57 protein-coding genes and 1 pseudogene (2 of these 58 only partly in view) are annotated in these 55,207 nt (G+C 58.2%); 22 read left to right on the forward strand and 36 right to left on the reverse strand.

Annotated features, from left to right (window positions below; translation table 11 throughout):
* From AC27VJ_RS04720 to recO, 10 genes are all read left to right on the forward strand, one after another.
* A protein-coding gene (locus tag AC27VJ_RS04720) for a RelA/SpoT family protein (protein ID WP_353576318.1) crosses the window boundary here: on the forward strand, positions 1–683 show its 3' portion. The gene continues 1,552 nt to the left of window position 1, outside the view; the window shows 683 of its 2,235 coding nt (coding positions 1,553–2,235); its start codon lies off the left edge, out of view; the stop codon is at positions 681–683.
* Between the two features lie 188 nt (positions 684–871).
* A complete protein-coding gene (locus AC27VJ_RS04725) occupies positions 872–1,018 on the forward strand; it encodes a DUF3563 domain-containing protein (protein WP_077106133.1) in 147 nt (48 codons plus the stop codon).
* 122 nt (positions 1,019–1,140) lie between these two features.
* Positions 1,141–1,719, forward strand: a complete 579-nt coding sequence (locus AC27VJ_RS04730; RefSeq protein WP_113087131.1) for a DUF2062 domain-containing protein — start codon at positions 1,141–1,143, stop codon at positions 1,717–1,719.
* The gene (acpS, locus tag AC27VJ_RS04735; RefSeq protein ID WP_488683002.1) at positions 1,716–2,120 is read left to right on the forward strand and encodes a holo-ACP synthase; all 405 of its coding nucleotides are present in this window, start codon (positions 1,716–1,718) and stop codon (positions 2,118–2,120) included. The genes AC27VJ_RS04730 and acpS overlap by 4 nt, the downstream gene beginning before the upstream one ends.
* 222 nt (positions 2,121–2,342) lie before the next feature.
* The gene (lepB, locus tag AC27VJ_RS04740) at positions 2,343–3,089 is read left to right on the forward strand and encodes a signal peptidase I (protein WP_113087129.1); all 747 of its coding nucleotides are present in this window, start codon (positions 2,343–2,345) and stop codon (positions 3,087–3,089) included.
* Positions 3,086–3,805: a ribonuclease III gene (rnc, locus tag AC27VJ_RS04745; RefSeq protein ID WP_113087128.1), complete on the forward strand. Its 720-nt coding sequence runs from the start codon at positions 3,086–3,088 to the stop codon at positions 3,803–3,805. The genes lepB and rnc overlap by 4 nt, the downstream gene beginning before the upstream one ends.
* Before the next feature lie 10 nt (positions 3,806–3,815).
* Entirely contained in the window at positions 3,816–4,775 is a 960-nt protein-coding gene (era, locus tag AC27VJ_RS04750; RefSeq protein ID WP_488683003.1) for a GTPase Era, read from the forward strand.
* Positions 4,776–4,855: 80 nt separating this feature from the next.
* Positions 4,856–5,608 (forward strand): Crp/Fnr family transcriptional regulator, encoded by a 753-nt coding sequence (locus tag AC27VJ_RS04755; RefSeq protein WP_488683004.1) that lies wholly within the window; start codon positions 4,856–4,858, stop codon positions 5,606–5,608.
* A 148-nt stretch (positions 5,609–5,756) separates the two neighbouring features.
* A complete protein-coding gene (locus tag AC27VJ_RS04760) occupies positions 5,757–6,119 on the forward strand; it encodes a response regulator (RefSeq protein ID WP_113087125.1) in 363 nt (120 codons plus the stop codon).
* 62 nt (positions 6,120–6,181) lie between these two features.
* Positions 6,182–6,919 carry a DNA repair protein RecO gene (gene recO, locus AC27VJ_RS04765; RefSeq protein ID WP_488683005.1) on the forward strand — a complete coding sequence of 246 codons (738 nt, stop codon included), beginning with the start codon at positions 6,182–6,184 and terminating at the stop codon, positions 6,917–6,919.
* Positions 6,920–6,928: 9 nt separating this feature from the next.
* Here recO and AC27VJ_RS04770 read toward each other — a convergent pair whose 3' ends face one another.
* The 6 genes from AC27VJ_RS04770 to AC27VJ_RS04795 form a co-directional block, all read right to left on the reverse strand.
* Positions 6,929–8,152 (reverse strand): MFS transporter, encoded by a 1,224-nt coding sequence (locus AC27VJ_RS04770; protein ID WP_488683006.1) that lies wholly within the window; start codon positions 8,150–8,152, stop codon positions 6,929–6,931.
* A 169-nt stretch (positions 8,153–8,321) separates the two neighbouring features.
* A complete protein-coding gene (locus tag AC27VJ_RS04775) occupies positions 8,322–8,804 on the reverse strand; it encodes a lipocalin-like domain-containing protein (RefSeq protein ID WP_488683007.1) in 483 nt (160 codons plus the stop codon).
* Positions 8,805–9,046: 242 nt separating this feature from the next.
* Positions 9,047–9,892 carry an MOSC domain-containing protein gene (locus AC27VJ_RS04780; protein ID WP_488683008.1) on the reverse strand — a complete coding sequence of 282 codons (846 nt, stop codon included), beginning with the start codon at positions 9,890–9,892 and terminating at the stop codon, positions 9,047–9,049.
* Positions 9,893–9,900: 8 nt separating this feature from the next.
* Entirely contained in the window at positions 9,901–10,542 is a 642-nt protein-coding gene (locus tag AC27VJ_RS04785; protein ID WP_488683009.1) for an HD domain-containing protein, read from the reverse strand.
* Positions 10,543–10,595: 53 nt separating this feature from the next.
* Positions 10,596–13,355 carry a DUF2339 domain-containing protein gene (locus AC27VJ_RS04790; protein ID WP_488683190.1) on the reverse strand — a complete coding sequence of 920 codons (2,760 nt, stop codon included), beginning with the start codon at positions 13,353–13,355 and terminating at the stop codon, positions 10,596–10,598.
* Between the two features lie 51 nt (positions 13,356–13,406).
* Entirely contained in the window at positions 13,407–14,981 is a 1,575-nt protein-coding gene (locus AC27VJ_RS04795; protein WP_488683010.1) for a VOC family protein, read from the reverse strand.
* A gap of 283 nt (positions 14,982–15,264) precedes the next feature.
* On the opposite strand from AC27VJ_RS04795, the gene AC27VJ_RS04800 reads away from it, so the two are divergent.
* The 3 genes from AC27VJ_RS04800 to AC27VJ_RS04810 all read left to right on the forward strand — a co-directional run bounded on the left by AC27VJ_RS04800 (position 15,265) and on the right by AC27VJ_RS04810 (position 18,105).
* Entirely contained in the window at positions 15,265–16,305 is a 1,041-nt protein-coding gene (locus AC27VJ_RS04800; protein ID WP_488683011.1) for an ABC transporter substrate-binding protein, read from the forward strand.
* Between the two features lie 196 nt (positions 16,306–16,501).
* Positions 16,502–17,290: an ABC transporter ATP-binding protein gene (locus AC27VJ_RS04805; RefSeq protein WP_162727722.1), complete on the forward strand. Its 789-nt coding sequence runs from the start codon at positions 16,502–16,504 to the stop codon at positions 17,288–17,290.
* Entirely contained in the window at positions 17,287–18,105 is an 819-nt protein-coding gene (locus tag AC27VJ_RS04810; protein WP_488683012.1) for an ABC transporter permease, read from the forward strand. The genes AC27VJ_RS04805 and AC27VJ_RS04810 overlap by 4 nt, the downstream gene beginning before the upstream one ends.
* Before the next feature lie 53 nt (positions 18,106–18,158).
* Here the strand turns inward: AC27VJ_RS04810 and AC27VJ_RS04815 are convergent, their stop codons facing one another.
* On the reverse strand, positions 18,159–18,983 hold the full coding sequence (locus AC27VJ_RS04815; protein WP_488683013.1) for a mechanosensitive ion channel family protein: 825 nt from the start codon (positions 18,981–18,983) through the stop codon (positions 18,159–18,161).
* 285 nt (positions 18,984–19,268) lie between these two features.
* Here AC27VJ_RS04815 and AC27VJ_RS04820 point away from each other — a divergent pair, with 285 nt between their 5' ends.
* The gene (locus tag AC27VJ_RS04820) at positions 19,269–20,105 is read left to right on the forward strand and encodes an EF-hand domain-containing protein (RefSeq protein ID WP_488683014.1); all 837 of its coding nucleotides are present in this window, start codon (positions 19,269–19,271) and stop codon (positions 20,103–20,105) included.
* Positions 20,106–20,188: 83 nt separating this feature from the next.
* Here AC27VJ_RS04820 and AC27VJ_RS04825 read toward each other — a convergent pair whose 3' ends face one another.
* The 8 genes from AC27VJ_RS04825 to AC27VJ_RS04860 form a co-directional block, all read right to left on the reverse strand.
* Positions 20,189–20,719, reverse strand: a complete 531-nt coding sequence (locus AC27VJ_RS04825) for a tyrosine phosphatase family protein (protein WP_488683015.1) — start codon at positions 20,717–20,719, stop codon at positions 20,189–20,191.
* Positions 20,716–21,327: a YfbR-like 5'-deoxynucleotidase gene (locus tag AC27VJ_RS04830; protein ID WP_488683016.1), complete on the reverse strand. Its 612-nt coding sequence runs from the start codon at positions 21,325–21,327 to the stop codon at positions 20,716–20,718. The genes AC27VJ_RS04825 and AC27VJ_RS04830 overlap by 4 nt, the downstream gene beginning before the upstream one ends.
* Positions 21,328–21,329: 2 nt before the next feature.
* Positions 21,330–22,178 carry a CAF17-like 4Fe-4S cluster assembly/insertion protein YgfZ gene (gene ygfZ / locus AC27VJ_RS04835; protein WP_488683017.1) on the reverse strand — a complete coding sequence of 283 codons (849 nt, stop codon included), beginning with the start codon at positions 22,176–22,178 and terminating at the stop codon, positions 21,330–21,332.
* Between the two features lie 90 nt (positions 22,179–22,268).
* Entirely contained in the window at positions 22,269–23,018 is a 750-nt protein-coding gene (locus tag AC27VJ_RS04840) for a hypothetical protein (protein ID WP_488683018.1), read from the reverse strand.
* Positions 23,019–23,032: 14 nt separating this feature from the next.
* On the reverse strand, positions 23,033–23,290 hold the full coding sequence (locus tag AC27VJ_RS04845; RefSeq protein ID WP_111841631.1) for a hypothetical protein: 258 nt from the start codon (positions 23,288–23,290) through the stop codon (positions 23,033–23,035).
* Positions 23,291–23,394: 104 nt separating this feature from the next.
* Positions 23,395–23,823, reverse strand: coding sequence for a TIGR02301 family protein (locus tag AC27VJ_RS04850; RefSeq protein WP_353576336.1), 429 nt, complete (start codon positions 23,821–23,823; stop codon positions 23,395–23,397).
* Positions 23,824–23,885: 62 nt separating this feature from the next.
* Positions 23,886–24,305 (reverse strand): NUDIX hydrolase, encoded by a 420-nt coding sequence (locus AC27VJ_RS04855; protein WP_488683019.1) that lies wholly within the window; start codon positions 24,303–24,305, stop codon positions 23,886–23,888.
* Between the two features lie 37 nt (positions 24,306–24,342).
* Positions 24,343–25,023 (reverse strand): glutathione S-transferase family protein, encoded by a 681-nt coding sequence (locus AC27VJ_RS04860; protein WP_488683020.1) that lies wholly within the window; start codon positions 25,021–25,023, stop codon positions 24,343–24,345.
* 120 nt (positions 25,024–25,143) lie between these two features.
* Here AC27VJ_RS04860 and AC27VJ_RS04865 point away from each other — a divergent pair, with 120 nt between their 5' ends.
* Both AC27VJ_RS04865 and AC27VJ_RS04870 read left to right on the forward strand, forming a co-directional pair.
* Complete coding sequence (locus tag AC27VJ_RS04865) at positions 25,144–25,467, forward strand: YnfA family protein (RefSeq protein ID WP_113087109.1); 324 nt, start codon at positions 25,144–25,146, stop codon at positions 25,465–25,467.
* A gap of 3 nt (positions 25,468–25,470) precedes the next feature.
* Positions 25,471–26,232, forward strand: a complete 762-nt coding sequence (locus AC27VJ_RS04870) for an SOS response-associated peptidase (RefSeq protein ID WP_488683021.1) — start codon at positions 25,471–25,473, stop codon at positions 26,230–26,232.
* Positions 26,233–26,304: 72 nt separating this feature from the next.
* On the opposite strand, the pseudogene AC27VJ_RS04875 reads toward AC27VJ_RS04870, so the two are convergent.
* The 6 genes and pseudogenes from AC27VJ_RS04875 to AC27VJ_RS04900 form a co-directional block, all read right to left on the reverse strand.
* Positions 26,305–27,600, reverse strand: a pseudogene (locus AC27VJ_RS04875) (GGDEF domain-containing response regulator).
* A 286-nt stretch (positions 27,601–27,886) separates the two neighbouring features.
* Positions 27,887–28,024, reverse strand: a complete 138-nt coding sequence (locus AC27VJ_RS04880) for a hypothetical protein (RefSeq protein ID WP_488683022.1) — start codon at positions 28,022–28,024, stop codon at positions 27,887–27,889.
* 181 nt (positions 28,025–28,205) lie between these two features.
* Positions 28,206–29,066 (reverse strand): CDP-alcohol phosphatidyltransferase family protein, encoded by an 861-nt coding sequence (locus tag AC27VJ_RS04885; RefSeq protein WP_488683023.1) that lies wholly within the window; start codon positions 29,064–29,066, stop codon positions 28,206–28,208.
* A 21-nt stretch (positions 29,067–29,087) separates the two neighbouring features.
* The gene (locus tag AC27VJ_RS04890; protein ID WP_113087105.1) at positions 29,088–29,786 is read right to left on the reverse strand and encodes a phosphatidylserine decarboxylase; all 699 of its coding nucleotides are present in this window, start codon (positions 29,784–29,786) and stop codon (positions 29,088–29,090) included.
* 150 nt (positions 29,787–29,936) lie between these two features.
* Entirely contained in the window at positions 29,937–31,823 is a 1,887-nt protein-coding gene (locus tag AC27VJ_RS04895) for an ABCB family ABC transporter ATP-binding protein/permease (protein WP_488683025.1), read from the reverse strand.
* A gap of 121 nt (positions 31,824–31,944) precedes the next feature.
* Positions 31,945–34,008: a LysM peptidoglycan-binding domain-containing protein gene (locus tag AC27VJ_RS04900; protein ID WP_488683026.1), complete on the reverse strand. Its 2,064-nt coding sequence runs from the start codon at positions 34,006–34,008 to the stop codon at positions 31,945–31,947.
* Between the two features lie 154 nt (positions 34,009–34,162).
* On the opposite strand from AC27VJ_RS04900, the gene AC27VJ_RS04905 reads away from it, so the two are divergent.
* On the forward strand, positions 34,163–34,783 hold the full coding sequence (locus tag AC27VJ_RS04905; protein WP_488683191.1) for an LOG family protein: 621 nt from the start codon (positions 34,163–34,165) through the stop codon (positions 34,781–34,783).
* 30 nt (positions 34,784–34,813) lie between these two features.
* On the opposite strand, the gene rarD is transcribed toward AC27VJ_RS04905, so the two are convergent.
* The 13 genes from rarD to alr all read right to left on the reverse strand — a co-directional run bounded on the left by rarD (position 34,814) and on the right by alr (position 46,468).
* Entirely contained in the window at positions 34,814–35,728 is a 915-nt protein-coding gene (rarD, locus tag AC27VJ_RS04910; protein WP_488683027.1) for an EamA family transporter RarD, read from the reverse strand.
* Between the two features lie 169 nt (positions 35,729–35,897).
* Positions 35,898–36,854, reverse strand: coding sequence for a prolyl aminopeptidase (gene pip / locus AC27VJ_RS04915; RefSeq protein WP_488683028.1), 957 nt, complete (start codon positions 36,852–36,854; stop codon positions 35,898–35,900).
* Positions 36,855–36,864: 10 nt separating this feature from the next.
* A complete protein-coding gene (locus AC27VJ_RS04920; protein WP_488683029.1) occupies positions 36,865–37,329 on the reverse strand; it encodes a GFA family protein in 465 nt (154 codons plus the stop codon).
* Positions 37,326–37,802 (reverse strand): GFA family protein, encoded by a 477-nt coding sequence (locus AC27VJ_RS04925; RefSeq protein WP_488683030.1) that lies wholly within the window; start codon positions 37,800–37,802, stop codon positions 37,326–37,328. The genes AC27VJ_RS04920 and AC27VJ_RS04925 overlap by 4 nt, the downstream gene beginning before the upstream one ends.
* Positions 37,799–38,167 (reverse strand): endonuclease domain-containing protein, encoded by a 369-nt coding sequence (locus tag AC27VJ_RS04930; protein ID WP_488683031.1) that lies wholly within the window; start codon positions 38,165–38,167, stop codon positions 37,799–37,801. Before AC27VJ_RS04930 ends, AC27VJ_RS04925 begins: the two co-directional genes overlap by 4 nt.
* 302 nt (positions 38,168–38,469) lie before the next feature.
* Positions 38,470–39,855, reverse strand: a complete 1,386-nt coding sequence (gene cysS / locus AC27VJ_RS04935) for a cysteine--tRNA ligase (protein WP_488683032.1) — start codon at positions 39,853–39,855, stop codon at positions 38,470–38,472.
* A gap of 212 nt (positions 39,856–40,067) precedes the next feature.
* Positions 40,068–40,808 (reverse strand): SDR family NAD(P)-dependent oxidoreductase, encoded by a 741-nt coding sequence (locus tag AC27VJ_RS04940; protein WP_488683192.1) that lies wholly within the window; start codon positions 40,806–40,808, stop codon positions 40,068–40,070.
* A gap of 135 nt (positions 40,809–40,943) precedes the next feature.
* Complete coding sequence (purF, locus tag AC27VJ_RS04945) at positions 40,944–42,437, reverse strand: amidophosphoribosyltransferase (protein ID WP_113086847.1); 1,494 nt, start codon at positions 42,435–42,437, stop codon at positions 40,944–40,946.
* Between the two features lie 136 nt (positions 42,438–42,573).
* Positions 42,574–43,161 carry a CvpA family protein gene (locus tag AC27VJ_RS04950; protein WP_113086848.1) on the reverse strand — a complete coding sequence of 196 codons (588 nt, stop codon included), beginning with the start codon at positions 43,159–43,161 and terminating at the stop codon, positions 42,574–42,576.
* Positions 43,162–43,250: 89 nt separating this feature from the next.
* Positions 43,251–44,657 (reverse strand): DNA repair protein RadA, encoded by a 1,407-nt coding sequence (radA, locus tag AC27VJ_RS04955; protein WP_113086849.1) that lies wholly within the window; start codon positions 44,655–44,657, stop codon positions 43,251–43,253.
* Between the two features lie 5 nt (positions 44,658–44,662).
* On the reverse strand, positions 44,663–44,977 hold the full coding sequence (locus tag AC27VJ_RS04960) for a type II toxin-antitoxin system RelE/ParE family toxin (RefSeq protein ID WP_488683033.1): 315 nt from the start codon (positions 44,975–44,977) through the stop codon (positions 44,663–44,665).
* Positions 44,974–45,228, reverse strand: a complete 255-nt coding sequence (locus AC27VJ_RS04965) for a type II toxin-antitoxin system ParD family antitoxin (protein ID WP_488683034.1) — start codon at positions 45,226–45,228, stop codon at positions 44,974–44,976. Before AC27VJ_RS04965 ends, AC27VJ_RS04960 begins: the two co-directional genes overlap by 4 nt.
* Positions 45,229–45,292: 64 nt before the next feature.
* The gene (alr, locus tag AC27VJ_RS04970; protein ID WP_488683035.1) at positions 45,293–46,468 is read right to left on the reverse strand and encodes an alanine racemase; all 1,176 of its coding nucleotides are present in this window, start codon (positions 46,466–46,468) and stop codon (positions 45,293–45,295) included.
* A 203-nt stretch (positions 46,469–46,671) separates the two neighbouring features.
* Here alr and AC27VJ_RS04975 point away from each other — a divergent pair, with 203 nt between their 5' ends.
* Positions 46,672–48,366, forward strand: a complete 1,695-nt coding sequence (locus AC27VJ_RS04975; RefSeq protein WP_488683036.1) for an ABC transporter ATP-binding protein — start codon at positions 46,672–46,674, stop codon at positions 48,364–48,366.
* 44 nt (positions 48,367–48,410) lie between these two features.
* Here the strand turns inward: AC27VJ_RS04975 and AC27VJ_RS04980 are convergent, their stop codons facing one another.
* Positions 48,411–49,907 (reverse strand): replicative DNA helicase, encoded by a 1,497-nt coding sequence (locus AC27VJ_RS04980; protein ID WP_045231824.1) that lies wholly within the window; start codon positions 49,905–49,907, stop codon positions 48,411–48,413.
* Positions 49,908–50,237: 330 nt separating this feature from the next.
* Between AC27VJ_RS04980 and AC27VJ_RS04985 the strand changes: the two genes are divergently transcribed.
* The 3 genes from AC27VJ_RS04985 to AC27VJ_RS04995 all read left to right on the forward strand — a co-directional run bounded on the left by AC27VJ_RS04985 (position 50,238) and on the right by AC27VJ_RS04995 (position 53,446).
* Entirely contained in the window at positions 50,238–50,693 is a 456-nt protein-coding gene (locus AC27VJ_RS04985) for a MarR family winged helix-turn-helix transcriptional regulator (RefSeq protein WP_488683037.1), read from the forward strand.
* A 152-nt stretch (positions 50,694–50,845) separates the two neighbouring features.
* Positions 50,846–52,360 (forward strand): MFS transporter, encoded by a 1,515-nt coding sequence (locus tag AC27VJ_RS04990; RefSeq protein ID WP_488683193.1) that lies wholly within the window; start codon positions 50,846–50,848, stop codon positions 52,358–52,360.
* Between the two features lie 18 nt (positions 52,361–52,378).
* Positions 52,379–53,446 (forward strand): HlyD family secretion protein, encoded by a 1,068-nt coding sequence (locus tag AC27VJ_RS04995; protein WP_353576359.1) that lies wholly within the window; start codon positions 52,379–52,381, stop codon positions 53,444–53,446.
* 41 nt (positions 53,447–53,487) lie between these two features.
* Here AC27VJ_RS04995 and AC27VJ_RS05000 read toward each other — a convergent pair whose 3' ends face one another.
* Entirely contained in the window at positions 53,488–54,198 is a 711-nt protein-coding gene (locus tag AC27VJ_RS05000; protein ID WP_488683038.1) for an ArsR/SmtB family transcription factor, read from the reverse strand.
* Between the two features lie 122 nt (positions 54,199–54,320).
* On the opposite strand from AC27VJ_RS05000, the gene AC27VJ_RS05005 reads away from it, so the two are divergent.
* Positions 54,321–55,207, forward strand: the 5' portion of a protein-coding gene (locus tag AC27VJ_RS05005) for a DMT family transporter (RefSeq protein ID WP_488683039.1). 25 nt of this gene lie beyond the right edge of the window; the window shows 887 of its 912 coding nt (coding positions 1–887); it begins with the start codon at positions 54,321–54,323; its stop codon lies beyond the right edge, outside the window.

Raw genomic sequence — 55,207 nt, forward strand, 5'->3', positions numbered from 1 at the left:
CGCAGAAGGATGTGGAGGATGCGATTGCCGCTGTCGGTCGCGGCGAGGTCTCCTCGCTCGATGTGCTGCGTGCCGTCTACCCTGATTATCAGGACGAACGCGTGACCGTGAAGATGACCGGCGACGATGGCTGGTTCAATATGCGCAGCGCGTCTGGCATGATCTTCAAGATACCCGGCAAATCCCGCTCCGTGCTGGAAGATGACGGTGCTGCCGAAGTGCTGGATGGTCCCGACCCGCTGCCGATCCGCGGCCTGTCTGACAATGTCGAGGTGCACTTCGGGGCGGCGGGTGCCGTGCCGGGAGACCGCATCGTCGGCATCATGGAAAAAGGCAAGGGCATCACCATCTACCCGATCCAGTCGCCTGCGCTGCAACGCTTCGATGACGAGCCGGAACGCTGGATCGATGTGCGCTGGGATCTGGATGAGGCCAACAAGTCCCGCTTCATGGCCCGGGTGATGATCAATGCGCTGAACGAGCCCGGCACGCTGGCATCGGTCGCACAATCCATCGCCACGCTGGACGTGAATATTCGCGGCCTGAACATGGTTAGAATCGGTACGGACTTTTCCGAGTTGGCACTCGATGTCGAGGTCTGGGATTTACGCCAGCTGAACCAGCTTCTGTCACAGCTCAAAGACCTTGACTGCGTCTCAACGGTCAAACGTGCCTTCGATTGAGGCAGTTTTGCCTAATAATTGACACTCAGGGCCGTTGTTATGCGCTCAGCGCATGGCAGCGGCCTTGTCCTGTCTGTAGTCATTGGCGGTAAACGGAACTATCTTCACTCCAGAAATCAAGAGCAAGAAAACGGCCAGCCGGGACAGACCCGATGATGTGGCCGATGTATCTGGAAAAGGAAAAGAAGATGTTTGGACCCCTTCGCAAGATCGCCCGTGCCGTTCGTGGCAAGACCACTCAGGAACGCGAATTCGATTACCTCAGCGACTCCGTATCGCGCATCGACCTGGAATTCCGCCAGCGCGAAGTCGATCGCGGCATGTTCCGCAAGTAATGCAAAAACGCATACCGGCCATGCCGGTATGGAATGATACGGAGCGCAAATGAAATGCGCTCTTTGGGTTCAGCCTGCGGTTTGCCCTTGGCGTATTCGAAACGATGCAATAAGTTCCTCTGATGCCGTTTCGCCGCCGTAAACCCGCTGGACCACTTGAACGATTGCGCGCCGCTCTTTGGCCGCGCATGGGTTTTCGCCGTTCGCTTCGGTACTTGAAGCTGAGGCTCGTGCGGCTGTCTGCATCTCCCTATTCCGTGGCGGCGGGTGTGGCGATTGGCGTGGCAGTCGCATGGACGCCCTTTCTCGGCGTTCATATCATCATCGCCATGGTTCTCGGCTTCATTTTGAGAGCCAATCTGGTGGCAGCCGCTCTCGGCACGACCTTCGCAAATCCCCTGACATTTCCGCTGATCTGGGCGTCCACCTGGGAACTCGGTCACTTCATTCTCGGGCGGGGAGACCGTAGCGCATCCCCGCATGTGGATTTCGTGTCGCTCTTCAGCCATATGAATTTCCTGCAACTGTGGCGGCCCGTGCTGGAGCCGATGACCGTCGGCGCGGTCATTCCGGCTGTGCTGTCTGCCATCATCGCCTATGTCAGCGTCTACGCGATCATCCGCAGTTTCAGGGCGCAGAAGCACCACATGCTGGCGCAGCATGTGGCCAACCGAAAATCCGCTTTGGGTATGACTGAATGATTATAGGCATGGGCAGCGATCTCATCGACATCCGTCGCATCGAGACCTCCATCTCTCGCTTCGGCGACCGTTTCACCAATCGATGCTTTACCGCCGTCGAGCAGGCCAAATCCGATGGCCGCAAGAACCGCGCCGCTTCCTACGCCAAGCGTTTCGCAGCCAAGGAGGCCTGTTCCAAGGCCTTGGGCACCGGTCTGGCGCAGGGCGTTTTCTGGAAGGACATGGGTGTCGTCAACCTGCCGAGCGGCAAGCCGACTATGATCCTGACCAATGGCGCGGCGACACGTCTCACCAAGCTTTTGCCCGCCGGGCATGAGGCTGTCATCCACCTCACCATCACCGACGAGTTTCCTTACGCGCAGGCCTTTGTCATAATCGAGGCACTGCCGGTAACCAAATAACGCTGAATTGCGGGGTTACAGGGGTTTACGGCTGGCTGGCAGTATGGAAACGCTTTCTTTTGTTTGGGAAACGCTCTAAAGCATGTCGCCAAAAGTGCGCATTGATCTTGCTAAAACGACATGCGCCAGAACACTGATTTAAAGCCTGAGCGTTACCTTTCTTCACGCAGCAGGCTTTACGGAAGTCCGTTGAAATTGAAGAACGAGCAGGCAGGTCTTTAAGTGTCCGAAAAAGCTGAAAAGAAGCAGAGCGCCCTTTGGGAAAACGTCAAGGTCATCGTGCAGGCGTTGCTTCTGGCAATGGTCATCCGCACAGTCCTGTTCCAGCCCTTCACCATTCCGTCCGGCTCTATGATGCCGACATTGCTGGTGGGCGACTATCTGTTCGTCAACAAGTTCTCCTACGGCTATTCGAAATATTCGCTGCCGTTCTCCCCGAACCTGTTTTCGGGCCGTATTCTCGAGTTCAGCGAGCCGAAGCGCGGTGACGTCGTTGTCTTCCGTCTGCCGCCGAACCCTGATGTCGATTACATCAAGCGCCTCGTTGGCCTGCCGGGTGACCGCATTCAGGTCACCAACGGCGTGCTGCTGATCAATGGTCAGCCGGTGCCAAAGCAGGCTGATGGTGTCTTCACCTCCGATTACCGTGCCGATCCCGGTGCAAACGTTCCGGTGTTCCGCGAAACGCTGGATAATGGCGTGACCTATGACACGCTGGACCAGTCGCCAGACTCGCGCGGTGACAACACCCGCGAATTCATCGTGCCTGAAGGCCATTATTTCATGATGGGCGACAACCGCGACAACTCGCTGGACAGCCGTTTCGACGTCGGTTTCGTGCCTGCTGAAAACCTGATTGGCCGCGCGAGCGTCATCTTCTTCTCGCTGGGCAACGACACGCCGTTCAGCCGCGTCTGGGATTGGCCAGCCAATATGCGTTGGGACCGCCTGTTCAAGGTCGTCAAATGAGCAAGACCAAACCGCTTTCGATGGAGGAAATCGGTCGTCTGGAAGCCCTCATCGGATATAATTTCAGAGAAAAGGCCCGGCTCGACCGGGCCTTGACCCATGCAAGCGCCCGTTCTTCCAAGGCCGGAAATTATGAGCGTCTGGAATTTCTGGGCGACCGTGTTCTGGGCCTCTGCGTCGCCGAACTGCTGTTTTCCACCTTCCGTTCGGCTAGCGAAGGTGAGCTTTCCGTTCGCCTCAACCAGCTGGTGAGTGCCGATTCCTGCGCGGCGATTGCCGATGAGATGGGCCTGCACCTGTTCATCCGCACCGGCTCCGATGTGAAGAAGCTGACCGGCAAGACCATGTTGAACGTGCGTGCCGACGTCGTGGAAAGCCTGATTGCCACCATCTATCTGGATGGCGGGCTGGAGGCTGCGCGCAGCTTCATCTTGAAATACTGGCAGAAGCGGGCCACCAGCGTGGATGCCGGTCGCCGTGATGCCAAGACGGAATTGCAGGAGTGGGCGCATGCAAAATTTGCGACGACTCCGCTTTACAGGATTGACGACCGCACCGGACCGGACCACGATCCGAGTTTCACGGTGACGGTGGAAGTACCCGGCGTTGCGCCGGAAACGGGCGTAGACCGCTCAAAGCGTGCCGCAGAGCAGGTGGCCGCGACCAGACTTTTGGAACGCGAAGGCGTTTGGCAGAAATCATCTGCCGCAAACTGATTGGATACCCATGACAGAGAATGAATTCGACGCCGCGCCGGGTGAAGACAACGGTACAGACGCTGGCGAAACCAGACCGACCCATTCCGGCTTCGTTGCGCTGATCGGCCCGACCAATGCTGGCAAGTCCACGCTGGTCAACCGCCTCGTTGGCGCCAAGGTTTCCATCGTCAGCCACAAGGTGCAGACGACGCGTGCGGTGATGCGCGGCATTGCGATCCATAACAATGCCCAGATCGTTTTCATGGACACGCCCGGCATTTTCAAACCCCGCCGCAGGCTGGACCGCGCCATGGTCACCTCCGCATGGGGCGGCGCCAAGGATGCCGACGTCATTCTCTTGCTGATAGACAGCGAACGTGGCCTGAAGGGCGATGCGCAGACGATTCTTGAAGGCCTGAAAGACGTCAAGCAGACCAAGATTCTCTGCCTGAACAAGATCGACCAGGTTCAGCGCGAAGACCTGCTGAAGCTTGCCTCTGCGGCAAACGAGGTCGTGTCCTTCGACCGCACCTTCATGATCTCGGCTACCACCGGTTCCGGCTGCGATGATCTGATGGATTATCTCTCGGAAGAGTTACCGCAGGGCCCGTGGTATTACCCGGAAGACCAGATTTCCGACCTGCCAATGCGTCAGCTGGCCGCCGAAATCACCCGCGAGAAGCTTTTCCTGCGCCTGCATCAGGAGCTTCCCTACGCCTCCCACGTCGAAACCGAAAAGTGGGAAGAGCGCAAGGACGGCTCTGTTCGCATCGAGCAAGTCATCTACGTCGAGCGGGACAGCCAGAAGAAAATCGCGCTTGGCAAGAACGGCGACGCGATCAAGGCGATCTCGACCGCATCCCGCAAGGAGCTGTCTGAAATCCTCGAGCAGCAGGTTCACCTGTTCCTGTTCGTGAAGGTGCGTGAGAACTGGGGCGATGATCCGGAACGTTTCCGGGAAATGGGTCTGGAGTTTCCGCGAAACTGATTGTCCGCAACGGAACCGAAAGCGGGCGTACGGGTTGAAGCCTTTGATAGCGTTATCGGTTTTGTTGTTTACGGATATTCATGTCGCCCAAAAAGCCCAACGGATTTTCAACCACGCCCTGCGAGCAATGTCCCTTGCGCGGCCTCAAACATTTCCGGGATTTTTCCCCGCCTGAGCTGGATTTCGTCTCCCGTTTCAAAACGGGGGAACTTTCCGTGGAGCCAGGCGCCATCGTGCTGATGGAAGGCTCCCACAGTGCTCACCTTTACACCGTGCTGAGCGGATGGGGTTTCCGCTACAAAACCCTGGAGGATGGCCGGCGCCAGATTCTCAACTATCTGATGCCGGGCGATCTTGTTGGTTTGCAGGGCACGGTGATGGGGGAGATGCAGCACTCCGTCGAGGCGCTGTCTCCCGTGACATTGTGTGTGTTCGAGCGTGGTCGGCTGAGCAGTCTTTTCGGCGATCACCCGTCACTTGCCTATGACATTACCTGGATTGCCGCCAGCGAAGAGCGCATGCTGGATAGCCATCTGCTGAGCGTCGGCAGGCGCACGGCGCTGGAGCGGGCGGCCTATCTGCTGGCGTTTCTTTACAATAAGGCGGCAAGGGTAGGGCTTCTGGAAAAGGATGGGCCAATCCCCGTCACGCAGCAGCATGTGGCTGATACGCTTGGACTTTCCATCGTTCATACAAATAAGACACTTCGCAAACTTGCGGATCGTGGCCTCATCCGCTGGACGGACAAGGGATGCCTCGTGCTGGACAATGACGGATTGGCACAAGCTGCCAGTTGGGAGCCGGATAACCGCAAGGCGAGACCGTTTATTTAGAGTTTTCTGATGTATTCTCCATTCGTTCTGCTATGTCTTTTTTAAATGACTAGCACCAGCCTATCTGCGATGTCATAAAACCATTGATTCCGCAGTCGCGGAAATTTATTGCAGTCGCGGTTGCGTCGCGCCTTGAGGAAGATAAGAAATGTTGCCTCAACGGGTTCTCATCGTCGAGGACGAATATTTAGTTGCGATGGATGTCGAGACGTCCCTTCAGTCCATGGGCGTGAACACCATCGATATCGCGACGACGTTGTTTCAAGCCAAGGAATCACTTTCGCGGGCGCGGCCAGACTGTGTGCTTCTGGACGTCAGCTTGTCCGATGGCATGAGCTATGAGCTTGCACGCCATTTGCGCGAGCATTCGATTCCCTTCGGCTTTGTCAGCGGCTATGGCGATACCAGCGGCTTTCCGCCAGATTTCGCCAATTCTCACCTTCTGGACAAGCCGTTTGGCGAGGTGGAACTGAAGGCTTTCGTCACCCGCATCATGGGCCACGAAAGTTAAGCGCCGCTGCGCCGGATCGGTTATAATCCCTGCTTGAAGCGGCACATTAAGCGAACCATTCCATGCAGTGGCAGGACGATGCTATTATTCTGGGCGTAAAGCGCCACGGCGAGACGAGCGTCATTGCCGAATTGATGACGCGCACCCGTGGGCGCCATCTGGGTTTGGTGCGTTCAGGTCGTTCCCGCGCCATGCAGCCGGTGCTTCAGCCCGGCAACCGTGTCGATGTCACGTGGCGGGCACGTCTTGACGATCATCTGGGCGACTTTCGTATCGAACCGCTACAGTTGCGCGCCGGACAGCTAATGGAAACGGCAACCGCCGTTTACGGCGTTCAGGCCATGGCCGCCTTGCTGCGCCTGTTGCCGGAACGAGATCCGCACCCGCATCTTTACGACGCGCTGGATGTGATTCTCGACAATCTCGCCGACCCTGCCGATGCCGGGGAACTCTTCGTGCGCTTCGAACTGGCTGTTCTGGATGATCTGGGCTTCGGGCTCGATCTCAACGAATGTGCGGCCACTGGTCTGCGCAGTGATCTGGTCTATGTATCGCCCAAGACGGGCAGGGCCGTGTGCCGCACCGCCGGCGCGCCCTATGCCACGCGCTTGCTGGCTCTGCCGCAGTTTCTCAGCACCGAACACTCCAAGGCAGCCGACAGCGAAAGCCTTGCTGCTGCCTTTCGCCTGACGGGACACTTTCTGCACCGGCATGTTTACGAGCCGCGTGGCCTCAACGAAAATGCCACCCGCGACGGTTTCGTGCAGGCGGCATTGAAGGCGTTGGATAAGGCTGGCTGAGCCTTGTCGTCAGGCGATAGCCGGTCGAACCACGGCGCGCTCTTCGATTGGCCAGTGCACGACGGCGGCAAACAGGCCCATGACGACACCCAGCCACCACACGACATCGTAAGAGCCGAGCTTGTCATAAAGGAAGCCACCCAGCCACACACCGAGGAACGAGCCGATCTGGTGCGACAGAAACACGACGCCGCCCAGCATGCCGAGGTGGCGCGTGCCGAACATGATCGCGACGAGGCCGTTTGTCGGCGGCACGGTGGAAAGCCACAGAATACCCATCACGGCAGCGAATATGATGACCGATAGCGGCGTTTGCGGCAGCAGCAGGAATGCGGTGACGGCAATGGAGCGGCCGATATAGATGTAGGCCAGAAGATAGGGCTTGGAATAACGCTGGGCGATGAAACCGGCGGCAAGCGAGCCCGCGATATTGAAAAAGCCGATCAACGCCATGGCGATGACCGCATAGCGCGGTTCGATACCGATATCGCCGAGATAGGCGGGGAAATGCGCGGTGATGAAGGCGACCTGAAAGCCGCAGACGAAAAAGCCCGTGGTCAGCAGGAGGTAGCTCTTATGGCCCAGCGCTTCCTTCAGCGCCTGCGCGGCTGTTTGCTTGAACTGCGCCTGAGACTGCGTGCCGGATGAGGAATTGCCCCGTAACGGCCATGCCAGCAGCGGCACGATCAGCATGATTGCCGCCAGCCACACAAGGCTGTCCGACCATCCATAGGTGGAAATCAGACCCTGGCTGATGGGCGCAAAGATGAACATGCCGGCAGACCCGGCAGCCGTGCCGATGCCGAAGGCCATGGAGCGTTGCTCCGGCGTTACATGCCGCGCAAAGGCCGAGAGAATGACGCTGAACGAACCTGCCGCAATGCCAAGCCCGACAAGAACGCCGCCACCCAGATGCAGCCACAGCGGAGATGTGCCCACCGACATGCACACAAGCCCAGCCGCATAGATCAGGCCTGATAGGACCAGCACGCGGCCCGTGCCGAATTTATCCGCCAACGCGCCAAAGAACGGCTGGCCAAGACCCCAGAACAGGTTCTGCAGAGCCATGGCGAAACCGAAGGTGGAGCGATCCCACCCCGTATCTGCCAGCATGGGCAGCTGAAAGAAACCCATGGCCGAACGAGGCCCGAAGGTCAGCACGGCAATCAGCGAGCCAGCGACGATGATGAGCCAAGGCATAGGCTGGCTGGTGATTCGTTTTGTATTGGACATGGATGTTCCCCGGTCGATCGGGGAATATTAGCCCTTGTTCACCGATCTCTCCAGCGACTTTTCTTGAAGATGGAATGAGAATGACTGATGGGATTGTTTCAGGTGTCGAGCGGTGCGCAGTTCCATGAAAGAGCCCCACCTGATGATGGAGCCCTTCTTGAGTTGAATTTTATTTGTCGCGCGTGAACACAACGATGGAACGCGTCGTGCCAGGCCAATTGGGCATCTGCCGCCAAGGTGTGAACACCTCCAGCCGGTCGCCGGTGCGACGGAATTCGCGACACTGCGTTGTGCCGACCCATTCCGGGTTCCATGACGCTTCGACATGGGTGCACCATTCATTCGTCTTGATCGTCTCTATACCAGTATAGGCAACCAATGTGTTTAACAGCGCCGCCTTATCTGCGTCCGTGCCGCCAGCTTTCCTGCCTTCTCCTGTTAGCACGAAGGAAACGCGGTGATCCTCTGTGAAAATAACCCGCCCGGACGGACGATCGCCCATTGCGGGGATTTTTTTACCGGTGGATTGGGATTCGACCTCATAGCTAACAAGCTTCCATGAGCCCGTCAGCGAAGTATCTTCAGCGTGTGCAGGCCCCATTGGGCTAGCCAAAAGCGACATTACAGTCATCGTCCAGATTTTTATCTTCATCTTATTTAGATGTTTCAAATATTAAATGTAACTTTAATTAAAATACGTTGACCTAAAACAACGTGAATCCGAATAGTAAATAAAAATATTAATTCCGAAAGCTTAAAATAAAATTGTACGGATTTAGACTTATGTAAAAATCGTCTATATGATTTTGTATTGGTTGCCAAATAGTGCATCCCCATGCGCAGGGTGCTCAATAAAAGTCTTTTCTAAATAAGGCGATCGACGGGGAATGGAGTTCATCCCCGTCGTTTGAACGCCCAGCCTTCCACACGCTCTTCCACAACGCGCGCCACATCCCCCACCGCAATCGCGCCTTCGCCGCGCGGCGTCACATTCCAGCCGAACAGTGGGCCGGGAACGCGGCGGTCGGCGGACATGCGCAGGCGGCCCATCGCTTTCATGGGGGAGGGCACGTCGCGGGAGCCGGTCGTCTGATCCTGCGTGGTCATGATGCAGCGGGCACAAGGCTTGACGAGGTCGAAGCGGATGCCGTTGATCTCAAGCGCGGCCCAGCGGTCTTCGGCCCAAGGCTCATCCGTCTCCAGCACGATATTGGGGCGGAACCGCTCCATACCGACATGGTCCTCGCCATTGGCGGCCATGTTCTCATTGAGCGCGGCAAGGGATGCCGTGGTGGTGACGAGGATCGGGTAGCCGTCTGCGAAAGTGACCGGCGAGTCGTTTCCTGCCCATTCCGGGCTGGCGATGCGGCGTGACTGCTCATCGAAAAAGACGAGCTTCACATCGCGCTTGAGCCAGCCGGACAGCGTGAGGTTGACGTCATCCGTGGCGACGGCGGCATCCACCACGGACTTCCAGACCGTTGCGTCGAGGCGATTGCCGGATGGCAGAGCCAGAATTTCACCCTTGTCATCAATGGCAAGATGGAAACCCGCTCCTTCAGCCTTGACGATGAGTTGGGCGATCTCGGGCAGTTCGCGCTGGGTGATGAATTGGCCGGATGGATCGACCAGCATGGCGCGGCGGTCGCCAGGCAGGCCTTCCGCTGTGATACGGCTTTCGTACAGCGAAATGCCGCGGGCGCTTTTCAGCGGGTAGATGTTGAGTTCGGTAATACGCATGATGGGCCTCATATCTCATCCAGAAACAGGTCGAGAACCTGCTTCAACCGCTCGTGCCGTTCCTTGGCGATCTGCCGTCCGGCTTCGGTCTGGAAACCGTCTGCCAGCTTGAACAGCTTGTTTTCGAAATGGTCGATGGCAAAGCGCCGGTCGTCAAGCGGGCGGTTCTTTGCCAGCGGATCGGCGGGATCGTAAAGAGCCGAGCCCATGCGCCCCGCAATGTAGAAACAGCGGGCCGCACCCACCATGCCGATGGCATCCAGTCGGTCCGCATCCTGAAGGATTTTGGCCTCCGGCGTTTCCGGCGCGATATTGGCGGAGAAACTATGGGTCAGAATGGCGTGCGCGACGGCCTTGATGTCCGTGTCTTCCCAGCCAAGGTCACGGAGAATGCCGGAGGCTTTTTCCGCTGCCAGCCGCGAAGCCTGAGCGCGCAGTGGGGAGTTCTTTTCCACGGCCACACAATCATGCAGCAGCACGCTTACCGCCAGCACTGTGCCGTTGCCGCCTTCCTGCGCGTGAATGCGCATGGCATTGCGAAACACGCGGTGGATATGCGCCAGATCGTGCGATCCGTCGTCGCCTTCCGCCGCATGCGGCATCAGCGTTTCGGCAAGCTGTTCGTAAGGCGCAAAGGCTTGTGCCTGCATGTGATTCCCCCGTCTTGACCGTTGCTTTTAAGACGCGGGGAAAGCAGGCGCAATCACCCCTGCGCTTCCTCCGGCTTGGGTTGGGCGGTCAATATCTTCTGGTAGAACAGTCCGATGCCGATCAGCACCACGCCAAGGCCGATGAAGGATAGGGCGCGCAGTACGCCTTCCAGATTGCTCATATCGATGAGGAAAGCCTTAGCAACGGCCAGTAGAACGAGAGCTGCCGAGGCAAGCCGCAGGCTCTTGGCATTGAAGCGGGAGCCGAGAACGAGCAGCAGAACGCCGATGACCAGCCAGACGACGGAGTAGCTGTAGGTTTCGCCCTGAAGAAAGCCCTTCCAGTCCGCGATATTCTCGCCCTGCCAGAAGCGGCGCACGGAGAGCGTTGCCCAGGCAAAGCCGAGTGCGGCACCCGAGAGAGCCAGCAGCGTGACATAGGCCACCGGGCGTTTGCCGCGCGCATACCAGGACAGCCCGGCATAGGCGATGGCCGGAAGCAGATAGCCGATCAGCAGCAGGTTGAGGAACGGCCAAGGCCCGGTGTTTTCGCCAGTAAAGTAAGGGTTGAGCACAAAGAAATGCGCGACCAGCACATTGAACATGGCGATGACACCCGCCAGCATGGAGCCATAACGGAAGATCGGGCTTGGGCTTTTCATATCCAGCGTCATCAGCACGCCAGACATGCCGATGGTCAGCAGCGTGTAGATGGACTGTTCGCCGAGTGTCGGCACGGTGTCGTTGAGAACACCGCCATTCATGGCATGGCGCACGAGGATGGCGATGGCCAAGAGGCCCATGAGGCTGGCGATGGCCTGCAGGAAATTCCTTGCCCGCACACCCGGCCAGTCGCGCAACAGCCATGCGGATGCGATGGCGAGCAGGGCCGGAACACCGTAACCGGGCAGCAGCGCATTAAAGACCGGCGTCGTGCCAAGGTTCTGCGGGCCGACAATGGTCGGTTCCCACGCAATGCGACCGAGAACGATGAGGGAAGCCAGCGCCATGACCCATGGCAGTGCGGCCCAGGAGCAGCGCCGCGCGCCCAGCACATAGGCAAAGCCGATGACGGGGATGAGGATGGTGGTCGCAAGTCCTTCGGTGAGCGTATGGACGAGGAAGGTGAAGGCCAGAAACGAGCCGAACACCATGACGTTGATAGGCCCGACGAAAGCATCATCCGCCTTGCGGTCCAGCCGGTAGGCGCTGCCCAGCAAAACGAGCCCGACCGCCAGGCCATAAGCGGCATGCAGCCAGTCGCGGGAGAGGTTGCCATATTGCACGAAGCTGATGATGCCGAGACCAAGCGGGACGACCGAGCCGATGACGGCCCAAAGTGTGCCGAAGGATGGGTCGTTTGACGTTTTGCTGCGCACGGCCTGCCAGGAAAACAGCAGAAAGAGAATGCCCAATATCCGCGTGACCGGTCCTTGCACAGCAACCGCGTCAGCAGTGGAAAGCGCGGTCGTCGCATCACCCAGCATGGGCATATAATTGATGCCGAAACCGGCCAGCAGATTGGCGCAGCCAAGTGCTGCGATGGACGCGAAAATGGCGGGCCAGACGGCATAATTACGGCCCGCGCCCAGTGCCGCCAGACCCAAAATGAGAACGGCCATGGCGAAGGCCGGGTGCATCGTGATCGCTGTTTCAATGACGGAGAAGGCGAGCGCCGGGAGTACCACCGCCAGAGACAGGGCCACGCCGAGGCTGGCTGGGAGGCGGCTAAGCAGTTCTGCGACAACGGGAAGATAGCTGTCGGAACGCGGCGCATAAATGGTCATGTCACGCGGCTGGCCGGGGTATTTTCCGGGCCAAATCCAGATCGAACCGGCAATCATGGCGATCAGGCTGGCGACAACGGGTTCGGCCTCGATAATGGGCGCAAACACCATGTAGCCGATGGCCCAGAGGCCAAGCCCGATATTGGCAAGTGCCGGAACCATATGCCAGCGCTGGCTGCGCGAGGCGGCAGCCGTGGCAAGCCACGAGGCGGTGAGGAAGCCGAACAGCGCCCAGATATTGGGGCTTTCGGTGGAGATCAGCACAGGGGTGACCATGGAGCCGAGAAGGCCAAGCCCAGCCAGCGCCTGCCCATGCAATAGCGAAAGCGCGATGGTGGCAAAGCCGACAAGCGCCAGCAGAATGAATGCCGTGGTTGGCCCGATGTACTCGTAAATTCCGTAAGCCGCGTAGGTGACGCCGAACAGCGTCAGCGCGCCTGCTGCCGTAAGCACGCCGGGAATCATGGCATTGGAATAGGCGTTTGCGATGCCCGGCACCATTTTGCGACGGATGGCTTCGCCGGCTGCCGCCAGTAGCAGGCCGAAGATCGCCGCCATGGCCAGCCGCACGGCGGGGCTGAGAAGGCCGCTTTCGATGGAGTATTTGACCAGGAAAATGCCGCCAAGCGCCAGCGCCAGACCACCGGCCCAGACCGCCCAGCGCGCACCGAGCCTGCTTTCGAAGCTTTCTTTCGGGCGGGCAGGTGTGGCAGGTAACGTGAAGGCTTCCGGTGCCGCTTCGGTCACTGGCTCATCTGCCGCAACCTGCGCGGCGATGGGCGGCTGTTCGTCCGCAGTCTCTTCAACGGCTTCACTCTGAGCCGCCGCTGCTTCCGCCTCTTCCTCGGTGGGTAAGGTCGCGTCTTGAGATGGTGCTGCAAGCGCCACCCCACCCGAAGCGATCTGTGCTTTCAGCGCCGTCAATTCTGCCTCGACGGCGGTCAGCCGTCGGGAGTTCTTAATGCTGGCATTCAGCGTATAGAAGAAGGCAACGACATAGCCGATGATGAGCAGAAACAGGAACAGTGTCATAAGAACCCCGAATATGGTCCTGTTTTTTAAGCCCTTTTTAGCTGTTTATGCAAGACCGGTTGTGGGCAAGGCTTTCGCCCATCGTTTGGCAAGCTCCACATCGTCTAGACCCAGTTCGTGACCATGCGGCAGAACGGTCACTTCCGCGTCTGCGCCATTGTCGATCAGGTGCTGTTTCAATGCGTCAGCCCTGTCGCGGTAGCGGTCCGTTTCGCCCGCCGCCAGCGAGAAGCGCGTGCCGGAGAGATCGGCTTCCGGCCAATGCGTCAGCACCGGCATGGGCCGCAAAAGCAGGGCATGGGCGGCAAATTCCGGGTAAAGCGCAAAGAAGGCCGCGAGGAAATTCGCGCCATTGGAATGGCCGATGAAGCTGAGCTTGCTCTTCTCGAGTCCATAGGCGTGCATTGCCCCTTCCATGAAGGCGGCAAAGGCTTCGGCTTCCGACGTGATATCCCGCTGATCGAACGTGCCATCGGCAAAGCGGCGGAACCAGCGGGCGATGTCCTCTTCCGTGCTGCGTCCCCGCACGCCCAGCAGCGTGGCATGCGGATTGGCCGTGTGAGCCAGCGCCATGAGGCTGGTTTCACTGCCGCCGGAACCGTGCAGCAGAATGATCGTGCTGCCATCCGGGTTAGCAGGCGTGTGAAAGCGGTGCACGAAGGGCAGGTCGCGGTAGATGACGCGTTCTTCGCCCGGCAGCGAGAACTGCGGCAGCGCCACGCGCACATCCTCTTCATCGCGCATGAACAGCGGCGGGATGAACAATTGCTCGCCCATTGTCTCAAACGGTTCGTCCACCGTCATGCCGGGTCCATCCGTCGCCATTTCGATCAGCACGTCGCCGGGCTCGCGGACATAAAGCGAGTGGAAATATTTGCGATCATGCGCATTCGTCGGCGAGGAGTTGAGCGATTTCAGCCCTTGGAGCGTCTCATTCAACTCGTCCATATCCGCCGCGCGAAAGGCGATATGATCCACCGTGCCGGTGCCGGGCGCGCTGGACCAGAAACCAGTGGCATCCCGCACATCGATGATGTCGCCCGAGGCAGAAACCGTGCGGCGGATGGAGCCGTGCTGGCTGACGCTGATGTAGCCGAAATGCTTGGTCAGAAAACTCTCGGTTTCTTCCGGCACTTCGCTCAGCATGGTTGCACCGCGAATGCGGCGAATGGCATGTTCCAGCGGAATGCCCGGGGCCTCATGCGGTGCCGCTTCTGGAAAAGCGTGGGTGCCGACGAGTTTCAGGATGATACCGTCAGGGTCTTTCAGGCGAATGACCGGCTCACCGAATTCCTCCATCGGGCCTTCCGTGCGAATACCGGCAGAGAGCGCCCGCGTCAGCCAGAAGCCGATACTGCCGGGATCGATGGCGAGCGACACTTCCAGCGTCTGTCCATAACCCACCCGGCCTTGTGCACCATCTTCCCAGACGAGAAATGTCAGGAGGGAGCCGGGAGAGGCGGCGTGATCTCCATAAAGCAGGTGAAGCTGCAACGCGTCCTCAAAGCCAGCGGTGCGCTTGGCCAGCCGCAGACCCAGAAAACCGACGTAGAAATCCACGTTGGCCTGCACCTTGCGGGTAATCATGGTGATGTGGTGGATGCCAAGGGCAGACGTCATGAGCGGTTCTCCAAGTCTTCATTCATGGCGGTATGTTCTCTGAGGCGGGATTTTTGGCAATCCCGCGCCTTGAGAACGATGTGTTCATCTTGTGAACAATCATGTGACAAGTGAGGTGGTTGCCCGCGAAATATGCGGTTGCACGCAAGTTTGATAAATGGTGATTATATTTTGTGCGATATAAATTTTGAGCAAAATATGTGCGATTTTTACTTGCTATCGCTGATCAAATTGGTTTGTATGGCCCCAACGAGATAAAAATCTCCAGAGGGAAAAAATCAGAATGTTGACGCGAAGGCTGTTATCAAAAACAGCGGCTTTGGCCGCTATCGGTATGTTTGCAACCATTGCAACTGCTCCACTCCCAGCCTTCGCGGAAACACCCATAAAATTCACACTCGATTGGAAGTTCGAGGGCCCAGCCGCCGGTTTCCTGCTGGCGCAGGACAAGGGTTACTTCAAGGCCGAAGGTCTGGATGTAACCATCGACAGCGGTAACGGCTCGGTCGAGGCCATTCCGCGCGTCGCGACTGGCGCTTACCAGATGGGCTTCGGCGACATCAATTCTGTCATGAAATTCTTGGATGAAGACCCGACCCAGAAGGTGAAGGCCGTTTACATGGTCTATGAGCGCCCGACCTTTGCCGTCGTTGGCCGCAAGTCTTTGGGCGTTACGGGTGATCCGAAATCACTGGAAGGCAAGAAGCTGGGCGCACCGCCGCCGGATGGCGCCTTTGCGCAGTGGAAGGCCTTCAAGCAGGTCGCAAAGATCGATGACAGCAAGATCGATATCCAGTCCATCGGCTTTCCAGTGCGTGAGCCGATGCTGGCAAAGGGTGACGTGGATGCGGTCTTCGGCTTTGCTTTCTCCGTTATTCTGAACCTGAAGGCGCAGGGCATCGCCGACGACGATATTTCCACCATTCTGATGGCCGAGCATGGCTTGAATCTCTATGGCAATGCGGTGCTGGTAAACACTGATTTTGCAGAGAAAAATCCTGAGGCCGTGAAGGGTTTCCTGAAAGCGTTGGCCAAGGGTTTTGCCGATTCGGTCAAAAACCCGGAAGAGGACGTGGCCGCCGTTCTGAAGCGTAACGAAACGCTCAACAGCGATATCGAATTGCAACGCCTGACCATGGCCAACGCCATGAACATCAAGACGCCTTACGTGGTTGAAAACGGCATGGGTGGCGTGGACCCGGCGCGGCTGGCGGCCTCCATGGAAACGCTGAAAGTCTCCGTTGGCCTCAAGGGCAATGTGAAGGCGGAACAGGTTTTCGATGCCAGCTATCTGCCGCCGAAGGATGAGCGTCTGCTGCCTTGAAGTTGTCTCGAGTACCTTAAGACCGCCGTCACCCCGGCCTTGAGCCGGGGTCCAGTGCGATCAAGTCCTTGATCGCAAGAAGGTTCTTTGCGTCGCAGACGCGACGCTGCTGCATTCCGGCTCAAGGCCGGAATGACGGAAACTAAAGTCGCCTCTCGAGGGTGACCGACCGCGAAATTCAGAAACAGGAACAAGCATGCCTCATCTGGTTGAAATCGATGGCGTTGATATGCGCTATGGCGGGGCATCGGGCACGCTTGCCGTTTCAGGCCTCGATCTCAAGGTCAGAAAGGGCCAGTTCGCCGCCGTCGTCGGGCCATCCGGTTGCGGCAAATCGACCTTGATGAAGCTCGTCACCGGCCTGCATATTCCGCAAAAAGGCAATGTCATCGTCGCGAACAAGCAGGTCACGGAACCGGTGTCCATCGTCGGCATGGCGTTTCAGAACCCAACCATGCTGCCGTGGCGCACGACACTGGAAAACATTCTTCTGCCGCTGGAAATCGTTGAAAAACATCGCCACCGGCTGCGGGCCAACAAGGCTGAATATGTCGCCAAGGCGGAACGTCTGCTGGAAATTGTCGGGCTGAAAGGCTTCGGCTCCAAGTTTCCATGGCAGCTTTCCGGCGGCATGCAGCAGCGCGCCAATCTATGCCGTGCGCTGATCCACGAGCCCGACCTGCTGATGCTGGACGAGCCATTCGGCGCGCTGGATGCTTTCACCCGCGAGGAATTGTGGTGCGTCATCCGCGATCTGCACGCTGCCAAACGCGTGACCATCATTCTCGTCACCCATGATCTGCGCGAGGCGACCTTCCTGGCCGACAAGATTTTCGTGATGAGTGCGCGCCCAGGCAGGATTTTGGCCGAGCACAAGGTGCCTTTCGCCCGTCCGCGCCAACTCGATCTGATGTATGAGAAGAGCTTCAACGAAATGGTTCAGCAATTGCATGGCGAAATCGCCAAGGCGAGGGTGGCGGCATGAGTGCGGTTGTCGAACGCCCCGTGGCCGCAGAACCGCGCCAGCCACTCGTTGCTCGTGTGAATTGGGTCAAGGCCGCGCCGTGGCTTTATACGCTCGCGCTGTTCGCTTTCTGGGAACTTCTGGTTCATGCGCTGAGCATGCCGCAAACGATACTACCATCGCCGGTGCGGGTGGGGCAGGCGATTGTTCAGTATTGGTCACCGATCTGGAAAAATTCGCTGCAAACGCTCTATACGACGACGCTGGGCTTTGCGCTGGCCGTGATCGCCGGGCTCGGCATCGGCCTTTTCATCGGTTGGTCTAAGACTATTTATGCCGGGCTTTATCCGCTGATGATCGGCTTCAACGCCATTCCCAAAGTCGCGCTGGTGCCCATCCTCGTCATCTGGTTCGGCATCGGCACCGTGCCTGCGGTGCTGACGGCCTTCCTGATTTCCTTTTTCCCCATCGTCGTCAACGTCGCGACCGGCCTTGCCACCATCGAGCCGGAAACCGAGGACGTTTTGCGGGCGCTGGGTGCCAAAAAGATGGACATCATGCTGAAGGTCGGCATTCCCCGCTCCATGCCCTATTTCTTCGGCTCCCTCAAAATCGCCATCACACTCGCCTTCGTCGGCTCCGTCGTGTCGGAAACGGTCGCTTCCAATTACGGCCTCGGCAACATGATGAGTTCCGCCCAAAGCCAGTTCAACGTGCCTCTGGTCTTCGCCGGTCTCCTGATGCTGGCGGTGGAAGGTATCGTCATGTATGCGCTGATGGCCTGGGTTGAGAGACGGATGACGGGCTGGGCGCATCGATCCACGATGGGGCAGTAATCCTAATTGCCGGTACGAAAAAGGCCGGTTCTTACCGGCCTTTTCTTTGAAATTTACTCCGCTGCTTGTTCGCTCACGCGCATATCCCGCTCGTCAAACGCCGTCTTCAAAGCCTTGGTCACGTCGCGGGTGGTGGCGAACCAGTTTTCGCTGCGGGCCCAGTAGCGCAGGGTGACTGTTGCGCTGTCATTGGTGACGGAATCGATGAAGGTGGTGGGGGCGGGGTCCAGCAGCACGCGGCTGTCGGAGCGGGCGACGGTCATCAACATGGATTGGGCATCGGCGGTGCTTTCGCCCTTGGGCACGGTGACACTGAGTTCGTGGCGGCGGGAGGGGAAGCGGCTGTAATTGGTGATCGGCACGTTCCAGAGCGTGGAGTTGGGTGCGAGGCGATAGAGGCCATCGCTGGTTTTCAGCTCCGTGGCGAAGAGGCCGATTTCAACGACGGTGCCGGTAACGGCACTCGTTTCGATATATTCGCCAACGCGAAACGGGCGGAGCACAAGCAGCATGATGCCGGCGGCGATGTTCTGAAGCGTTCCCTGAAGTGCGAGGCCGACGGCCAGACCTGCGGCACCGAGGGCGGCGAGGATGGAGGCGGTTTGCACGCCGAACTGGCCCAGCACCATGACGAGCACGAGGATGAGAACGACATAGCGAACGATGCCGGAGAAGAAGCGCGCCAGCGTTTCATCGAAACCGCGAATGCGCGACAGCCCTTCAAAGGACCAGCGCTGAAGCAGGGTCGCGGCAATCCAGCCAACGATGAGAAGAAGAAGGGCACCGACGATCGAGAAGGAATATTGAACCATCAGGGCGCTTGCCTGGCGAAGTGCCGCCTGAGATGCGACGATGATATCGGTTGCCTGCTGGTCCATAAACCTTAACCTCTTGTCTGATTTTGTCTGAATTGGTAACGAGGCGATGCCGGTTTTGCTCCATTGCGAAACAGAAAAACTGTTCTTTGGATTCCGACGTTGCCAGCGTAAATCGCTTAAAACTTTATTAGATTTTCGAAATAACAATTAGAAATAATGGTTAACAAATCCTTTTTGTGCGGCGCGCAAATCAGGATATGGTGTGCTCGTTCGCTTTTAGTGCGTGGCGCGAACATGTCCCCCAAAACTGTCTGAAAAGCATTTGCTCCGGCAGGGAGGCTGTGAATGACCACCATTTCAACCACGTCCAGTTATCAATATAGTCGCAGCCTTAGTGGCACCGGCAAGGCAAGCGAAAACACCATCGATTATGATGAGAGCGGCGCGTCGTCATCGGGCTCCTCTTCCGGCTCCGATATAACATCCGATAGTGCGGACAGCGGCAGTGCGATCAACCAGTTTCTATCCACGCTGATGAGCCTTATCCTCAATCTTTCGCAGAGTGCGGCGTCTGGCGAAACATCGAGCGAAACGGATGATCAGGCAAAGGCCAGTTATTTCTCCAGCCTCGATACGGATGAGAGCGGTACGCTGTCTCAATCCGAGTTTGCGGCCAGCCGCCCTGACGAAGTGACGGAGGAGATGTCGAGTAGCCTGTTCACCGAGCTCGACAGTGATGGCGATGGCGCGATCAGTAGCGAAGAGCTAGCGGCGCAAGAGTCTGGACGACATTTCCAGTCATCTTCGGGACGGGCAGACAGTGAAGAATCCACGTCCTCCGCCCTGTCTGCGCTGGATACGAATGGCGATGGTGTCATTTCACAAACCGAGTTTCTGGCTGGGCGACCAGATGATGTGACGGAAGAAACGGCGACCAGCCTGTTCGGCACGGTCGATGGTGATGCCGATGGTGCGATCAGCCTGGAAGAGCTGACGGCAAAGCAGCGCGCGGAAGAGCCACCGCCATCCATATCGATCGATGACACGATGGGCAGCGATGATGGCAGCGCACTCGAAAACTCCCTCGAAGATTTGCTCTCGCGTCTGGAAGACATTGCCAAGTTCTATCAGTCCGTGGACAGCGATGACGAGAATACATCGACACAGTCTATTACCGTTTGATGTGTGAAACGCCTGTCGCAAATTTGCGGCGTGATCTTCGGTCTGGAGAACTGGGAGCATGTTTGGCTTCCAGTTCGTGACCGTCATTGCCCGGCAAACGCGTGGACCGGCAAAACGAAGGGCACGTTGCCATCCGTATCCGCGCCGCGCCCGATTTTTTTGATCGCGGCCACCAGCGCCCCGCCGCGACCGAGCAACCTGTCACCGATTTCGATGATGCGGGCGTTGGGCGTGGCATAGGGAGAAACGTTGCGAAGCCGTGCGGCAAGCGCCGCATCGTCCTGATCCGGCTGAACTGTGAGGGCAACGATGATGGCCGCAGCCGGAGAGCGGGACACGCCCATCCAGCAATGGATCAGCAGCGGAGCGGATTGGTCCCAGCCACGGGCAAAATCGATCAATTGCTGGACATGCAGATCGTCAGGCGCAATCAGCTTGTCGGTGCCCTTGAAGGTGATGTCGTTCATTTGCAGCGTCAGATGCCTGTCTGCGGCAATGACGGCGGGGCGGTGGAAGGCCTGTTCCTTGGCAATCAGTGTCACCATTTCACGGGACTTGTGGCGCACGGCCATTTCGCCGATGCGTGACAGAGGGCAAACAACGATAGCAGTCATGCCTTGGCCTTCCGCAGCAGTTCGATGGCTTCGAAGCGCGCGATGAAACGGCTTTGTGCTTCAAGGGCAGGCATGGGGTCGATCTCGATCATGTCTCTGGAAATTCCGCGCGGCAGGCCGAAAAATTTCTGTGCTTCCGCCATGGAGAAGCCGGCAAGTTCGGTCGCCTCGAAATAGGCGGCCACCGTGTCGGCTTTCTTGATGCGATCCTTGAGATCGCGGCTGGCGTGCGGCGGAAGGGCAAAACGCAGATGCACGGCAGCCTCCAGCCGCTTTTCCACGCTCTTGTAACCGCCACCAACAACGGATTTGAACGGCGAAATCATATCACCGATGACATATTCCGGCGCATCATGCAGCAGCGCCATCAGCATATCATCAGGCGTGGCAGCAGCATTCATCCGGCAAAATACAGTTTCGACAATGAGGCTGTGTTGCGCCACGGAGAAGGCGTGATCCCCACGCGTCTGGCCATTCCAGCGTGCGACACGGGCAAGGCCGTGGGCGATATCAGCCAGTTCCACATCGAGCGGTGAAGGGTCCAGCAGATCGAGCCGCCTGCCGGAAAGCATGCGCTGCCATGCGCGCGGTGTTTTAACGCTCGCCACGTTCAGTCTTCCGCAGTGACTGCCGGATCGACAGCGGGAAAGCTGAGGCCGCTCCATGCGGGCAGGGCAACAGTCACGGCAATGCCGCCGGTGGTGATATCGGTGCCAGATGCCATGGCATCTGCAGCGCGGTCCGTTCGGATGATGGCCAGACCCTGCTTTCCGCTGACGGTGCCGAGCGTGCCAATGGGCTTTCCACCCGCGAGGATGTCAGTGCCGGTAGCGGGCAAATCTGCCTCTGCTATGACAGTGACCACGCGACGACGTGCCGTGCCACGGTGCTTCATGCGGGAGACGACTTCCTGGCCGACGAAGCAGCCTTTTTTGAAGGAAACGCCGTCATTCACGTCCATCAGCACATCATGCGGGAAGGCATCGCTCAGGGGGTAATCGATACCAGCGACAACGATGCCGTTAGCGATGCGCAGGGCATGATAGCTGGAGGCGTCGGCAGAGGCAGAGTGGCCGGGCAAGCGATAGAGTTCGACGCCTGCCTTGGCAAAGCGGCTGTCTTTGATCGCGCCTTCAGGAGCGGCTTCGTCCCAGAACACACTGGCACCCTTGGCTTCGTCCGCCTTCAAATCCACCGGTGCGCGCAGCTTATACATGGTCAGGCGGCGCAGCAGTGCGTCCTGCTGGTCGGTACCCGTTTCCAGAACATAGCCTTCGCCATCGCGCCAGATCAGGAACTCGAACATGATCTTGCCCTGTGGCGTCAAGAGCGCGCCCGGGCGAGCTTCGCCAGCAGGCAGCGTGTCGAGATCGGGGGTGATGAGATTTTGCAGGAAATCCGTGGCTCCGGTGCCGGAGACATGGATGAAGGCGCGGTCGTTGAGAAAGGCGGAGGACATTAGCTTTACCGTTCAGGTTCGTTGTTACCTGAACAGTTAGGGTTTTTGAGCAGCAACAGCAAGCGCAGAGACTTCTGTCGCCACGGTGACCTAGTCGCCTGCAGTGAAGAACTTCCACTGGCCATCCTTGGAGATGCCGATGCGGTAAAAGCTGTAATTGCCATATTCCTGCATGTCGGCCAGATCACCTGCGGTGATGATGCGCAGCAACTCCACCTTTTCCGGCGGCGTCAGCGTGGTCAGCGACTTTCCGGCGAAATAGGGGAAGACATACATTTCATCCGGTGTGCCGACATCGACATGGGCATAGCCGGTGGAGAGAAGATCGATGATGATGGCAAGAACTTCCAGCCCGTCAGGATCGCCGGAGAAGCTTTTCAGCGCGGCAATCGGGTCTTCACCATCGCCATCCACGCGTGCCTGGTTGGGGCCGGGATTGACGAGCGGGCGCAGCTTTTCGATGTCGCCGGTGGAGGCTGCATCGATGATGAGCTGGCGCAGGCGGCGCACAGGCTCAGGTGCCTTGCTGATATCATGTTCGATCTGCGCGGAAATCTGCGGTGCATCATTCTGCTGCGGGGCTGTCTGCTGGCCGGAGGAGCGGTTTACCAACGGGTCGGGCAGGGGAATGCCATCCGAATCACCTTCGATTGCCTCGGGCTCTACCGGTTGCTGCTTGTCCGCAGGCTTGTCGCTTTCGCTGCTCGACGGATTTTGAGCCGGTCTCAGTTCTGACAGCGCGTAGGCATTATGGGTAAAGCTGACAGTGGCGAGCGTCAGGGACAGCATCAAGGACAGAGCGGCAGAAGACCGCAAAAGCCCCTTGCGAGAGCGAGACATGAATGAACTCCGGCTTATTGAATAATGCGATGAGGGGAAAATTCGCCCTCGAGCATCCGCTGGCGTAGCGATTCCAGCATGGCTTCTGCGCCTGCTTCGCCGTGCATACGGATGGTTTCACGCATGGCCAAAGCAATAGCGGCGTCTGCGATGATCTCCGGCTCGATGCCATCGGCCATACCATCGGCCCATGCTTCGTTCTGATGTTCCAGAGCGACCTGCATTTTTTCATGCACGATCATATCGTGGATTTCGTTACGGCTTGTTTGCATCTTTCATCCTCGACAGGCAGGCAACTCGTTACCACCCTGTTAACAACTCTAACAGTCTTTTATCAAAACGGCACGGCCTGCGGCCAAAAGAGGTTAATAAACCTCTAATTTCCAAACCTTGACGCGATTTCTTGCGCCAGTGTTGCCCCTTCGATACGGTATTTCTCTTCTGCGGCGATGGCCGCCGGTGTGCAGGCCGTGTGCACTGCCGCAAATGTGCGGTAACCACGGTTAAAAGCAGCCGTCATGCGTTGCTTGCGTTGCGGCTCATTGGCGGTGTCTGCCGCTAAGAGATCGCTCATCGCCTTGCGCCACTCTTCCGAACCGGTGGCCGGGCAAAGCGTGCGCAGATACTGCACGGCACCCAGAATTTCAGACAGCCGCGCCATCTGGTTATCGTAAGGGGCGGGCTTTTCGTCTTGTGCTGGTGGGGGTGGGACAGATTTGACAGACGGCTGCGCACCAAGCTGCGATGCCAACGGCATGGTCATGCCGAGGCTTAAAAGCAGAGAGAGCCAAATCCGTCGTTTCATCAGTCTACGCATTACCCGACATGTCGTTTCAACAACTTGGCCACAGATAGCCGCGATTCTGCTCAGCATTGCAACTGGCCCAGCACACGTTCGGCGCATTCCACAACGCTATCAGGCGCGGGCAGACGGCGGATTTCATCCAGCGTGTACCAGCCCGCATCCGCAGCATCGTCTGCCGCCAGCACAACGGCTTGCGCATCAGCCTCCACAGTGTAGACCGAGAGAAAAAAGTGGCTGGTCAAATGTCCGTCAGCGTCATGGCTGGGCAGATCATAGGTCGCGAAAAGCTGTGGATGACGCGCAACAATGCCGGTTTCTTCCTGAAGTTCCCGCAGCGCCGTCTCTTCCGGCGTCTCGCCCGGCTCGCCACGCCCCCCGGGAAAGGCGAACATATCCTGCGATGGCGGATTGATGCGCCGCACAAGCAGCACGCGGTCGCCACGGCGAAGAATTGCGGAAGAGGCAGGTTGAGGCAGGGCCATGCGGTGTCCTTATGAAATAAGACCCTTCATTATGACCTCAACCTTGCAGGAAACGTGGCGGCATCTTCTCGTTGTATGGAAAATACTGAAAATAGGGCCGCGCCTCTGCAATGGTCCGCTTGATTGCCGGGCGCTCCATCAGCCGCTCGAAATAGGCCTTGGTGTTTGGCATGTCATCGCTGAACGGGTGAAGGATGGAGGCGTAAAACAGGGCAGGGCTCGCCGCGCAATCAGCCATCGAGAAATGATCCGCCCCCACCCATTGCCGCCCTGCCATCTGCTTTTCAAGAAGGGCATAGGCCTTATCCAGCATCGCAAAGGCTTCCGAGACACCATGCGGATCCAGTCTGTCTTTGGGCCGCAGCCTCTCGCCGACGATCCGCTGCATCGGCACGTTGACATAAAGATCGAAGAAGCGGTCCCAAAGCCGCACCTGCAACGCCTGCTCTGCATCATCAGGCAAAAGCTGCGCCGCTCCAGGATAATGCTGCTGAACATATTCAATTATGATGCTGGTTTCGGGAAGATTCATGCCCGTGGCACTGTCATGCAGCAAGGGAATTTTTCCGACAGGCCAGCGGGAGAAGAAATCCTCTCTTGATTCAGCATCACCAAAATTGACCGTAACCGCTTCAAAAGGCGTCTCATTTTCATAAAGCGCGATGAGAACTTTCTGGCAGAAGGATGAAAGCGGGTGGAGGTAGAGTGTAAGGGACATGGCACCATTTCCAATAAGTGATGGTCGATGAGACGCGCGGCATTCAATATCGGACTGCTTTCGATAAGATGCGCCAAAGGAATCGAAAATTCCACAATGTCATTTGGCTTGGACTACAGAATGAAACTCTACCTCATCTATGCCGCCGCAGCGCTTGCCGAGATTGCTGGATGTTTTGCTTTCTGGGCCTGGCTGCGCATGGGCAAGTCGGTGGGTTGGCTGGTGCCGGGCATGGTTTCGCTGGCGGCTTTTGCGTGGTTGCTGGCGCTGGTGCCGACGGAAGCGGCGGGGCGGGCTTATGCGGCTTATGGCGGCATCTATATTGTTGCCTCATTGATCTGGCTGTGGAGTGTGGAGGGGCATGTGCCGGATCGCTGGGATGTGGCGGGCGGCGCCATTTGTCTGGCGGGTGCCTCGCTCATTCTGTTTGCACCGAGAGGTTAGGTCATGTGCGGGCGCTTTGTGTTGAATGCGACGCCGGAAGAGGTGGCGGAGTATCTGGACCTGATCGGGCTGGAAGAGTTTCCGGCACGGTTCAACATCGCGCCGACACAGCCTATTCTCATCGTGGTGGAGGGTTCGCGGCCAGAGCCGGGCAGCAACCTGCCGAACCGGCAGGCGATGTTGGTGCGCTGGGGTTTCATGCCCGGCTGGGTGAAAGACCCGAAGGAATTTCCGCTGCTGATCAATGCGCGCTCGGAGACCGCAATCGGCAAGGCATCGTTTCGCGCTGCCATGCGCCATCGGCGTATTCTCATTCCTGCCACAGGCTTTTACGAATGGCGCAGACCGGCCAAGGAAGAGGGCGGCAAGGCGCAGGCTTTTTACATCAAGCCAAAAAGGGGCGGCATCGTCGCTTTTGCCGGATTGATGGAGACATGGTCCTCTGCCGATGGCTCGGAGGTCGATACGGGCGCCATTCTCACCACCTCCGCAAACCGCTCCATTGCGCGTATCCACGACCGCATGCCGGTGGTAATTTCGCCGGAGGACTTCAGCCGATGGCTGGATTGCAAAACGCAGGAGCCTCGCGACATTGTCGATCTCATGAAATCCGCGGATGAGGATTTTTTCGAGATGATCCCTGTGTCGGACAAGGTCAACAAGGTCGCCAATACCGGGCCTGAATTGCTGGAGCCGGTGGCGGAAACGCTGGCCGTTGTGCCGAAGCCAGCACCGAAGGACGACGCGCAGATGTCGTTGTTTTGAACAGCTGAGAAATGCTTTTTGTTTTACGCAATCCCGGACGCAAAACCGGTTCCCACTTTTGCTGGAATTGCTCTAACGGTCGAGTTCCAAAAACTCCTGCCGCATCATGATGTCGGAATAGACGCGGTTTCGGCCCTTGGCCTTGGCGATGTAAAGCAGCTGGTCTGCTGCCGTCAGCTGATTGTCGATGGATGCGCCTTTTTCCAACTCCACGACGCCGATGGATATGGTCAGCGCCTGTTCGCTGCTGCCAATGGTGTGACCGTTGCTTTCGACGGCGAGACGAAGGCTTTCGCAAAAATCATAGGCCTGCTTTCCATCCACGCCTTTGAGGAAGAGGGCGAATTCTTCCCCGCCGATGCGCGCGGCAATGTGGTTCTGCGGGCCGCACATGCTGGAGAGAAGCTGCGCCAGGCGCTTGAGCGCCTTGTCACCGGCGCTGTGTCCCAGTGTGTCGTTGATCGTTTTGAAATGGTCGATATCGAGAATGGCGACCGCGCCGCCTTGGATGGAGCCATCGCCCTTTTCCATCTCCGCAAGCAGCGCATTGCCCTGTTCGAAGAAGGAGCGGCGGTTGGCCAGTCCGGTCAGAGGATCGCGTTCGGCAAGCTCCCGCAATCGCATCAGCTGCTTCAATGTCTCGACATTGTTGTCGATGCGGCACTGCAACTCCTCCGGCACGAAGGGCCTGTAGATAAAGTCCGACGCCCCGGCCTAGAGGAAATGTGCAGACAGCATGCGGTCGGTAGAGGAGGAGACGCCAATGATGCGAAGATCTTCCGAGGAGCGTTTGGCGCGAATGAGCCGGGTCAGCTCATAGCCATCCATATCCGGCATGAAATAATCGGTAATAACCAGCTGGATAGAGGAGTTGGCAGCCAGTATTTCCAGCGCTTTCGCACCCGAATGGGCCTCGTACACGCTGAAATTCTGGCGGGTTAAAATCTCGACAAGGCTGTTGCGGGCGCTCTTGGCATCATCCACCACCAGAATGGAGAATTGCCGGTTGGTCAAAATCCGCTCGACGGTTTTGACAACCGTGTCGAAGGTGCGCTTGCCATCCTTGATGATGTAATCGATGATTTTCTTTTCGGCATAATGCTGCCGCGCCTGTTCATCGACGGTGCCGGTGAAGACGATGGTGGGAACCCTGTATTTTTCCAGCACATTGAGTATCTCACCGCGCGGCGCATCCGGCAGGGTCAAGCCAGTCAGAGCCAGGGTAAACTTGTGCTCTTCCATCAAGATGATGGCGTCTTTCATGCGGTCGCAATGGAAGATGGAGGCTGCGATATCCTCCTTGAATTTGCTGGTGAGCAAAAGAGATAGAGCAACGGAGTCTTCAATGAGAAGAATTTTGTCCTGCATGGCTCGACTTCGACCTCTGAAAATCCGTTAACGCGCGACTGTTTTCGATGGCGGCACAGCGAGGGCAGCAACAGTGCAGAAACAATTATTCGATAGGAATCGTGAAAAGTAATATTGGCAGTGTCTAGAGTTTTTCACTTTGCGTGAACAGGTGAGTTTTCTTTGATGCGTTCAATTCGAGCGTTTCTATTTGACGAGGAAACGCTCTAGCACAAAAACCTTCCCAAAACAGAAATGGCACCGGAGAGGTGCCATATCGATGAGCGAATAATGAGTGCGCGCCGCGTTACACTTTCGCGGGAACGGCTGCCGGTTTGCGGGTCAGCATCAGGGCTGCGGCTGCCACGGCCTTCAGACCAAGCGGTCGGTAATGGCTGTTCAGGTCGGGCTTCGCCGGCACTTCGGTGGTTTTTGTCTCGCTCATTTCAATCTCCAGAATTCCCCTTGAAGCCGCCGATTTGGCGGTCTCCCTGACAACCTCTCTCGAAGGAAATCGTGACGAATTCGAGGCAATTTTAATCAATTGAAAATTGCAGCCTGCGACATTTTGTGTTCGCCCACAGACATTATGCTGCCGCATTGAAGCCGGTGGTTGTTCGCGGGCGTTAGAGCCCGCGATCCATGCCAAGGCCATCGTGATGATCGCCGTCTTCCTCGATGGTCAGCGTGCCATAGCGCTTGTGCCAGATGCGCGCGCTGAACGGCAGGAAGGCGAGATAGGCGACAACGGTCAATACCAGCACTTCCCAGGTGAAGCTCATCAACAGCGCGACATAGAGAACGACGATGAGGATGGCAGGCAGTACGAGATCGCGACGGATGCGGCTTTCCGACTTTCCGGACCAGACCGGCAGGCGGCTGATGAGGAAATAGCCGATCAGAACCGTGTAGGCGCTGGCGATATAAGCGAAGGTCTTGCCGGGCTCGATACCCATGAAGCCGAGATAGACGGGCAGAAGCACCAGCATGGCACCCATAGGGGCGGGTACACCGACGAAGAACTCGTTCTGCCAGGGCGCTTTGACTTCACGCTCGATCATGACGTTGAAGCGGGCAAGGCGAAGACCCGCCGCGATAACGTAGATCAGTGCGGCAATCCAGCCGAAGGAGCGGGCGTTGTCCAGCAGATAGGCGTAGACGACAAGGGCAGGGGCAACGCCGAAATTGACGATATCGGCGAGCGAATCCATCTGCGCGCCGAATTTCGATGTCGCCTTCATCATGCGGGCCAGTCGCCCGTCCACGCCATCGAGGAAAGCCGCCAGCAGAACCATGCCGACGGCCAACTCGAAGCGGCCTTCGAAAGCAAGCCGAACGCCGCTCAACCCGGCGCAGATGGCAAGAACGGTTACGAGATTGGGAATGACAAGCCGCAGGGGAATTTCCCGCAGGCGCGGTCCACGACCGCTATCATTGCTGATCTCGTGCTTGCCGTTGGTGCTTGGCTCGGGCGTCGGCGTTTCCATGGCGTTGCTCCTATTCAGCGATTAGCCGCGACGGCTGATGACCGGACCCTTGCTCGAGCCGAATTCGGCAAGAACGGTTTCACCGGCAATGGCTGTCTGACCAACGGATACGCGCGGCTGGAAACCTTCCGGCAGGAAGATGTCGAGGCGTGAACCGAAGCGGATGAGGCCGAAGCGCTCACCGGCATCAACAGGCTCGTTCGGCTTGACCCAGCAGACGATGCGGCGGGCAACCATGCCAGCGATCTGCACGACGCCGACCTTGCCATGTGCGGTTTCGATGACGAGGCCGTTGCGCTCATTGTCTTCCGATGCCTTGTCCACTTCCGCGTTGAGGAAGAGGCCGGGGCGGTAGGCAACGTTGATGATGCGACCGCGCACCGGGGCACGGTTTACGTGGCAGTTGAACACGTTCATGAACACCGAGATGCGGACCATCGGCTCCTTGCCGAGTTCCAGTTCCAGCGGCGGGACCACGGTCATCACGGCGGAAACTTTGCCATCGGCAGGGCTGATGATGAGGTCGTCATCCTGCGGTGTCACGCGTTCCGGATCCCGGAAGAAGTAGGCGCACCAGAGGGTGAGAACGAGGCCGACCCAGAAAAGCGGTTCGGCTATCCAGCCAAGCACCAGCGATGCGATGAAGAAGGCGGCGACGAAAACATAACCTTCCTTATGGATCGGCACGATGGTGTTACGAATGGTGTCGAACAGGTTCATTGATCTTTCTTCTCCGAATTGGTTATCGCTGCATATATAATGATATGACGCCGATATACATGCTCTGGCGCGATAAAACACGCATAGGTGACTACAGGCAAACCGTGCCACGGGCAATGTGTTCCGCTTGCGCGCAACGGGTTATACCCGTCAATGCGCAGGCTCGCCGCGGTCCACCACGCCCAGATCGTCTTTCTCACGCACTTCGCGCAGGCGTTCCTCGGCCTGAATGGCTTCACGCTGGCGATTCCACATGGAGGCATAGAGCCCGCCCGAGGCGATGAGCGAGACATGCGTGCCGCGCTCGGCAATCATGCCGTCCTTCAAAACGATGATCTCATCCGCATCGATAACGGTGGACAGGCGGTGGGCGATGACGAGGGTGGTGCGGTTTTTCGACACCACATCCAGCGCGCTCTGGATTTCCTGTTCCGTATGCGTATCCAGTGCCGACGTCGCCTCATCGAGAATGAGAATGGGCGGTGCCTTCAAAATCGTGCGGGCAATGGCAACACGCTGCTTTTCGCCACCGGACAGCTTCAGGCCGCGCTCACCCACCATGGTCTGGTAGCCCTGCGGCAGCTTGCTGATGAAGCCGCTGATCTGGGCGGCATTTGCCGCAGCGATCACTTCGGCCTCCGTCGCATCCGTGCGTCCGTAGCGAATATTGTATGCCAGTGTATCGTTGAACAGAACCGTATCCTGCGGAACCATGCCGATGACCGAGCGCAGGCTTTTCTGCGTCACCTCGCGGATATCCTGATCATCGATGGTGATCGAGCCGCCCTGGATATCATAGAAACGGTAGAGCAGGCGCGAGAGCGTGGACTTTCCAGCACCCGAGGGGCCGACGATCGCGACCGTCTTACCAGCGGGCACATCGAAGGAAATGCCTTTGAGGATGGGGCGCTCCGCATCATAGGCGAAACGCACATCGCGAAAACAGAGAGCACCGGTGCCGATCTGTAGTTCCTTCGCATCTGGCGCATCCACCACTTCCGCCTGGACTTCCAGCAGATCGAACATCTCTTCAATATCCGTCAGGCCCTGACGGATTTCGCGGTAGACGAAGCCGATGAAGTTGAGCGGTACGGAAAGCTGCAACAGCAGCGCATTGATGAAGACAAAATCGCCGATGGTCTGTTCGCCACGCTGCACGGCCAGCGCCGACATGACCATCATGATGGCGGAACCGATGCCGAAAATGACGCCCTGGCCGAAGTTGAGCCAGCCGAGCGAGGTCCAGATGGCCGTGGCCGACTTCTCGTATTTCGCCATGGAGGCATCGAAGCGGCTGGCTTCCATCTGTTCGTTGCCGAAATATTTGACGGTTTCGAAGTTCAGCAGCGAGTCGATTGCCTTGGTGTTGGCGTCCGTGTCGCTATCGTTCATCGAGCGGCGAATGCCAATGCGCCAGTTGCTGGCTTTGACCGTAAACCAGATATAGGCCCACACGGTAACGACGGTGACCGCCACATACCAGAAGCCGTAGGACAGCCAGAAGATGATGGCGGTCAGCAGGAACTCGATGAAGGTCGGGGCGGTGTTGAGAATGGTGAAACGGACAATGGTTTCGATGCCCTTCGTGCCGCGCTCGATGACCCGGGAAAGGCCACCCGTCTTGCGCTCCAGATGAAAGCGCAGCGACAGCCGGTGCATATGCACGAAGGTTTTATAGGCAAGCTGGCGAACGGCATGCTGGCCGACACTGGCAAACAGCGCGTCACGCAACTGGTTGAGGCCGATCTGAATGAGGCGCGTCAGATTATAGGCGATGACCAACGCCACGGCACCGAGCAGGAACACGGGCACGAGACCGGCCATATCCAGCTTGCCGTTCAGCGCATCCGTTGCCCATTTGAAGAAATAGGGAACGGAGATCAGCACGAATTTCGCGAGGATGAGGAAGAAGGTGGCCCAGACCACGCGCATCTTCAGGTCAGGCCTGCCTTGCGGCCACATATAGGGCCACAGGTTGACGATGGTCTGCATCGGATTGCCCGCATCTGCGGAAATCGTCTTCTTCTTTTCGGTCATGCTCTGCTCCGGCGGTGCCTGCCGGAATGCAGACAGCAAGACGGCGGCCCTGATCGAGCCGCCGTGTTGAAACCTAGATAATGCTGTCGCCGGGCCTTTGCAATGCCGCCCGGCGCTGAGATCAACGGCCCATCAGGCGCTTGCGATGCAACTCTTCCGCATTCGGCAAGGCATTTTCGGGAACACCGAAAATCTGGCCCGGCTCAATCAGGTCAGGATTTTTGATCTGGTCCTGATTGGCGAGGTAGATGGTGGTGTAACGAACGCCCTGGCCGTAAACGCGGCGGGAGATCTGCCACAGCGTATCGCCGCGACGGATGATGACGGCACTGTCGCTATGAGCCAGCGGGGCCTGTTCGAAAGTCTTCGGTCCGGTCTGTGGCTGTGCTTGCGTCTGGGCCGAAATCGGATCGGCGGTCGCGGGTGCTGCAGCATTGAGTTCGGCAAAACGATCCGTCAATCCGGCAATCTGCTTGCCGATGGCGGCGACATCGTTTGGCAGACCGTCGATAACGGTCTGCAAGGCGCGGGCCTTGGCGGCAATATCCGCAACGAAAGCGGTGAAGGCCGGGTCGGCAGTGGCCGCCGTGCGGAATTCGGACAGGGAGCGCAGCGCAATCGACGTCGCGGATTTTGCAGCCGCAACCTCTTCCAGCGCCGGTGTCTTGCCATCCTTGTAGAGCCCCGAGAGAATGGCGAATGCCTTGGTCACGTCAACACGCAGGGCCTCGAAAGCCGTGCGGTCGCTGACCACGCCGGTGTCCTGCTGGGCAGGGCTGGTAGCGTTGGGCGTGGAAGGCTGTACTGGCATCTGCTGCATGGCAACGGTTGCCTGATCGTTGGCTGGACGCGCAAATGGCACCCGCACACGAACCGTAACATTGCCTGCCGCATCCAGTGCTTCCGCCGTGACGATATGGTTGCCGACGGAAAGATCGACATCGCCTTCGATGACGAAGCTTCCGGATGCTTCGGCCTTGGCGCTGCCAATCTGCTTGTCGTCCACCAACACACGGACGTTCGTGTTTGCAGGCGCGGAACCGGCGACGAAAATCTTCGTGCCTTCGAACTCTACGGCCACAACACGAATGGAGGGCGTTTCAGCAGAAGAAGCTGCTGGCGCCTGAGCTGCCGGAGCAGCGGGCGTTGCAGGTGCGGGTGTAACCGCACCGTTTTGCGCGGGCGCTGCATTGTTTGCCTGCGGCTGTGCCGAGGCGGTTTCGTTGTTCGTAGTGGCAGGTGCTTGCAGGGCAGGGGGAGCCGCATCTGGCATAGTCATCACGCGGCTGGCCTTGCCGGGTGTGGTGACCATGGCAAGAAGCTCACCGTTCTTTTGCGCAGGCACGGAAACCGTTGCGGTTTCCTGCGATTGCGCAGCCTTGCCATCCTTGGTGGCGCGCAGGACGATTTCGTGGTCGCCGGGTGGCAGGGGATTGTCGAGAACGGCAGCGAAATCACCGCTGCCGCCAGCCGTCGTCTTGGCAATGACCTGACCATTGTTGACGATTTCCAGCTGCGAGCCCGGTGCAGCCTTGCCAGCGATGACGGCAGAGCCATCCGGCTCGACGCGCAAGACATCGAAAGTCGGCAGCTGGGCAGCATCCGAAGGTGCGGCGGCGGGCGTAGGTGTCGTGGGCGCGACCAGTACAGGCGCGCCATCATCGGTGCCGGCAAACACGCCGGGCAGGCGGCGAACCTGTGCTGCAGCTTCGCGCGCATCGGCAGGCAGGCCACGCAGGAATGCAATGGTTCTTTCAGCCGCCGTGCGTGCCGTGGTAATCAGGCGCGAGGTGTTCTCGTCAAGTGCTTCCGGGATATCGACATTGCCGAGTTCCTTCAGCGAGTCCTCGACCTTTTTGCGGGCGGCTGCGAAATCTTCGTTGGACGGCACCTTGTTATCGGCAAAGCGGCCCGTCATGTCCTTGATGGACTGGGTGGCCGATTCCGCCAGACGCCCGACCTTCTCGGCAATATTGGCGGTATCCTTCGCGGCATCCGACAGCAGGTCGCCAGCCTTTTCGTTACCCATCTCCACGCTGTTCTTGACGTCATTGCCAGCCTGATTGATGGCATCGCCAATCGGCTTGTCGTCATTGGACATGCGTGGAAGAACGAAGAAGACCATCAGCAGCGTCGCGACGCCAAGCACGATAAGCGCCAGCAGTCCGGCCCTTTTGTTGTTCATCATCACTCTCCGGGTAACTTTCCTGTCTTCTTGTTGCGATAGCTAGCGTTTAAGTCGTGTGCGCACAAGCGGGAGGCCCGCAAAAGCAGCGTTTCCAGCCTGTCATTCCCCAAATTTTCTTGACGGATCGACCGCCCCGATGTTCCTTCAGCCCATGACTGAAGAAAACAGACCGATTCGATCCATCTGCGTTTATTGCGGCTCCCAGCCCGGACGCGATCCAGCCTATATGGAAGCGGGCCGCACGCTTGGCAAATCCATCGCCGAAAACGGCATTCGCCTCGTCTACGGCGGTGGCACAAAGGGCATCATGGGTGCCGTTGCCAGCGGCGTTCTGGCCAATGGCGGCGAAGTTACGGGTATCATACCGGAATTTCTGGTCGATATGGAGGCCACACGCCATTCTCTCGGACAATTGAACGAATTGATCATCACCAAGGACATGCATGAGCGCAAGCACATGATGTTCGAACGCTCCGATGCTTTCGTCACCTTGCCCGGCGGCATTGGCACACTGGAAGAAATCGTCGAGATCATGACCTGGGCGCAGCTTGGCCGCCATGCCAAGCCGATGGTCTTTGCCAATATCAACGGCTTCTGGGACCCGATGCTGGAACTGATCCGCCACATGCGCGACCAGGGCTTCATCCACCGCGCCCACCTGCTGAACCCGCTGGTCATCAACGAAACCGAAAACATCGTTGCAGCAATCATCGACCGCGCCAAGGCACAGCAGAACCCGGAAGGCGATCCGTCGGTCATCTCCCAGCTTTGAGACCAGCGTCCCAAAGCTTTTTTTCGACGTTTATTTCGGTGTTTTCGCGCGGATCAATCCCGGTACCGTGTAGATCAGCAGCGCTGCCCAGATCATGATGAAGGCGATGAGCCTTACCGTGTCGAAGGGCTCCTTGAAGATGAAGACGGCGATGATGAAGATGATCGACGGTGCGATGTATTGCATGATGCCGATGGTCGAGAGCTTCAGCAGTTTTGCGCCGTTGCCGTAGAAGATCAGCGGCGTTGCGGTGACGATGCCGCTGGCGATCAGCAGCCACGTATCCGTGGGTGCGCCCGCCATGAAATGCGCCTGACCGGTGCTCATGAGATAGATGATGAAGGCAAGCGCTGGCGGGGTTAGCAGCAGAACTTCCAGCAGGAAACCCTGCGTTGGCCCGATCGGCAATGTCTTGCGGAAGAAGGCATAAAAGCCCCAGGAAACGGTCAGCGCAACGGAGACCCATGGCAGGCTGCCTGCATGCCAAGTCAGCAGCGCAACAGCGGAGGCCGAGAGGGCGATGGCCAGCATTTGCACGCGGCTCAGCCTTTCCTTCAAAAGTACTGCGCCGAGCAAGATGCTGAACAGCGGATTGATGAAGTAACCCAAGGCCGCATCCAGCGCGCGCCCGCTGCCGATGGCCCAGATATAGATGCACCAGTTGATGCTGATGATGGTTGCCGTAAGGCTGGCCATGGCCAGCATGCGCGGGGTGGTGAGCGCCGTTTTGATTTCGGCGGTGCGGCCCAAAACGATCAGCACGGCAGCGGCAATCGGCACCGACCAGATGACGCGATGCGCGATGACCTCCAGCGGCGACACATGCGCGACGGCCTTCATGTAAAACGGCAGGAAGCCCCACAGGATATAGGCGACGAGGGCATATACGAACCCGCGGCTGCTATCGCCCGATTGAGGGGCGGGGATTGTCTGGTTCACTGCCATCGGAGCTGCCAATCTCATTGGAAAGCACCGGCCTATTCCTCTTTTTCGTTATATACCAATTCATTTGCGTGAAGAATGTGATGAAAAAAGCTTCATCTGCTGAAAAAATGGATACGCCGCCTGAATCAAAATGTCAGGCGGCGCAGCTATGGCTTTGTAAAGATTGACGTTACTTGCCCGCGAAGCGATCCGTTGCGCGGATCAGCTGGTCGAGAATGCCGGGTTCGCTCAACGCATGGCCTGCGGCTTCCACGATGTGAAGATCGGCCTTTGGCCACGCCTTGGAAAGCCGCCAGGCATATTTCAGCGGGCAGGGCATGTCATAGCGCCCGTGGACGATGACGCCCGGGATGTCTTTGAGCTTATACGCATCGCGCAGCAACTGGCCTTCTTCGAACCATCCGGCATTGACGAAATAGTGGGTTTCGATGCGCGCAAAGGCGATGGCGTATTGATCTTCACCGAAATCATCCACCCGGCCTTGGTCCGTCACCAGAGAGATCGTCGCACCTTCCCACTGGCTCCACGCCTTGGCGCATTCCAGCTTTTTCTTATCGTTCGTGCCGGTCAGATAGCGGTTATAGGCCACCATCATCTCGTGGCGTTCAGCTTCGGGAATGGGGGCGATGAAGGTTTCCCAGCGGTCGGGATACATTTCGGACACGCCGAACTGGTAGTACCAGTCCAGCTCTGGCTTGGTCAGTGTGTAGATGCCGCGCAGAACGAGTTCGCTCACCCGCTCAGGATGGGTCTGCGCATAGGCCAGCGCCAGGGTCGAGCCCCAGGAGCCGCCAAACACCTGCCATGTCTCGAAACCAAATTTCTCCCGCAGCTTCTCCATATCCGCCACCAGATGCCATGTGGTGTTGGCATCCAGATTGGCATGAGGCGTGGAGCGCCCACAGCCGCGTTGGTCGAACAGGATAACATCGTAAAGGGCGGGGTCGAACACGCGTCGCTGTGTCGGGTTCACGCCGCCGCCGGGGCCGCCATGCAGGAAGACGGCGGGCTTGCCGCCCTTGGTGCCGACGCGTTCCCAATAAATCACATGGCCATCGCCCACATCCAGCATGCCTGTCTCAATGGGCTCGATCTCTGGATAGAAGCTGCGCAAGGCATCACTCATTCTGTCGTCCTCAATTCATATTGTCTTCAGGCGGCCAAACAGCCGTATCGTGATCCGGATGCTGGTAGGAGACCATGGTGCTCTCATCCAGGCTTTGCTGCGTATTGCGCTTATCGAACAGCGTCTTTATCCACGGCATCTGCATATGCGCATTGACCTGCACCTGCGGCTCGATCTCCTGCGGATGATCGAACGCACCGATGGCGATCTCCACGCCGCCGGGGTGATGATAGGTCAGCGGTGTGCCGCATTTGTTGCAAAAGCCACGATGGATTTTGGCCGAGGAGCGAAAGAGGGTGGGCTGCCCGCGCGTCCATGTCAGATGTGCCTGGTCCGCGGTAACCAGCGCGCCGAAGAAATTGCCGAAATGTTTCTGGCACATGCGGCAATGGCAGATGGAAGGGCGGCCCAGCTTACCCGCATGAAACCGCACCGCGCCGCACTGGCAACCGCCGGAATAACCCGCATCACTCATTGGTCTTTCTCCTGTGGCCATGTCTGCGTATCGTGGTCGGGGTGCTGATAAGATGTCAGGCCGACCAGATAATCCACCGAGGTCAAATCATCTTCCGTCGGCACGGCGGGCAGGGTGTGGAGGTCGTCCACAAAGCTGATCTTGCGCTCGACACCCCATTGCATGGATGGTGGAAACGCCGAGGGATCGTCAAACGCCCCAGCCGCAACTGCCATGCCATCCGGTGCCTCATAGGTCAGCGGCGTGCCGCACTCGCCGCAAAAACCACGGCTGACTACACTGGAGGACTGAAACCGCTTCGGCTCTCCCCGCGTCCAGATGAAGTTGGTGCCACGCACGGACACCAGCGGTGCGTAATAGGCGCCAAACGCCTTCTGGCACATGCGGCAATGGCAGATGGAACTGTCATTGAGGTCGCCCTCGACGCTAAAACGAATAGCGCCGCATTGGCACCCGCCGGTGTGGATCGTCATGGGGTGTCCTCCTTGATCGTTCTCAGGATGTGCAGACAGAAGTTGTCGATATCGCTGAGGATGTCGTGGTTCCAGAAGCGGATGACGGTCCAGCCATCTTTTTGAAGGCGGGCGGTTCTCTCATCATCATACACAATGGCCGCGTCCTGCGTATGTTGGGAGCCATCTATCTCGATAATGAGGCGATGATCTGAACAAGCAAAATCGACAATATATCCAGCAATCGGCATTTGCCGCCGGAAACTCATCCCTTCCAAACGGTGCGCACGAATAGCATTCCAGAGTTTAAGCTCTGCGTCCGTCATCGCCTTTCGCATTTGCCGCGCGTATGCGCGATGCTGCGGTTTTACGTCAGCGTGGGGCATAGTTGGCTCGTCGTTTTGGTTTCGACTAGAGATTGGTCGAACGAGCCCGAAATCGCAAGCCGATTGTAGTCGTGGTTGCGTTAGCTTCATCGTTGGTTGGAGTTTGTGGCTCAACCCCCCTCTGTCCTGCCGGACATCTCCCCCACAGGTGGGGAGATCGACTCGCGGTGAGCTTGCGGCTATCTTAGACGTTGAGATTGAAGCTGTGTCAGTGCGCCCAGCCGATCTCCCTCCTTGTGGGGGAGATGCCCGGTAGGGCAGAGGGGGGTAAGCCACACTCTCCGCCCCCTCGTGGGAACGATCTACCGCTTGATCTCCCAAGTCGTCACCCGCTCACCGCTGTCCTTATCCTTGCCATCCTTCAACTGAACGCCCTTCGCCGAAAGCTCATCCCTGATCCGATCCGCCTCCGCAAAGTTTTTCGCCTTCAACATCTCCAACCGCATGGCGACAAGCGAGTCGATGGCTTCGGCAATGGCCCCATCCACCTCCGCCTTTTTCGGCAGAACGCCTAGCAATGCCGCACTCGCAGCAAAGGCCGTCAGCTTTTCCGGGTCTGCATTAGCTGCTTGCGCCAGCGCATGCAGGGCCTGCACGGCGGCGACCGTGTTGAGATCATCCGCCAGCGCATCCAGCACCGTCTGATCCGGCTCGGCGTCACCAACATCGGCGGCAGGCCACTTTGCGAGCAGGCGTTCGGCCTCCTCCAGCCGCTTCACCGAAAAATCAATCGGCTCACGGTAATGCGTCATCAGCATCGCCAGACGCAGCACTTCGCCGGGCCACTTCCGTCCGCCGAATTTTTCCGTGTGCAGCAGCTCGTAAATGGTGATGAAGTTGCCGTCGGATTTCGACATCTTGCGGCCTTCGACCTGCACGAAGCCGTTGTGCATCCACACATTGGCCATGACATGCGTGCCGTGGGCGCAGCGCGATTGGGCGATTTCGTTTTCGTGGTGGGGGAAGATCAGGTCCAGCCCGCCGCCGTGAATATCGAAGGTCTCGCCGAGGTAGCGCTCGCTCATGGCCGAGCATTCGATATGCCAGCCCGGACGACCGCGACCCCACGGGCTTTCCCAGCCGGGCTCGTTATGGCCAGACAGCTTCCACAGCACGAAATCGCCGGGGTTCTTCTTGTACACTTCCACGGCCACACGCGCGCCGGCCTGCTGCTCATCCAGCGGACGCTTGGAAAGCTGGCCGTAGTCGCTCATGGATTTCGTGTCGAACAGCACTTCACCGCTGGCGACATAGGCGTGTCCGCGCGCGATCAGCTTCTCGATGATCTCGATCATCTGCGGGATGTTGTCGGTGGCGCGGGGCTCTATGGTGGGTTCGAGGCAGCCGAGCATCGCCACGTCTTCATGAAACTGCTGCGCTGTCTTTTCCGTCACCGCATGGATGGCGTCGTTGAGCGGCAGGTTCGGGTAATCGCGCAGAGCGCGCGCGTTGATCTTGTCATCGACATCGGTGATGTTGCGCGCATAGGTGACGTGCGCATCGCCATAGACATGACGCAGCAGCCTGTAGAGCACGTCGAAGACGATGACAGGCCGCGCATTGCCGATATGGGCGAAGTCATACACCGTGGGGCCACAGACATACATGCGCACATTATCGGCATCGATGGGCTGGAACTCAGCCTTTTCGCGGGTCAGTGTGTTGTGGAGTTTCAGGCGCAAGGACATGGCTCTTCCTCAAGGGCAATCAGTTTCCCCAGCCGGAACGTTTGTCTGCTTTTGACCTTTCGGGAGACGAAAACGATCTGGCCGGGTGTGAGACCAGCAAAATTTAACTCAGCAACAGCAGCAGATCATCGTTTTCATGGCTTGCGTTATGAAACGGCAAGCGGATTTGGTCAAGAGCGATTGGTGCTTGGGCGTCGCACCAATCTGCGGCTTCAGTCCGGTGCGCGGTAGCTGACGAACTTACGGTCGCGAACGACGTAAATCTTGCCTGTTTCTGTGAGCTCTGGAGACGCCAGCGGCAGGATGGCAGCGGCGACTTCTGAGGGATGAGGCAAGGTGTCCGGGTCTTCGCCAGGCATGGCCTGCGCGCGCATGGCCGTGCGGGTGGCGCCGGGGTTGATGCTGTTGACGCGCAGCGCCGTCGCTTCCGTTTCCGCCGCCCATGTGCGGGCCAGTGCTTCCACGGCAGCTTTGGAGGTGGAGTAGACGCCCCAGAACGGGCGACAGGAATGCGGCGCACCGGAGGAGAGGATGAGGGCGCGTCCAGCATCGGACTTCAGCAGCAGCGGCTCTACCGAGCGGATCAACCGCCATGTGGCCGTCACGTTGATGGTCATGACCTTTTCGAAGACCTTCGCCTCGATATGGCCGACAGGGGAGATGACACCGAGAACGCCAGCATTGGCAACCAGAATATCCAGTTTGCCCCAGCGCTCGTTGATAGAGGCACCCAGCGCATCGATGGCATTCATGTCTGCCAGATCGAACGGCACCAGCGTTGCCGTGCCGCCTGCGGCCTTGATCGCATCATCCAGGTCTTCAAGACCACCCACTGTGCGGGCGCAGGCAATCACATGCGCGCCTGCCTTGGCCAGTTCCAGTGCCGTGAAATAACCGATGCCACGGGAGGCGCCGGTAACCAGCGCGATGCGGCCTTTAAGGTTGGTGGTCATGTCTCCCCCGAGAATGATGTTCATGCGGCAATTCTCTTACGAGGAAGCGCAACATGCGGCAATGGGCCGTAAGGTCGCACACAAAAGGATGTGCAACACAGGAAAAGCCCGCGCAGGACGCGCGGGCGAAGATGATCAGCCGTTGCTGGCCAGCATGGAAATCTTGTTGCCCATGGATTCGCCGTTCTTGTCGAGCAGGCGGGTCGGGTATTCACCGGTGAAATAGTGGTCGGTGAACTGTGGACGGGCCGGGTTGCGGTCCACGCCGCCAACAGCCTGATACAGACCGTTGATGGACAGGAAGGCCAGCGAATCCACGCCGATGAATTTTGCCATGTCTTCGACATTGGCATACTGGTTGGCCAGCAACTTGTCGGCATCCGGCGTGTCGATGCCATAGAAATCCGGGTGGAAAATCATCGGGCTGGCAACGCGAATGTGAACTTCCTTGGCACCGGCTTCGCGGATCATCTGCACGATTTTGACCGAGGTGGTGCCACGCACGATGGAATCATCCACCAAAACGACGCGTTTGCCTTCGATCATGGCACGGTTGGCGGAGTGCTTCAGCTTCACGCCGAGCGCGCGGATGGACTGCGTGGGCTCGATGAAGGTACGACCGACATAATGGTTGCGGATGATGCCGTATTCGAACGGAATGCCGCTTTCCTGCGCAAAACCGAGCGCCGCAGGCGTTCCGCCATCCGGCACGGGCACGACGACGTCAGCTTCCAGCGGTGCTTCCTTGGCAAGGATGGCACCCATGTTCTTGCGGGTCGTGTAAACATTGCGGCCGCCGACGACGGAGTCAGGACGGGCGAAATAGACATATTCGAACAGGCACAGGCGCTCTGGCTGCGGCTTCACCGGCTTGCGGGCATCGATGGTGACGGAACCATCCGGCTGGATTTCGCAGATGATGACTTCGCCATTTTCAACGTCGCGAACGAACTTCGCGCCGATAATATCCAACGCGCAGGTTTCCGAGCAGAAAATCGGCTTTCCATCGAGATCACCCATGACCAGCGGGCGGATACCCGTGGGGTCGCGCGCAGCAATCAGCTTGGTGCGCGTCATGGCCAGCATGGAATAGCCGCCTTCCATCTGGCGGATCGCGTCGATGAAGCGGTCTGCCGTGGAGGAATGGCGGGAGCGGGCGATGAGGTGCAGCACCACTTCCGTATCGGACGTAGACTGACAGATGGCACCGGTGGCGATGATCTGGCGGCGCAGCGTCAAGCCGTTGGTGAAGTTGCCGTTATGAGCAACGGCAATGCCGCCTTCTTCCAGCTCTGCAAACAGCGGCTGCACGTTGCGCATCGCCACTTCGCCTGTTGTGGAATAGCGTGTATGGCCGATGCAGATGGAGCCGGGCAGGCGGGCAAGTGTGGCCGGGTTGGTATAGTGATCACCGACGAGGCCCATATGGCGTTCCTGATAGAAACGCTTGCCATCGAAGGACACCATGCCTGCCGCTTCCTGACCGCGATGCTGGAGCGCATGCAGGCCAAGGGCGGTCAGGGCCGCCGCATCCGGGTGCCCCAGAACGCCGAACACGCCGCATTCTTCATGCAATGTATCGCCATCGATGATGTCGTTGAAGGTGGACTGCGAAAGCGGCTCATTCATCTGGCTTGCCTTTGCTTAACTGCCAAAAACAAAAACCGCTCCGGCGGGTGGTGCGCCAGTGTGGTCTGTCTGCTGCCTATATTGAATATGTAGCACAAATAGCGCGCCTTGCATGCATTGCAAGACGCGCCTGTTGTCAATTCGTTGTAGCCGGTGGGTTTGTTGCCGGAACATCTTCCGCCGGGGTCTGTTCTGTCGTGCCTTCCGCAGGCTTGCCGAGTATACGCGCCCGGATTTGCGGCTCGATATTGTCAGGCAACGCGGCTTCGAGCTTGGCGACGAGGCCATCCAGGAACGGCTTGGTTTTCGCCTGTGTGACCCAGGTCGGCTGTGTCTTCACATCGACCAGCCAGTTCCAGAAAGCAACGGCGACGACCAGCAGAAGAATGCCGCGCGCGGCGCCGAACAGGAAGCCGAGTGTACGGTCCAACGCGCCGATGCGGCTGTCGATAATGAAATCGGCAATGCGCGACGTGATGAACGAGATGATGATGAGCGCGACGAGGAAGATGATGCCAGCCGAACCGGCGACCGCGATCTTTTCGTCATCCGTATAGTTGCGCGCATAGGGCAACAGCAGCGGATAGAGATAATAGGCGGCTGCAACCGAGCCGCCCCAGCTGGCGATGGACAGGATTTCACGCGAAAACCCCCGCACCATGGCGAGAACAGCGGAGAAAAGTACAACGGCGAGAACGATGCCGTCGAAAATCGTAATGGGCATTTACCAACTCCGGAGGTCGCGACACTGATGGAAGCGCCACTGTGCCAATTTGCGATCCTCATACACTAGCCGTTTAGCCAGCGAAAGGATCAATATTCGTCTTCCTCAACCTGTCTGAACCGGTTGCCCGAACCCGCGATGCGCGAGACGAGATCCGGCAGGCTTTCGATTTCAGTCCAGCGCCCTTTGGCACCTTTCGGCAATTCAGCAGAGGCCGAAGGCAAAAATGCGGTGGCAAAGCCAAGCTTTTCTGCCTCTTTCAACCGCTGCCCCGTGTGCGACACCGGCCTGACTGCCCCTGACAGGCTGACCTCGCCGAAATAGACGCAATCGGCAGGCAGGGCAAGACCGGCAAGTGAGGAAACCAGTGCAGAGGCGATTGCCATGTCTGCCGCCGGTTCCGAAATGCGATATCCACCTGCTACATTGAGGTAGACATCATGACTGCCGAGCTTGACGCCGCAATGCGCCTCCAGCACGGCAAGGATCATCGCAAGCCGCGACGAATCCCAGCCGACGACGGCCCGGCGCGGCGTGCCGAGCGATGTCGGCGCGACCAGTGCCTGCACCTCCACCAGCACCGGGCGCGTTCCCTCCATGCCTGCAAAGACGGCGGCACCCGGGGACTTCTCGTTGCGCTCACCCAGAAACAGCTCGGACGGGTTGGAGACTTCGCGCAAACCCTTGTCCGACATTTCGAACACGCCGATTTCATCGGTTGGGCCGAAACGGTTCTTCACGGTGCGCAGAATGCGATAATGATGGCCGCGATCGCCTTCGAAGTACAGAACCGCATCGACCATATGCTCCACCACGCGCGGACCGGCGATCTGCCCATCCTTGGTGACGTGGCCGACGAGAACCATGGTGGCACCCGTCTGCTTGGCAAAGCGGATCATCGCCTGAACGCCGGTGCGCACTTGCGTCACCGTTCCGGGTGCGGAATCGGCGGTGTCACTCCACAGCGTCTGGATCGAGTCGATGATGATAAGATCAGGCCGCTTGCCCTCGGAAATCGTCGCCAAGATGTCTTCGACATTGGTTTCGGCCGCCAGCAAAACATCTGTATCGGCAGCACCCAGACGCTGGGCGCGCAGCCGCACCTGTGCCACCGCCTCTTCGCCTGAGACATAGACGATACGATGCCCGCGCCGCGAAAGCGCTGCCGCTGCTTGCATCAGCAGTGTGGATTTGCCGATACCGGGATCTCCACCGATCAGCACCGCAGACCCGCGCACGAAACCGCCGCCGGTTGCCCGGTCCAGCTCGCTCATGCCGGTTGGAATACGCGGTGCTTCCTCGATTTCACCTGATAGCGAGGTGAGGGTGACGGGACGACCCTTTTTCGGCGTCTTGCCCGGGCCAGAGCCGATGCCGCCCATCGGGTCTTCTTCGACGATGGTGTTCCACTCACCACAGCCCTCGCATTTACCCGCCCATCGGGTGTGGACCGTGCCGCAGTTCTGGCAGATGAATTGTGTTCTGGCTTTGGCCATAAATGTCAGTTTTCTTTTTCGATTATGTCGTCGGCTTCGATATGCTGATGGCCATGAACGATACGCAGTATCCGCAATTCGGTGTCCTTCACGCGAAAATAGATACAACGATCTCTGTATGGCATCGCCCGCAATCCGTTGCTAATGCAGTCGCGTGCAACGCCGGTATGACCAGAACCAGCCATGTCTTTGATTTTCTGTTCTATTGATGAGACTAGCCGCTTTGCTGCGGCAGGATTTTTGTCCTCAAGAAATTTGTAAATACCAATAAGGTCGTCAATGGCTCGTGACGAAAGGGAATAGGTGCGAGCTGCGATCACGTCTCGTTTCTAGCCCGCTCTATAATATAGGCCGTCAAATCGTTAGCAGTCGTGAAAGTTATGTACTCTCCGCGCTCGAATTGTTCGTCGGCTTCATGGATCATCTGACGAAGTTCAACGAGCCGACCTTCATCGCTGTTCAGCAACCGCAAGCTAGCATGCACCACCGCGTCAGCATCCCTGTAGACGCCCGCCTTCACCTGCTCATCAATAAACGCGCGATCCTGTTCGCTGAGATGGATTTCGGTCATTTCGATCTCCTTTTGTTCTCGTATAGCACAGGTCATTCTAGCTTTCCAAGAGGCAAGAAAAGCTTCAGTCTTCTTCGATCAGATATTGTCGCTCATAACGCAATCCAAGGCCGGTCAACATTTCGTAACCGATGGTGCCTGCCGCGCGGGCAACGTCATCCACGGGCACATTTGGCCCGAAAAGTTCGATATAGTCGCCTGCGCGGATGGCGTTTGCGGGAACGTCCGTGACGTCGAAAATCGTCAGGTCCATCGTCACGCGGCCAGCCACGGGCACTTCGTAACCATTGATGAAGCCATAAGCGCCGCCATTGCCCATGTCGCGCAGCGGAATGCCGGAACCGGAGAGCGAACGGTGATAGCCGTCGGCATAACCGACGGAGGCGATTGCCAGCCGGCTGGCGCGCTTTAGGCGCAACGTACCGCCATAGCTGACCGTCTGGCCTTCGCCCGCCTCGCGAATCTGGAGGATACGGGCCTCTGCCTTGGCCACGGGGCGCATCGGGTTGGCCGTGTCGTTGACCGCTTCACCGCCGTAAAGGGCTATGCCGGGGCGGGTGAGATCGAAGTGATATTCCGCACCGAGGAAAATGCCTGCCGAGGCCGACAGGCTTGATTCGATGCCTTCGAAAGCGGCGCTAACCTGCCGGAATGATTCAAGCTGTGCCTTGTTCATCGGAGACGATGGCGTGTCGGCGCAGGCAAGGTGGGAGAGCACCAGTACCGGGTCGAAGCTGGCCGGGCGCGTCACATCGTCCGCAAGAAAAAGCGCATCGTCCAGCGGCAGGCCAAGACGGTTGAAGCCGGTGTCGACATGTAGCGCGAAGGGGTGGTCGCCGCGCTCTGCCAGAAGCCCCATCCAGAAGGAAAGCTGTTCTTCCGATGCGACGACCGGCACGAGATCATTGTTGAAAACCTGGGCTTCCTGCCCCGGCCAGATGCCGGAAAGAACGAAAATGCGTGCCTCGGGCGCATGCGGACGAAGCGTTACGCCTTCGGCCACTGTCGCCACGAAGAAGTCACGTGCACCCGCGTGGTAAAGCGTAGAGCCGCAATCCTCGATCCCCATCCCATAAGCATCCGCCTTTACTACGGCACTGGCACGGGCTTTGCCGGAACGCTTGGCCATGTCACGCCAGTTGTCGGCAAGGGCACCGAGATCAACAGTGACGCGAAGCGGTGCGGTGTCAAACGCATCCATTTCAGTCTCGGAAAAGCCGTCGTCAAACTCGTCTGTCATGATCCTGCACCGCTAAACGAAGATGGGTATGGTCTATCACTTTTGTTCAAGACGGTCATGACGGAGTGGCGGAAACTTTGCCTATGCACAATGTTTCGCATTAGAGTTTGATCACGTTTTCGCGCCTTTGGGTTGTAGAGCGCTAACGCAACTTGTATTCCCGGCAGCACCTCCAATTTGTCAACGAAATCGGGGAGCGCTGCGTGTTCGGTATTCACAAAACGACATTAGGTCCTTTGCTGCGCATTTACGCAGATGACCTCAAGACGGCATGGGCTTCCATCGGGCTGTTGGCGTTCATGATTCTGGCGGGATCACTTTTGACGATTGCCAGCCCCTATGTCTTTTCCCGCATCGTCGATGATCTTCCCACCGATCCCACGCGCTGGCTCATGGCCTTTTCGCTTTACGCGGTTTTGACGGCTGCATCGTCCGGCCTCCAAAGCTGTACGCAATATCTCGCCGTCATCCATTCGGAGCGGTTGGAATATGTTGCCTCGACACGGTTTTTCGAGCGCTTATCCCGCAAGATGCCGTCATTTTTCACCGACCACAATCCGGCGGAAATCCAGGCGGCGCAGTCTCAAGGCGCCTCATCGGCATACATATTGCTGCAGGTTTTATTGATCTATCTTCTGCCCGGTGTTGCGACAGTTTTGTTCAGCACCATTATGCTTGGCGCGACCATCAGTTTCGAGATCATCGTCATCGTCCTCTGTTACGGTGCGATCTATATCGGACTGACGCTGGCGTCGAACCGCGTTACCAAGCGCTATATGGAGCGTGCAATCGATGCGACGCAGCAGAATGCCGGGTTCGTCGGAAATGCCATCGGCATGATCGAGCCGTTGCGCCACACGGCCAGCACGGATTGGATGCAGCAGCGTTTCGCGGAAAAGGCAGGCTCCATCTACAGCAACTGGCGTCTCTATTCCCTACGACGCATGGCATTCATCGGCATGATCGTCACGACGCTCGGCGTGCAGATCATCGTCAGCTACTATTTTTTATGGCCGCGTCACCAGGCCGGAGAGCTATCCGTTGGCGATATCGTTCTGTTCAACACGCTGCTGCTGCAACTCAATGTTCCCTTTGAGCTGATTGGTCAGTCCATCAATGAATTGCTGCGATCCCTGGCTCGTTTTGCGCCCTATGCGAAAATGTGGCACGCGCCAGAAGAGGACAGGTCGGCACATGCGCAGATATTGGTTCTCTCGCAAAAGGTCATAGATTTCGCAGACGTGGGCTACCTTTATGAGAATGGGCGTGGTGTCGATGGCGTGTCGTTTGCGGCGAGGCCGGGGCAGTTGACTTTCATCACCGGTGAAACCGGCTCCGGCAAATCGACCCTGTTCAAGCTTTTGCAAAAATCCATGCTGCCGCAAAAGGGCAGGATCAGCGTGGATGGGCTCAATATCACGCGCATCACTCGCGACGACTGGTTTGCGGTGGTTGGTATCGTGCCGCAGGAGGTGCAGCTACTGAATGACAGCCTGCGCACCAACATCATTCTCGGTCGCCCGATGGATGACGCCCGGTTACGGCATGCTGCCGAACGGGCTGCACTTCTCAACCGCATCGATGCGATGCCAGAAGGTTTCGATACGATTGTCGGCGAGCGTGGATTGAAGCTTTCGGGCGGAGAGCGCCAGCGCATTGCGATCGCCAGAGCGCTTTACGGCGAGCCATCCATCCTGCTGCTGGACGAGGCGAGTTCGGCGCTGGACGAAGAGACCGAGCGCGAAATCATGGATCAGTTGCGCAGGGTGGATGCGGATATGACGATCATTGCCATCACCCACCGACACAGCAGCATTCGCCCAGATGATCAGGTCATTGCTCTGCCAAGCAGGACAGCGCGTGAATCAGAATCTGAAACCGCTCAACCAAGTCCTTGAAAACAAACCGCCCCGCTCTGGATGGAGCGGGGCGGTCTGCGAAATCATTGCTCTTCGTATTGCGTGAACGAAGGATCGGCCAGATCCGCAAAGCGGGTGAATTCCGACTGGAACTGGAGCTTCACCGTGCCGGTCGGTCCGTGGCGTTGTTTGGCGATGATGACGTCGGCTGTGCCTTTGACGCGGTCGAAATGCGCTTCCCATTCAGCATATTTCGGGTCGGACATTTCGCGCGGCTCCATGTTCTTGACGTAATATTCCTCACGGAACACGAACAGCACCACGTCGGCGTCCTGCTCGATGGAGCCCGATTCACGAAGGTCGGAAAGCTGCGGGCGTTTGTCTTCGCGGCTTTCCACCTGACGGGAGAGCTGGGAGAGTGCGATGATGGGAACGTTGAGTTCCTTGCCAAGGGCTTTCAGGCCCGTGGTGATCTGGGTGATTTCCTGCACGCGGTTTTCGCCTGATTTGCCGGAGCCGGTCATCAGCTGAATATAGTCCACCACGAGGCAATCGAGGCCGCGCTGGCGCTTGAGGCGACGGGCGCGGGCTGAAAGCTGGGCGATGGAGATACCACCGGTCTGGTCGATATAGAGCGGCACCTTCTGCATCATCTGGCTGCAGGCAACAAGCTTTTCGAAGTCCGCCTCGGTGATTTCACCACGGCGGATTTTCGAGGACGAGACTTCCGTCTGCTCGGAAATGATACGCGTTGCCAGCTGTTCGGAAGACATTTCGAGCGAGTAGAAGCCGACGACGCCGCCATTCTTGGCCTTGAACGAGCCATCCGGCTGCACTTCCTGCTCGTAGGATGCGGCGATGTTGTAGGCGATGTTGGTGGCAAGCGAGGTCTTGCCCATACCCGGACGTCCCGCAAGCACGATCAAGTCGGAGCGCTGCAAGCCACCCATGCGGCCATCCAGAGAGTGGATGCCGGTGGAGATGCCCGAGAGATTGCCGTCACGCTCGAAGGCGGCACCGGCCATGTCGATGGCGAGCGAGACCGCATCGTTGAACGACTGGAAGCCGCCGTCGTAACGGCCGGTTTCGGCCAGTTCGAACAGACGGCGTTCGGTGTCTTCGATCTGAGACTGCGGCGGCATGTCGAGAGGCGCATCATACGCAATGTTGACGACGTCTTCACCGATCTGGATGAGCGCACGGCGCAGGGCGAGGTCGTAGATGGCGCGGCCATAGTCTTCCGCGTTGATAATGGAGACGGCGTCCGAGGCAAGGCGTGCAAGGTACTGCGCAACGGTCAGGTCGCCGATCTTGCCATCTGCGGGCAGGAAGGTCTTGATCGTCACCGGGTTGGCGGTCTTGCCCATGCGGATGATATCGCCCGCGACTTCGAAAATCTTGCGGTGAAGCGGCTCGTACAGATGCACTGGCTTCAGGAAGTCGGACACGCGGTAATAGGCATCGTTGTTGACGAGGATGGCACCCAAAAGCGCCTGTTCCGCTTCGATATTGTTCGGTGCTTCGCGATAGAGCGGTTCAGCAGCCGGGGCGGGGGTGATCTTCCTCACAGCGTCGTTCATGGTTTGTGTGATCTCCCTTGAGCCTTGTTACGGGCCTTCATTTTCTTGCAAGCCTGCCGGTTTGAAGTGTGACAGCGCGGCAGTCAATGACATTGCAGCAACAGTGACAGACAGGCTTGCCCGAATGGTGGCAGGCGGCATCACAATGCGTGTTGTTAACAGTAATCCACAGGGCAGTCCGTGATCGGCGTCGGTGCGCTGCGAATCACTTTTCCCATGCCATGAGTTTACGTCATGGCTGCCATCGCGACAAAGCCTCTTGCATTTCAGTGTTGCCGAAAATAAATAGGCATGAAATAGATAGCGTGCTAATTATAAGGTGTAGGTGCATTGTCTCGGGCGACTGAAAAAGAGCAGCTTTTCGATGAGATGGCGGCCTTCAACCGCAAGCTCAGATCCTTCTTCAATGCCAGAGTGGCGGAGCAGGGGCTGACGCTGGCGCGGGCAAGGGCGCTTTTCGCGCTTTCACGTCGCGGACCGCTAACTCAGAAGGAGCTTGCCGAGGAGTTGGAAATCGAAACGCCGACGCTGGTGCGCGTGCTGGATGCCATGGAGAAACAAAACCTCATCGAGCGGCGTTCTGATGAAACTGACCGGCGGGCAAAGCGCGTACACATGACGCCAGATGGTTTAATGACATTCGAGGATGTGCATATGCAGGCAAAATCCATGCGGGCCGACATCGCAGCCGATATTTCGACGGATGATATCAGCGCCGCATTGGAGGTGGTTCGCCGCCTGTCTGCAAACCTGCAAAACCTCGTTGGCGAAAAGGTGCAGTCGTGAGCAACGCCGTTTCAACCCTTCAGGATGCATCGGACGATGATGTCGAGGCCGTGCCGGAAACACCTGTCACCCCCGCTCCGCCGCCGGAAAAATCTTTCTACGCAAAGCTACTGTATATCTTCGCTGGTCTGTCGTTCTTCGTAACGCAGGGCATGGGCATGAACATTGTCATGGCCAATATCTACCAGTTGCAAGGTGAGTTTTCGGCCACGATTGCGGAAGTCGCCTGGCTCTCGGCGGCCTATATGGCGCCCTATGCCACTTTCTCCATCGCGCTGTTCAAGGTCCGTCAGCAATATGGCCTGCGGCCCTTTGCGGAAATCAGCATCATCTGTTTCGTGCTGGCATCCTGCCTCAATCTCTTCGTGACGGATCTGCATTCGGCCATCGTCGTGCGCTTCGTCAGCGGCATGGCGGCGGCACCGCTGTCTTCGCTCGGCTTTCTCTATATTCTCGAAGCTTTCCCAGTGCAGCGCAAGCTGACGGTGGGCCTCAGCATCGCGTTGACCGGCACGCTTCTGTCGGCACCGCTCGCCCGCATCATCTCCCCTACTTTGCTGGATATCGATGGCTGGCAGGCGCTTTACACGATGGAGGTCGGGCTTTCGCTGGCCGTGCTGCCCATCATCTATCTGCTGCCGCTAACGCCACCGCCGCGCGCGAAGGTTATCGAGCGCATGGACATATTGAGCTATCTTCTCTTTGCAGGTGGTCTTGGCTGTCTTGCCGTATTCCTGACGCTTGGCCGCTTTTACTGGTGGTTCGAGACGTGGTGGCTTGGCGTATTACTGGCGACCTCCATCGGCCTGCTGGCCATAATGACCATGATCGAGTTGCCACGCAAAAATCCGATGCTGGATTTGCGTTGGATATTCTCGCGCACCAATCTGCATCTGATCGCGATCCTGCTGATCTATCGCGCCGTGTCTTCGGAACAGTCCTCCACGGCGGTGAGCCTCTACCAGCAGCTTGGCATCCTCAACGAGCAGACGACCGGGCTGTATGCGCTCATCATCGTCGCGACGTTGCTGGGTGGTGCTTTGTGCGCGCTGTTGATGCTGACGAAATATGTCGATACCGCCCATGTCATTGCGCTGGCGCTGATCGCGCTCGGGGCCTTCATGGATAGCGGTTTGACCAATCTCGTGCGGCCGGAACAGATGTATCTGAGCCAGGCGATGATTGCCTTCGGCGCAGCCATGTTCCTGCCGCCGGTCATGGCCAAGGGCTTTGGTGCGGCGCTGGCTAAAGGTCCGCCTTACCTCGTCAACTTCATCACCATCTTCATTTTCACGCAGATCACAGGTTCTCTACTGACGACCGGCCTCGTTGGCTCCTTCGTGACGCTGCGGGAAAAATTCCACTCGAATATTCTGGTGGAAAGCATTCTGTTGCAGAACCCGCAGGTGGCGCAACGCGTCAGCCAGCTGTCTGCCGGGTACAGCCACGTCATTACCGATGCCGCGCTTTTAAAGGCAGAGGGCCTGTCGCTGCTCGGGGCGCAGGTCACGCGCGAGGCCTACATCCTGGCCTATAACGACACGTTCCTGCTGATTTCGGTTTGTGCCGCTGCTGCTCTTGTCATGCTTTTGCTTCATCTTGCATGGTTACGTCTCAAGTCTCTGCTGAAAGGCGAAGACGAGATCGTGGCCGCACCTCAATCCTGATTGCCCAGAGATATAAAAATGCTGAAGAAAATATTCACGCCTCTTACTCTCATCGTTCTCCTGGGCGGCGTCGCCGGTGTCGCGCTGGTGCTTTACGCATGGCGCCTGCCGCCCTTTTCCAGCTCTGTGGAAATGACCGACAACGCCTATGTGCGCGGCTATGTCACGACCATGAGCCCGCAGGTCAGCGGCTATATCGTCGATGTGCCGGTCAAGGATTATCAGGAGGTCAAGCAGGGCGACATTCTGGCCAAGGTGGATGACCGCATTTTCCGCCAGAAGGTAGCGCAGGCTGAGGCCTCTCTCGATAGCCAGAAAGCGGCTTTCGACAATTCCCGCCAGCAGGAAATCGCGGCAAAGGCAAACATCGCCTCGGGTGAAGCGGCAGTGGACAGCGCGCAGGCCTCGCTGAAACAGGCGCAGCTTGCCGCCGACCGTCAGGATAGTCTTTTGCGCAGCGGTGCAGGCACCTCCAGCGTGCAGGAAGAAGCACAGGCCAATCTCGACAAGGCCCGCGCCGGTCTTTCACAGTCGAAGGCAGCCCTTGAGGTGGCGCGACAGGATTTGCAGACCATCATCATTAATCGCGGCTCCTTGCAGGCGGCTGTTGCCAATGCGGAAGCAGCCGTGGAACTGGCAAAGATCGATCTTCAAAACACCGAAATTCACGCGCCGAAAGACGGCAAGCTGGGTGAAGTCGGCGTTCGCGTCGGCCAGTATGTCGCTGCCGGTACGCAGTTGATGGCAGTCGTGCCGCATGACATCTGGGTTGTCGCCAACTTCAAGGAAACGCAGCTGGCGGGAATGGAAGCAGGGCAGGTGGTGTCTATCTCCGTTGATGCACTGCACCGCAGGAAGTTGACCGGTAAGGTCGAGCGCTTTGCGCCCGCCGCTGGCTCCGAATTCGCCGTCATCAAGCCGGACAATGCCACGGGCAACTTCGTGAAGATTGCCCAGCGTTTGGGCGTGCGCATCTCCATCGATCCTGACCAGCCTCTGGCCGCCGAGCTTTCGCCCGGGATGTCCGTTGTGGTGCGTGTGGATAAGGGCAAAGCGCCTGAGGGTGCCGAAACGGCTGCGAAGTAGACGTTAAACAGTCGCGGGCAGGGCGCTGGTCCTGCCCGTGGTCACACCGCGTTCCAGTCTGCCTGTAGGCAGAAGATGTCGCGAAAGCCCCTGTCGCCGACAGGCGTGATACGCAAAGCGCGGCTGTCCGGGCGTCTGGTGATCCACCCCAATTCCAGCGTCCGGTCCAGAAGGGCAGCACCCACGCGCCCGGCAATGTGGTGACGGCGCTCGCTCCAGTCCAGACATGTCTTGCACAGCGGACGCTTCGAGCGCGTGCCATCTTCCAGATCGATCCCGAAATCCTGCAGGAACGCCTTTCCATCGTCGGTCACAAGTGCGCCTTCGTCTGACAGAATGATGCGCCCGCTTGTCGAAAGACTATCCGCCATGGCGACCGCCAGTCTGCCTGCAATGTGGTCATAACAGCTGCGGGCGATGCGCATGTCCTTTTCCTTCGGGCCGACGGGGTGGTGTCGCTTGGGCCCATCGGCGGCGATGTTCATCAAGGCGTCTATGCCATGTGCCACCTGTGGGGAGGCCAGACGGTAATAGCGATGCCGCCCCTGCTTGACGGTGGAAAGAAGATGGGCGTCCACCATTTTCGCCAGATGTCCGCTGCCGGTCTGCGGGGTAACGCCTGCCTGCCGGGAAAGCTCGCCAGCGGTCAGCGCCTGTCCGCCCATCAATGCGCAGAGCATATTGGCGCGGGTCGTATCGCCTATAAGATTTGCGATAGCAGCGATTGTATTGGGTGACGCGATATTGTTCATTCCAGAAATCTAGCACCAAAGCAGGGGGCCGTCAGCGGGGCATTGTTCGGCCGTGACCGAAGCATCCCGCCTGCCGATGTCTCTATAAAAAAGAGCATATGCCTCATCTAAGGAAGAAATGAATGACTGGAAAATTCGGGCTGCTTCGAGAACTTGGTCTGCTGGTTCTCTTGGGGTGCCTGTGGGGCAGCTCCTACACCTTTATCAAAATCGGTATCGAGACCATACCGCCAGTGACGCTGATTGCGGCGCGCACCGCGATTGCCGGTGGCATCTTGATGGCCATCATCCTCTGGCGCGGCCTGCGCCTGCCGAAAGATATGGAACTGTGGAAGCGTTTCGCCATACAGGCCATGCTCAACAGCGTGCTGCCCTTCACGCTGATTGCCTGGGCGGAACATTATATCGACGCCGGGCTTGCGGTTATCCTCAATTCGCTGACACCGGTTTTCACCTTTCTGCTGACGCTGCTCATCACGCGGCATGAGACGCTGAGTGGCCGCAAACTGTTCGGCGTCATGATCGGTTTGGTCGGTACGGTGGTGATGATCGGCATTCAGGCGCTGAATGGCTTGGGGAATGTCGTTCTCGCCCAGCTCGCCGTTATTCTGGCAACCGTGTTTTACGCAGGCGCAGCGATCTTCGGGAAGAACTTCAAGGGTATCGATTCGATGATCCCTGCTGCCGCCTCGCTGATCTGCGGTGCAGTTATTCTCATTCCGCTCAGCGCTATCGTGGACCGCCCATGGGAGCTTGCGCCATCGACCAGATCGATCATGGCACTGCTGGGCCTGTCGGTGTTTTCCACGGCGCTGGCCTTCACCATCTACTTCCGGCTTGTTCATACGCTTGGGTCGCTTGGAACGACGGCGCAGGCGTATGTGCGCGTGCCTGTCGGCGTTGCAATCGGCGTCGTGTTTCTGGGCGAGCAACTGCATGCCACGACAATGATCGGTTTGGTCTGCATTCTGGCCGGTGTCATTGCCATGACACTGCCGCCGCAAGCTTT

The sequence above is a fragment of the Agrobacterium sp. 20P9.1.2 genome (assembly GCF_057799395.1).

Bases quoted from the DNA above. Each gene is read 5' to 3' on its own strand.
- pip (WP_488683028.1), bottom strand. From the start codon at position 36,854: ATGAGTGATGCCTTGCGCAGCTTCTATCCAGAGATCGAGCCCATTGAG.
- alr (WP_488683035.1), bottom strand. From the start codon at position 46,468: ATGACAGACGAGTTTGACGACGGCTTTTCCGAGACTGAAATGGATGCG.
- AC27VJ_RS05000 (WP_488683038.1), bottom strand. From the start codon at position 54,198: ATGAACAATATCGCGTCACCCAATACAATCGCTGCTATCGCAAATCTT.
- AC27VJ_RS04780 (WP_488683008.1), bottom strand. From the start codon at position 9,892: ATGCGTATTACCGAACTCAACATCTACCCGCTGAAAAGCGCCCGCGGC.
- AC27VJ_RS04940 (WP_488683192.1), bottom strand. From the start codon at position 40,808: ATGACCACCAACCTTAAAGGCCGCATCGCGCTGGTTACCGGCGCCTCC.
- AC27VJ_RS04760 (WP_113087125.1), top strand. From the start codon at position 5,757: ATGTTGCCTCAACGGGTTCTCATCGTCGAGGACGAATATTTAGTTGCG.
- AC27VJ_RS04880 (WP_488683022.1), bottom strand. From the start codon at position 28,024: ATGAGCGAGACAAAAACCACCGAAGTGCCGGCGAAGCCCGACCTGAAC.
- AC27VJ_RS04980 (WP_045231824.1), bottom strand. From the start codon at position 49,907: ATGAACGACGCTGTGAGGAAGATCACCCCCGCCCCGGCTGCTGAACCG.
- AC27VJ_RS04865 (WP_113087109.1), top strand. From the start codon at position 25,144: ATGAAACTCTACCTCATCTATGCCGCCGCAGCGCTTGCCGAGATTGCT.
- rnc (WP_113087128.1), top strand. From the start codon at position 3,086: ATGAGCAAGACCAAACCGCTTTCGATGGAGGAAATCGGTCGTCTGGAA.
- AC27VJ_RS04925 (WP_488683030.1), bottom strand. From the start codon at position 37,802: ATGACGATCCACACCGGCGGGTGCCAATGCGGCGCTATTCGTTTTAGC.
- AC27VJ_RS04805 (WP_162727722.1), top strand. From the start codon at position 16,502: ATGCCTCATCTGGTTGAAATCGATGGCGTTGATATGCGCTATGGCGGG.
- cysS (WP_488683032.1), bottom strand. From the start codon at position 39,855: ATGTCCTTGCGCCTGAAACTCCACAACACACTGACCCGCGAAAAGGCT.
- acpS (WP_488683002.1), top strand. From the start codon at position 1,716: ATGATTATAGGCATGGGCAGCGATCTCATCGACATCCGTCGCATCGAG.
- era (WP_488683003.1), top strand. From the start codon at position 3,816: ATGACAGAGAATGAATTCGACGCCGCGCCGGGTGAAGACAACGGTACA.
- recO (WP_488683005.1), top strand. From the start codon at position 6,182: ATGCAGTGGCAGGACGATGCTATTATTCTGGGCGTAAAGCGCCACGGC.
- AC27VJ_RS04730 (WP_113087131.1), top strand. From the start codon at position 1,141: ATGCCGTTTCGCCGCCGTAAACCCGCTGGACCACTTGAACGATTGCGC.
- AC27VJ_RS04810 (WP_488683012.1), top strand. From the start codon at position 17,287: ATGAGTGCGGTTGTCGAACGCCCCGTGGCCGCAGAACCGCGCCAGCCA.
- AC27VJ_RS04895 (WP_488683025.1), bottom strand. From the start codon at position 31,823: ATGACCGAAAAGAAGAAGACGATTTCCGCAGATGCGGGCAATCCGATG.
- AC27VJ_RS04905 (WP_488683191.1), top strand. From the start codon at position 34,163: ATGACTGAAGAAAACAGACCGATTCGATCCATCTGCGTTTATTGCGGC.
- AC27VJ_RS04845 (WP_111841631.1), bottom strand. From the start codon at position 23,290: ATGCAAACAAGCCGTAACGAAATCCACGATATGATCGTGCATGAAAAA.
- AC27VJ_RS04815 (WP_488683013.1), bottom strand. From the start codon at position 18,983: ATGGACCAGCAGGCAACCGATATCATCGTCGCATCTCAGGCGGCACTT.
- AC27VJ_RS04900 (WP_488683026.1), bottom strand. From the start codon at position 34,008: ATGAACAACAAAAGGGCCGGACTGCTGGCGCTTATCGTGCTTGGCGTC.
- AC27VJ_RS04795 (WP_488683010.1), bottom strand. From the start codon at position 14,981: ATGACGTCTGCCCTTGGCATCCACCACATCACCATGATTACCCGCAAG.
- AC27VJ_RS04995 (WP_353576359.1), top strand. From the start codon at position 52,379: ATGCTGAAGAAAATATTCACGCCTCTTACTCTCATCGTTCTCCTGGGC.
- AC27VJ_RS04725 (WP_077106133.1), top strand. From the start codon at position 872: ATGTTTGGACCCCTTCGCAAGATCGCCCGTGCCGTTCGTGGCAAGACC.
- AC27VJ_RS04785 (WP_488683009.1), bottom strand. From the start codon at position 10,542: ATGCAGGCACAAGCCTTTGCGCCTTACGAACAGCTTGCCGAAACGCTG.
- AC27VJ_RS04950 (WP_113086848.1), bottom strand. From the start codon at position 43,161: ATGCCCATTACGATTTTCGACGGCATCGTTCTCGCCGTTGTACTTTTC.
- radA (WP_113086849.1), bottom strand. From the start codon at position 44,657: ATGGCCAAAGCCAGAACACAATTCATCTGCCAGAACTGCGGCACGGTC.
- ygfZ (WP_488683017.1), bottom strand. From the start codon at position 22,178: ATGTCCTCCGCCTTTCTCAACGACCGCGCCTTCATCCATGTCTCCGGC.
- AC27VJ_RS04965 (WP_488683034.1), bottom strand. From the start codon at position 45,228: ATGACCGAAATCCATCTCAGCGAACAGGATCGCGCGTTTATTGATGAG.
- AC27VJ_RS04850 (WP_353576336.1), bottom strand. From the start codon at position 23,823: ATGAAACGACGGATTTGGCTCTCTCTGCTTTTAAGCCTCGGCATGACC.
- AC27VJ_RS04800 (WP_488683011.1), top strand. From the start codon at position 15,265: ATGTTGACGCGAAGGCTGTTATCAAAAACAGCGGCTTTGGCCGCTATC.
- AC27VJ_RS04885 (WP_488683023.1), bottom strand. From the start codon at position 29,066: ATGGAAACGCCGACGCCCGAGCCAAGCACCAACGGCAAGCACGAGATC.
- AC27VJ_RS04775 (WP_488683007.1), bottom strand. From the start codon at position 8,804: ATGAAGATAAAAATCTGGACGATGACTGTAATGTCGCTTTTGGCTAGC.
- AC27VJ_RS04930 (WP_488683031.1), bottom strand. From the start codon at position 38,167: ATGCCCCACGCTGACGTAAAACCGCAGCATCGCGCATACGCGCGGCAA.
- AC27VJ_RS04860 (WP_488683020.1), bottom strand. From the start codon at position 25,023: ATGTCCCTTACACTCTACCTCCACCCGCTTTCATCCTTCTGCCAGAAA.
- AC27VJ_RS04840 (WP_488683018.1), bottom strand. From the start codon at position 23,018: ATGTCTCGCTCTCGCAAGGGGCTTTTGCGGTCTTCTGCCGCTCTGTCC.
- AC27VJ_RS04890 (WP_113087105.1), bottom strand. From the start codon at position 29,786: ATGAACCTGTTCGACACCATTCGTAACACCATCGTGCCGATCCATAAG.
- AC27VJ_RS04855 (WP_488683019.1), bottom strand. From the start codon at position 24,305: ATGGCCCTGCCTCAACCTGCCTCTTCCGCAATTCTTCGCCGTGGCGAC.
- AC27VJ_RS04870 (WP_488683021.1), top strand. From the start codon at position 25,471: ATGTGCGGGCGCTTTGTGTTGAATGCGACGCCGGAAGAGGTGGCGGAG.
- AC27VJ_RS04990 (WP_488683193.1), top strand. From the start codon at position 50,846: ATGGGCATGAACATTGTCATGGCCAATATCTACCAGTTGCAAGGTGAG.
- AC27VJ_RS04770 (WP_488683006.1), bottom strand. From the start codon at position 8,152: ATGTCCAATACAAAACGAATCACCAGCCAGCCTATGCCTTGGCTCATC.
- AC27VJ_RS04755 (WP_488683004.1), top strand. From the start codon at position 4,856: ATGTCGCCCAAAAAGCCCAACGGATTTTCAACCACGCCCTGCGAGCAA.
- AC27VJ_RS04920 (WP_488683029.1), bottom strand. From the start codon at position 37,329: ATGAGTGATGCGGGTTATTCCGGCGGTTGCCAGTGCGGCGCGGTGCGG.
- AC27VJ_RS04820 (WP_488683014.1), top strand. From the start codon at position 19,269: ATGACCACCATTTCAACCACGTCCAGTTATCAATATAGTCGCAGCCTT.
- AC27VJ_RS04825 (WP_488683015.1), bottom strand. From the start codon at position 20,719: ATGACTGCTATCGTTGTTTGCCCTCTGTCACGCATCGGCGAAATGGCC.
- rarD (WP_488683027.1), bottom strand. From the start codon at position 35,728: ATGGCAGTGAACCAGACAATCCCCGCCCCTCAATCGGGCGATAGCAGC.
- purF (WP_113086847.1), bottom strand. From the start codon at position 42,437: ATGAATGAGCCGCTTTCGCAGTCCACCTTCAACGACATCATCGATGGC.